Here is a 57671-nt window from a genome sequence, read left to right on the forward strand (position 1 = left end):
TGATGAAAGTATAGACCAACCACTTAGTATCACAACCTATAACCAAGAGCATAAACAAACACAAGCGTATCAAGAGTTAAACCTAGATGGAAAATATCTCCTAGATACACATAACTCAAAAACATACTACTACCACAGAGATCACCAAGGAAGCATCATAGCCCTTACAAACCAAGAGGGGGAAATAGTAGAATCATTTATATATGATGAGAGTTACGGTACAATCTTACTGCACAACAAACTTGAACAAACCTATAACCCATACTGTTATACAGCAAGAGAGTTTGAGAGTGATGATCTTTACTATTACAGAGCGAGATACTACGACCCTACTATACAAAGGTTCCTATCAAAAGACCCTATTGAGTTTCTCTCTGGGGATTACAACTTTTATAGGTATGTTGGGAATGATCCGCTTAATTTTATTGATCCTAGTGGGATGAAGAAAGGATGTCTCCCTAAAGAGCTAAAAGATAAATTAAAAAAACCGATGAAGGCACTTGCCAACAAACTTTCAAAGTCACTCGTAAAACGACTAGGTGTTATGGTAGTTAGTGCAGCTACAGGGGTTGGTATAGTTGTAACTATAGGTGGTGCTATCTGGACTGCATATGATTTATGGTCTTCAAAAGATGATATATTTGAGTTATATGATCTCTTAACAAGTGATGAATTTGATTTAACTACAGATGATATGGTAGAGGCAGTAGGAGCTATAGCCACAGGTCAAGACCCTTTTCCTGACTGTGACGATAATGACAAAAAGCTTGCTACAACTAAAAAAGAGGGTGGTACTAAGATTACAGAGGATGGGAAAAGCACTTTCAAACCTAGAAAACCTCGTCAACCTGATAAAGATAAATGGAAAGAAAATGGTGGTACAGTTAAAGAACATCCTGATGGTTCTGTTACTTATACAAATAAAGATGGTGTTTCAGTTAAATACAATAAAGAAGGATATCCTGATTTTTCACCACATTCTCCCGAAGCTCCTACAAAAATAGAAGGTATGAAAGGAAATACGACAGACTATACTAAAGCAAATCTTGAATCACCTTTATCTAAAAGTCAAGGAGTTACGGGACAAAATGCACCAAAAGGTTATACATGGCATCATATGGAAGATGGAAAGCATATGCAACTTGTACCGAAAGATATTCACAGTGAATTTTCACATACAGGTGGAGCATCAATCGTAAAAAATGGAGTATAATATGAAGATAAAAAATACAAATGATTTGATTAAAGAATCAGATATTCAGGAATTTGAAAAAACTATAAATACAGCACTTCCACAAGAATATAGAAACTTTTTATTAGAATTTAATGGAGGACAACCAGTATTGTACATTTTCCCTGAAAGTGAGGTATTACATTCAATCCCAGTCAATACTTTATATGGGCTTAAAGTAAAAGAGTCATATAATGATTTAGAAAAAAATTATGCAATCTATGATGGAAGAATTATGAATAGTTTTATCGCCATTGGTAGTGACCCTAGTGGCAATCAATTTTGTTTAGGGATTACAGGAATATTTAAAGATAAAGTCTATATTTGGGATCATAATCAAGAAATAGATGAATGGGAGTTTATTGAGAATAAACTACCTGAAAATATGTATCTTTTATCAGATAGCTTTCACAATTTTATAAATCAATTAGAAGAGGACACAGAAGCATGACATATAAAGAATGGTTTGATGAATTGGGAGAGAAAACCGTTTCTATAGAGAAACAATGTTTTACAAATGAAAATTTTTCTTCTAATATTTTAGAGAAAACAATTTTGGTAAATAATAAGGTAATTGATGTTTTTTCCACTACACTTATGTACAATGATTTTACAATGATTTTAGCACTTAATAATGATATAGACTATTCTTTATTGACACGAGAGCGATATACTAAACATGAACTAATTCTTGAAAGATTAGCTTATTTCGAATATTATACAAGTACTTCAGATTGGAAACCAGACTATGGTCTTATGTTTGAAAGAATTTTAGATGGATACATTTTTAGGACAGATATAATCAATATCGCTTATTTACCATTAGAATCTTTTTTTCCAATACAAATTGGCAATAAAGAATTATTTAAAGTATTATTGTGTATTCCACTTTCAGACAATGAATGTGACTATTTAAGAAAATTTGGGCAAGAAAAGTTAATTCAAAAATTAAAAGAATGTAAAGCAGATATTTTTGATTTATTTAGAGATTCATGTATTTAAATTTGTAAACTAACTACTTACTGATCTGTCAACCCCACATCATATTAAGAATAAAAAACTCTAACTCAGCGGTTACGTTGGAGTATGATGCAATAGGACGCATCACAAAAACACAAACTCCTTATATAACAGAGACTTTTAGTTTCGATCCAGCACATAACTTACTCAATGAAGGGTGTGAAGGGGATAAAGTTCGAGGAAATCGTCTAAGCACTTACAAAGATAATAGTTACGAATACGATACTTTTGGAAATATGACACTAAAACAGATCGGCAACCATACTGTTATGAAGTTTGATTATGATGCAGAACATCAAATGCAAACCTCTACCATCTTAAAAAATGGTATAAAACAAACATATCACTATACATATGATCCATTTGGAAGAAGAGTAGGAAAATGGAATGACTTTGGAGTAACTCACTTTGTGTGGGATGGAAATAGACTCCTAAGTGAGATGCGTAATGCAAAATCAACTACATATGTTTATGAACCATACGGATTTATACCATCTGCCCAAATAGATCAAAATGACAATGTACAATACTACCACAGCGATCAACTAGGTACACCAAGAGAGTTAACCAATCAAGAGGGTAACATCACATGGGAAGCACAGTACCAAACATGGGGAAATACACTTAAAGTTGAATATAAACGAAGTGAAGATAAAATACATGACTCTGTACAACAACAACCCTTAAGGTTCCAAGGGCAGTACTACGATCATGAAACAGGTTTACACTACAATAGATTTAGATACTATGACCCAGATATAGGAAGGTTTGTAAGTCAAGACCCTATAGGGTTACTAGGTGGAAATAACCTTTATCAGTATGCTCCTAATCCTATAAGTTGGATTGATCCGTTGGGGTTGGCGAAAGTTCCTACAGTCACACAGGATTCATTGGGAAGAAATGAGAGATGGGATTTTAGAGTAGAACCGTCTGATTTGGGTACAGGAACTGCGACTACTCAAAAAACAAGAGATTATGCAAAAAGTTTTGGATGTGGTGATGATGCAGGACATATTAGAGGTAATAACTTAGGTGGTTCTGGTAGTGATACTAAGAATATAATTGGTCAAAATCCAAGTGTAAATCGTGGAGAATATAATAGATATGAAAAGAAAATTGCAGACAAAGTAGAATCAGATCAGACAGGGGCTGACTGTAGCATAACAGCAACTTATGGAGGAAACTCTGGTCGTCCTTCTTCACTAAAATATGATGTTACATTTGATGATGGGACAAAAATGTCAAAAGTATTCAATAATCCATGTTGAAAAGTATTAAATAGTTACCGACAAAATAGTATTGTTCATTTTGAAAAAGGAAATAAATCATGTATATAACACATTTGAGCACAACACAAAAGCAAGACAGAGGTGTCAATAGCTTCATAGGGGGTATTCCAAAACTGCCTAAAAACTTTGATCTACCGATTACAAAAGACACGGGGACACTCATGACATTCTTTTATCAGTATGAGTTCCCGCAAAATCATCCATATAGTGGATTTACTATATCTATTTTTGCAGCAACGGATTGTATGCATGAAAATTATACTATTCCTGAAATGTTGAAGACATTATACGGAGTAGATATTCCTAAGGGATTTTTAGATGAGTACCAAAAATATTTTAAGGTTTTTATATATAAGAATGGAGATTATCCGTTACGAGAAGAGTACACCCCTATTTTAGTATTTAAAACTCTTTATACTACACAAGAACTTGATAAGAGTAATTCTATTTTATTTGGTCATATAAGCAATATACCTAAATGGTATTTGAATGATGAATCACCTGCAACTTATAACACTTGTACCAGAATGGTCTTTCTTTTTCAAACACAAATAGACTATGTGTATGAGAAGTTACCAATAGCCCCAAGACAAAAAGTTTTATCTTTTTCTGGAGATAGTAAAACAGATGTTGAAGATGCTTATACAGATAAATATGAATTATTTAATGCAAATGAGATTTATTTTTTTGGTACTGATAATACTGAAAAGAAAATTTATATTATTACCCAATGCTAAAAATGACTTTTATAAAGCAATTAAAAGCTATTAACGGAGTAACGGATATTGAAATAGAAAGAGACAGAAGCTATTTTATTGAGTTTTATTTATCTCATCCCTCTTTAAAAGAAGAGATATGTTTTACTTTTGATGATTTTGATGCAAAGGATAAAAAAGATCAGGAAAAAATCTTAAAGTCAGTGCAATATCTTATAAGTAACTTTAGCAATATTATGGCTCAATCCAATGAAAAACTTGCTCTTTATATGACTAAAGAATATGAAGATAAAATAGATACTCCCCCTAATCTAATAATAGATAAATATGATACATACTCTACTGGGATATATTTTTCCCACAAATATGAATTTGGCACATGTTGTATCTCTTTTAACTCAGCTTTAGAAGAGGAACATGGGTTTGGGGTAGGATTAGTTGATTGGAAAGTTCATAAAATAGGTTTTGGAGATATCTGCTTTTCAAACTTTTATAAATGAGTTTTAAGAGAAAAAAATGAAAAAAGAGAATTATTATTTAATGATGGATGCATGGGGAAAGCGCCCTGGGTATCCTATATATTTTGATTATGACATTCCATGTGATAGATCAGGATGGGAAGATAGTTGTTTGGTGCAGTGTCCACAAGAGGAAATCGAGTTAAGAGTAAAAAACCCAAAAATAGAGTTTGACTTTTGTAATTCATCTGATAACTATTTTTTTTCAACACGATTGTGGGAGGTTATTTGTGAGTACAGAAGTTTAACTCCTAAACTAAAACCCATAAAGTTTTTTGGAAAAAACCGTAAAATACTTTCTAGTAAAGAGTATGTTGTTGTATGTTTTACAGATGAGAATGATGAAAAAAACAGATATATCGACAGAATGCAATCAGAATATGTTGTCCCGATACAAACATACTCGGCTCGTGCAGAGCTTGTAAACCCTGCGATTAGATATGAGCTTTTAAATCAGTTTGATATTACAACTTCCGATTTACAAGGTTATCGCAAAATGCTTGTTGTAAGTGAAACCTTTATGAAAGATGAAAGACTTAAAGAGATGAATTTAGAGTTTTTACCATTAGAAGAAGCCGCAAAAATTTTACTCTATAGTGATGAAAGTAGAAAAAAACAGTATGGATTACAAGATGTTTCAGAGTTTCAAAAGATGAAGAGTGTTAAAGGTAAAGAGCTTGATGGAAAAGAGTTAAATGGGATGCGAATACAGTTTGGGTAAATCAGAAAAAAAACTCTAAGCAAATATTTAAACTGATTTGCTTGTAAGTGTGTTATTATCTTTATACGAGTAAAATACGACATTGCTTTTACGAAAAGGGTCTAGCAGATGGAAGAGATATACGGGATAAAATACACAAAACCTGAGGTGGTACTCCTTCAAGATACTGGTATTGGGGTTGCAGAAGCAGCAGCTCGAACATGTTACGATAGCTTTGAAAATAGTGAAAACAATGTTATTAAATCTATCCGTAACACACTACCAGATGAGAGTATGAAAGAGGAGTTAAACTCTATAATGGAGTCTGATCTGCTTGATAACCTTGCGTGGACCTATTTTCACCACTCTATTTTAGAACATGCAAACCTCTCGTACCTGATTCGTGGGACAAGTCGCGGTGTTTTACAAGAACATGCAAGACACCGTATACAAGCGATAAGTGTGCGTAGTACCCGTTATACTATGAGCAGTATTATCAATGCTTTTGTAGCTTCGATCAATGGTGGCGATAAAGAGTTTTTTATACAAAAAGTGCTCTCTTACGATATGTTTGTAACTGCCGATGAAGAGTATAACCGCTTAGAGATAAGTGCGATGTATGATAAGTTAATGTTTCAATCACAAAGAGTGGAAGATTTTCTCTCTATAGCAGTGGCAAAAAGTTCTCTTGGATTTGTAGAAGAGTTTAACGGAGATGCACAAAAGTTATATGAAGCACTTGAAGCTGGAAAGAAAAAGCGTAATGTTGGGGATGCTTTTAAGCACATTATCTCAGATAATGTAAAAGTAGATATGGTAGTGACATTTAATCTTAGAAGTTTAAAAAACTATTTAACACTTCGTGATAGCGGAGCTGCATATTTTCAGATACGATGGCTTGCAGAAGCGATGAAAGCAGCTACTCCTAAAAAGTATCTTGATTTGATTGTAAAAGAGAAATAGGAAAAACTATGTATAAACTATTTATTGTATTGTTACTCGTTTTTAGCGGCTGTTCGCAAGTGCAAGTAACAGGGACTATGTGTGATAAGATCAACCAAGAGGGTGGTGAGCCTCCAGCGGAATGCCAAGCATACAGTGAAGAAAAAGCAGATAAAGCATTTAATAAAGTAAGTGAAGATAAAAAAGTATCAAATAAAGATATAGAATTTGACAAAGAAAAGGAATAAAATAGATGGCAAGAAGTGAAGTTTGTGAGTTATGTGGAAGCGCTGAAGGTGTTGAATTAATAGAGTTACCAGTAAGTGATGGAAGTGAAGAGCAAAGTGTATATGTATGTGCAACATGTAAGGCTCAAATTGAGAGCGGTGAGTTAGACGATAACCACTTTAATTGTTTAAATGACTCAATGTGGAGTGAAGTGAGTGCTGTAAAAGTATTAAGCTACATTTTACTAAACAAACTTGGACGTCAAGATATGGTTGATATGATGTATCTTGAAGAAGATGAACAAAAATTAGCAGATCAAGCGATTAGTGCAGAAGCGAATAAACTTGTTTATAAAGACTGTAACGGTGTTGAGCTTCAAGCAGGTGATAGCATAGTTATTATGAAAGACTTAGAGGTAAAAGGTGCTGGGTTTACTGCAAAACGTGGTACTACTGTGACAAAAATAGCACTTGCTCCAAATGATCCAACACACATCGAAGGGCGTGTAAATGGAACAAAAATCTTCTTAAAAACTGAATTTATCAAAAAAGCATAATGGAACTAACTGATAGATTTTATAAAATTGACAAAGATTTTAGAAATCCCTTTGCTAGAGATCGAGATAGAATCATCCACTCTGGTAGCTTTAGAAAGCTAGAGTACAAAACACAAGTATTTTTAAATCATGAGGGCGATTTTTTTCGCACTCGTTTGACTCACTCGATCGAAGTTTCTCAAATCGCTCGATCAATCACCTCCGAACTTGGACTGAACGAATCACTTGCAGAAGCTATAGCGTTAGCACATGATCTTGGACATACTCCGTTTGGACATGTTGGTGGCGATACTTTGGATGAATGTTTAAAAGCAGATGGGTTTAAAAACGGTTTTGAGCATAACTTTCAAAGTTTTCGTGTAGTTACAAAACTAGAAAAACGTTATAGAGGCTTTGATGGTTTAAATCTGACATTTGCTACTTTAGAGGGGATACTTAAACACTCTTATCCATATAAAAAATCATTTATTCCAGTAGAGGTAGATGAACATTTTGACCTAGAACGCCATCCAACATATGAAGCGATGATCGTAGATCGTGCAGATGAGATAGCGTATATTAGTCACGATATAGATGATGGTGTAAATTCAGGAATTATCTCTTTTGAAGATTTAAAAGAGAGTGAGCTTGTTCAAGAGGTTTTGGCAAAAGTAGAAGCTGAAGGAGTGGGAAGTGAAAATGATGAGATGTTTCGTTATAGATTTAGTTCTCACATGATAAACCATCTTGTGTACTCACTGCTAGAGTATTCAGAACAAAAAGTACAAGAAAAACAAGAGCTTCCAATTGGATATGATAAAGAGTTAGAAACAAAAATAAAAAAGCTTAAAAAACTCCTTGCAAATAAAATGTACCAGCACAAAGATATAGTGAGAAAAATGTATGCAGGTTCACAAGCAATTAAGGGTTTATATAAAGGTTTAATGCAAGAGCCAAAAATGCTTCCAGAGTTTTATTATAAACAACTTGATACGAGAAGAAAACATAGAGTGGTTGCTGATTATATAGCGAGTATGAGTGATCGATATGCACTTAATATGTATAATGAGATATATGGAAGAATGTAATTGAAGCATTTTTATTTTTTATTTTTTTGCATAATTTTTTTATATGCAGATGATACAAATACTACGGTTGATTTTCAAGAAAATAGTGTTAGTGGGCTCATAGAAGTAAAAGACAACTCTGGTGCTACACAAGAACAACTACAAGAAAAAGCGAACCAAATTGACAATAGCATTGAAAATATAAGTAAAGAAAAAACATGGGAAGATTTATCACCTAAAGCACAAAACTATGACTGGGTGCAAACAACGTCTAAAGAGTGGTTTAGGGGAGAAATCATTGCTCTTTATGATGGTGAACTTCAGTTTGATAGTAAAGAGATAGGCGGATATACTTTTGATATAGAAGATGTTGCACAAATTAAAAGCCATAATATTATAAGTGTCAATGTTGAAAACATCGCATCATTTAGTGGATTGTTACGCTATAAAGATAAAAAAGTAAAAGTTATCCAAGGTGAAAATGAGTATGAGTTTAACATAGAAGATGTAGTGTCTTTTGCTCCAGATGGAGAACAAGAGATAGATTATTGGTCTGGGAAAATTACTATATCACTTGATCTAAAATCTGGAAACGTAAATCAACTAGACTATACTGCAAAGGGTGAGGTTTATAGAAGAACATCTAGTTCTATACTCTCGTTTGATTACTTGGCAAGGTTGTCCTCTTTAGAAGGCACTGAAACAACTAACAATCAACGTCTCAATCAAAAATATGATCGCTATATAACAAGATATTTTTTCTGGACGCCATTAGTGAGTGAATATTATACAGATAGATTTAAAAATATCAATAAACAGATTACAGCTGGTATGGGAGCGGGTTATACCTTTTACAAAACACCATCAAGTGATTTGCGATGTACAGTTGCACCATCAGTGATATATACAAAGTATCAAAGTGTTGCGGATAATGAAGATATAGAACATTATTCCCCTGCGTTGGAGTTGAATGTAGATTTTGATTCGCAAATCAATAAGATTTCAGACTTAACATTTAACTATCAACTTACTTTTGGTGATACTGAGATAGGCAAGTTGAAACACCATATGGTAACTACTCTTGAAAATGAGTTATTATCATGGTTGGATTTGGATGTAAGTCTTGTATGGGATTATATTCATAAACCGCAAGAGCGTTCAGATGGAACTTTTCCAAAGAGAAATGATTATCAGTTATTAGTTGGTTTAGGAATTGAGTTTTAGAAGTTTAAAAAGATAAATACAGCCCAAAGGCTGCATCTATTATAGGCGTGATTCGTAACGTCTCATCATATAAAGACGTTTAAGCATTTTCTTACGAGATGCAATTTTGAATTTTTTACGCTTTTCAGTTTCAGTTTCGTGGAAACGACGAGCACGAGCTTCAGTAACGATTAGGTTACGGTCAGTCTGCTTTTTGAAACGTCTATACGCTGCATCAAAATTATCATCAGTACGTAGTACAATACCAGGCATATCACATCACCCACTTTCTTTAAAAATTTTGAACTCGAATTATAGCTAAATAATAAGTTCATTACAAGCTCCCTATTAAATTAAATTTTACTTAAAATATAAAATTAACATAAAATTAACACTTTTTTATTAAGATTGCTCTCTTTGAAATAAATGATAGGAGTTAATTTGGAGGTTATAAGAAAAAAGGGGATAGCTATCTTAGCTATATGTGCATTAGCACTAAATTTAGGGGCAACAGATTTAGGAAGTATCTCTGTTGAGTCTTCAACAATTAATTTCAGTGAGGCAGATCCCACTGAAGTATCAACTGTAAACTATATAGATAGTGAACGAATTGAAGAGGTTGCACCAAAGCAATTAAATGAGTTGTTAAACCAAATACCTGGTGTAACAGCAGATTTTCAAGAACATGAAGAGGTTGAAATCCATATCCGTGGTGTGGGGCAACAGGAGTTTATGTGGGAAGATACAGGTGTAGCACTAATCATTGACGGTGTACCTGTTTACACCAAAAGTGGTTCATACAGATTGAACTTAAGTGATATAAAAAGTATTAAAGTTATCAAGGGATCAGCATCGTATCTTTATGGTAATACGGCAACAGCAGGTGCTGTAGTTATCACAACATCAAGACCAAAAGGGGATAAAAACAAGATCACTGCATCAACAGAGTTTGGGAGTTATAACTATAGAGACTTTACTGGTGAGGCACAATATAGTACAGAAAACTATGCTGTAAATATTAATGCAAACCATAGAACAAATGACGGGTATTGGTTAGACTCTGAAGAGTGGTCAAAGTCCATAGGTGGAAAATTTTCATACTTTGTAACAGATAATATTGATGTTACTTTAGGGATTGATAAAACAAAAAAATATGAACAAGGAGGAGGTGTTAGTGTTAAAGGTGTTGATGAAGCCGAATTAAATCCTAGAGGGACTGCAGCATCTTCTTTTGTTCAAAATGAAGATAAAGATTTAGACAAATATTTTGTAAAATATAATCAGGATTTTGATTTTGGAGCCAACCTTGTTTCAACGGTTTATTACTATCTTGATAATTATGAGTATGATTCATCACCTCAAGATATCGATCTCAATGGGGACCCTATGGATACAGTTGCAACAAAGCATAGTATTACAAAAAAAGACCAAAGGGGTTTAAAGTTAGAGTACAAACAAGAGATCAATAACTTTGCTTATATGGTAGGATATGATTATAGAGATATTCTATATAAAGGTGGATCAGAAACTACAGCATCATATCTTGAAGTTGCTGATGATCCTGCAGATGACAATGTTTCTCATTATGCTGGTGAGACTTCATTTACTAACGATAAACAAAAGCTTCATGCATTTTACGGGGAAGTAAAGTATGCTTTTACTGATAAGTTCAATGCAACTTTCAATATGAGACGTGATATACAAAAAGAAAGTTATGATAGTGTCGAGACAAACTATGATGCTGGAACTGATAGCTGGGCAACTACGGCAAAATTGATTGAAAAAACATATAAGAATAACTCATATAGACTTGGTGGTGTGTACAATGTAAGTAAATCAAATGCCTTCTATGCAAATGTATCTACAGGGTATAGAACACCTCAAATGTACCTACTTTGGAAGTATGATTCAGTGGCAGACTTAAAAACTCAAACAACTCTTAGTTATGAAATAGGGAATAGAGGAAAGATGCTGGATCATGAGTATGAGATAGCCCTCTTTCAAATCGATACAAAAGATACTATAGGATTTGAAAATGGTACATATGCATTTGGTGGCACAATAAAAAATATTGGAGATGCAAGAAATAGAGGATTGGAGCTTAGTGTAAAAAGTGATTCAAAGGAGGTATTCTCTTATACTATAGCATACACTTATTTAGATTCAGAAGTCACAAATCATGATCCTTTAAAATATGGATATGGTTCAAATAAACGTACGTATGATATTGTAGGCAATGATCTGCCAAGGGTTCCTCACCACAAGTTAGACGTATATACAACATACAAACCGCTGCCGCAATGGAAAATTATTTCTGAATTATATACACAGTCAAGTTATTACGCAGATGAAGTAAACCTTATCAAAATGCGTGGGTACACTTATCTGAATTTACAAACAAGATACAACATGAAATTTGGCGAACAAAATTTGGAAGTTTTCGCAAAAATAAATAATTTTTTTGACAATCAGTACTATCGAACTGTTTATATGACACAGGATGGTGATGCTAGTGATGTTACAATCAGAGTTGATCCAGGTCGAATGTACTATGCAGGTTTAAAATACTCTTTTTAATATCTACAATATATCTAAGATTTGGACATAATGTCCAAGTCTAAATAAATTATTAAAATTTTCTTAAAATATGAATTAACACAAAATTAACACTTTTTTATTAAGATTTCTCTCTTTGAAATAAACGATAGGAGTTGATTTGGAAGTTATAGGGAAAAAGGGGATAGTTATTTCGGCTATATGTGCATTTGCATTAAATCTTGGCGCTACAGATTTGGGGACTGTACAGGTTGAATCATCAACAATTGATTTAAATACAGATGTTGCAACAGAAGTATCAAATGTAGATGTGATTGATGAAGAGATGGTGCAAACTGTTGGAGCAAAAAACTTAGTAGAGGTATTAAAAACAGTACCTGGTGTTACAGCAGTCGCTAGAGCTGGTGAGCAGATGCAGATACGCTTTAGGGGTGTAGGGCAACAGCAATTTATGGGGGAACAACCTGGTGTTGCTATCATTGTGGATGGTGTTCCTATCAAGTCAAAAGCTGGTGGTTTTAGAATCAATATGACAGATATTAAAAGCATTAAAGTGATTAAGGGTTCTGCTTCATATCTTTATGGAGATGGCGCATTATCTGGTACGTTAATTATAACTACAAAAAGACCTAAAGGGAAAAATGAAACTGTTGTAACAGCAGAAGTTGGAAGTTATAAATACCAAGAGTATACTATAGGAACTACACAAAGTACAGAAAACTTTGGTATTAACTTAAATGCAACATCACGAAGTACAGATGGGTATTGGACAGATTCAGAGCTTTGGACACGTTCTATCAATGGGAAAGCATCGTATTATATTGATGATACTAGTGATATTACATTCGCAGCTGATTTTTCAAAAAAGTTTGATGAAGCTGGTTCAAGATCAACTGTTGGCGGTGTAACAGCTGCTGAGGAAAACCCAAAAGGGACAGGGGATGATGGGTACACTAAAGATAGTGGTATTGATCTCGATAAGTTTTATTTAACATATACAAAAGATTTTGACAATATTCACTTTACTGTTACGGGGTATAACTATAAAGATTTATATGATGACACATCAAACCCTCAAAATACAGATGGTAATACGTCTACACCTAATGTGTACGTAAAACATTCAAATCAAGACCTTAAACAACAAGGGCTAAAATCAGAACTTTCGATTGACTCTGAAAGTTTTGGTGGGATGATTGGACTTGAGTATGGGAAAAGAGATGATATTACTGAAAGTGAAACATTGGCTGATTATAGTGCTTATAGTTGGACTACAAAAACGACAACGAACTATTATGCAGGGGAGACAAGTCATACCAATAGTAAAGATACTGTAAAAGCACTTTATGGAGAATTGAAATACAATTTTCTTCCAAATTTAACTACTACGGTAAATGCAAGATACAATGTACTTAAAAAAGAGTATGTGACTGAAAAACATGATTATAATGGTACTGTTTGGTCAGATACTGTCAGTACAGATAGCGCAACATTTAAAAATACAGCGTATAGAGTAGGTGCTACATATAATTTAAATAAAGCATTTGATCTTTTTGCAAGTGTTTCAACAGGTTTTCAAAATCCAGATGCAGAGGATCTAGCTGAAAGCCCAGACCTAAAAGAGCAAACAAGTATCAACTATGAGATAGGTTCACGAGGGGTGATTGACACACCAAATACATATTTAAAATACGAACTCTCTATTTACCAATTAGATAATAAAGATATACTAGGACCAGTAGGGGGAACTTATGCTTTTAGTGATCCACAAGACAATATTGGAGATTCAAGAAGTAGAGGTTTAGAACTTAGTTTAAGTAGTGATGAGACAAAACAGCTCTCTTTTATCTTGGCATATACATATCTCAATGCATTCTATACAGCGCATAATCCTCAAGATGTAATTATGTACAATAAATCAACTGTTACAATGGATGTTGTAGGCAATGATCTCCCAAGAACTTCAAAACATACAGTCGATCTCTTTTTAAACTATTATGCTACGGAAAAATTAAAATTCATTTCAGAAGTATATGCAAAAAGCAGTTATTATGCAGATGAAATGAATTTAGTGAAGTTTAAAGGTTATAGTATTTTAAACCTTCAAGCAAGATACTATGCAAAACTTTTCGGAAATAACCTTGAAATGTGGGCGAGAATAGATAACTTCTTTGACAATCAATACTTTAGATCAGCTTTATTACATAAAGATAGTAGAGGTATAGAAAATGAAATTGATCCAGAAGATGCAAGTATTACAGTTGACCCAGGTAGAGTGTTCTATGTTGGTCTAAAATATACATTCTAAGAGTGATATGCAGAGCATCACTCTTTTCTCTGTGTTTCTTTTAGGGCTCTCTTATGGGAGTACGGCATGTATGTTCTCATGCATGCCGTTTTTAACTCCGCTTTTGGTAAACAACTCCAATTCGATGAGACAATCGTTTGGAGTTGTTTTTCCATTTAGTATGGGGAGGGTTTTTACCTATACCCTGATCTCTGTGTTTGCATTTAGCAGTGCTGTTTTTGTAAAGGCATTGCTCAATGATAATGCAGTTTTTCAGATAAGTCTTGGAGTTTTTACTATTTTGATGGGCTCTTATATGCTTTATGGGCTTTTTTATAAAGAGAAAAATAGTTGCGCAAGTAGTGATGTAAAAAAAACACCCACAAGCATGTTAGGATTTTTTGGGATCGGTGCACTTGTATCTATAAGTCCATGTGTCCCACTGCTTACACTTATAACGATCAGTGCAAATGGTACTTCATATTTTGAGGCTGTAGGATTTGGGATCGCTTTTGGGCTTGGGGCTGTGTTGGTTCCTTTTGTTTTTTATGGATTTTTTCTCTCCAATATCTTTAAAGGGTTGCTTGTTGAGTTCAAATCATACGCAAAAAAGATACAAATTGTCGCTTCACTATTTTTGGTAATAGTGGGCATTTTAGTGATTACAAAACAGATCACATTATGAGATAGAGGTAGTAAATGGTAGAGTTTATAAAAAGGGATAAAAACGATATTTTTAACAAACCACTTTTAGGTTTTTTGTTTAAAAATAAAACGTTTCTTTTTGCACTAAGAGTAGTTGTAGCGGCACTCTTTTTTTATGCTGTGTATTATGGATTTGCGCACCCTGGTAAAGAAAATATTTTTACAGGGGGACTTTTTTGGGGAATATTTTGGGCGTTGTTTATGGTTGCAACGCTTCCAACTTTCGGGCGTATTTTTTGTGGTATTTGCCCTCATGGATTTTTAGGAAAGTACATCACAAAGTTTGGGCTTGGAAAAACTATGCCAAAATGGATGCAAAACAGATATATCGGTATAACACTTTTGGTTGTTGGTTGGTGGGGAGTTACATATACATTCCCTGGTTTCTGGAAGTCTCCACTCGCGACTGCTGCAATGTTTGGGGGCATGACTGTTATTGCTTTTATGCTCTATTTTCTTTTTAAAGATATGAGTTATTGTAAATACATTTGTCCGATTGGAACACTTACACGTGCGTACAATAAACTTGGTTTTACTAAGTTAGAGACTTATACACAAAGTTGTCAAGATTGTCGTACATTTGAGTGTGCAAGTGCATGTTCATACAATCTCAAACCATTTAGTTTTGCAAAGAAAAATCAGATGGATGACTGTACTTTGTGTATGGATTGTGCTGGAGCGTGTGAAGCGGTAAAATTTAGCTTCACAAAACCTTCTGAACAACTGTTCATAAAGTTTAAAGCCTTGAATGCTGAGGTTTGGACATATATACTTATACTAGCGAGTATCCCTATAACTATGAGTTTTGCACATGCACTTGGGCGTAGTAAGATAGCAGATCATATGATCTGGAATAAAACAGCAGCCTACTTTGGCATGAGTGAATACGCTGGTGGATTTGCATTTTTATACGCGCTTATTTTTACAATTTTTATCTCTATTTTAGGTCTGTTTTTAGCAGCAAAAGTGCTTAAAAAAGATTATGCAAGTACATTTTCTACACTTGGTTATGGATATGCACCGCTATTTATCCTTGGATCACTTGGACACACTTTGGAGAGTTTTTTCACACGTGGCTACCAAACAATTGTAACGGGATTTGCACAAGCATTTGGAGCGAGTGTTGAGGTGGCACCTTTGGCACAAAGAGGCGATGCATGGCTTGCATACTTTGGTTTGCTAAAATGGATAGGGGTTATTTGGACATTTATCTTAATAGCAAAACGTTTGAAGTTGATCGAAGCTACAAAAATGAGAAAATTTGTTGCGTATATCTTTGCATCGTTTTTAGTATTTTTCTTTATAGGGGTAAATCTTTATGCAGGGTATATCTTAAAAACATATGGTGCAAAACAAGGTCATGGTATGCAAAAAGAAAGAGGCATGGCACAGGGGGGTGGTATGCACTCAAAACATGGTAGTAAAAAAGGAGGTAGACCATCTGGACATATGGGAAGTTTTGGTGCAAAAACACCTCTGTACATCTCACTCACTGATCCAAGCAAAAGAGGCTTCTCGATGGGGATGCACGGTATGAGAGATAAAGATGCGATCCCTACAAAAGAATTCTGGCTAGTGTATGGGCGTAGTTTGGAGCATAAAGTAGCGATTCCAAAAACAGATGTAGAGTTTTTTGCGTATGATACAAATCAAAACCCTATAGAGGTGCAAACTAAAAATGAAAAAGGGAAAACTTCATATAAGTTTGAGATTCCACATAGTGGGTACTACAATGTTTTTGCGGTAAGTAAAACACAAGATATCTATAAAGTAGCAAAACTAGAGTACTTGTATGGGCAACACGGGGGAAGCGATGTTTATACGCCTGATGTGAAAAAAATACTTAAAACAGATAAAGTACCTCTTGATCTTATTCGCATAAAAAATGAAGATGAAGATAGATTTTTCTATCGACACGCTATGGGGGATGAGCTTACTTTCCAAGCACTTTTTGATGGCAAACCTTTAGCAAATGCAACACTAAGTATAGCGATGCAAAGTGGTTGGCAAAAAAGGATGCGAACTGATAAAGATGGAAAAGTGCAGTTTAATATCATTCGTGATTATTTTCCAAAAGACGGTGAGTTTGATAAGCGTTATAAAGCTGAAATGCTTTTAACATTGAACTACGAAGATGTAAATAAACAAAAATATATGCTGACCTATCCAGTATCGGTGTATCCAAATTCAGATGATTATATGTCGCAAAAGTTTGCACTTTTACTTATAACACTAACACTGTTAGTTACTGGAATTATCATCTACAGATTTAGAAAAAATAGAACAAAACCTTTTAGTGAGCTACGCTATGAAGAATAAACTCAAACGTATAGTGAACAATATGAACCTCTCTAAAGTGAGGTTTTGGATACAGCTTATTACTTTTGTGCTGTTTGTATATGGGGGATACTTGGCAGTTGATCTAGGATCGCGTTTGCCAATTTTTGCGTGTCCGTACAATGAAGGTGCACCTGGGGCGTGTTATATGATCCCACTCCAGCATCAACTTGGTATGAATACGCAGATGTTATTTGGTTTTGCAGCGATGAGTTTTCTTATTGGGTTTGCAACGTTTATACTCTGGTTTATATTTTTAAACAAAGCATGGTGTGGATACGCGTGTCCACTTGGAACCCTGCAAGATTGGCTCACAGCACTTAGAAAATCTTTTGGGATTCGCTACTCAACATATAAAAAAGAGCATCATGGAGCACTCTCGAAAATTAAATACATCTTTTTAGCGATCGTTGTTCTCATCCCTTTGTTTATAGGTGTAGGGTTAATTGGGCATGACTGGTCTGCGGCGTATTGCAAGATGTGTCCCGCTCGTGTGATACTCCCTATGTTTAGTGGAGACTTATCGCAGTGGAATATCGACTTTTCATCTCCAACATCTATGGTACTTACATCACTGGGGATGATTTTTGCGGGGCTTTTACTAGCTGGTAGTTTTGTAAAAAAAAGATTTTTTTGTTACTTCTGCCCTATGAGTGCGATGCACTATATCTTCTCACCACTCTCATTTATAAAGCTCAAAAAAGATGGTGCTAAATGTACAAAATGTGGAGATTGTTACAGCGTTTGTGATATGCAAATCAGAGATATTGCAGATGATGTCAAAAGTACAAATATCTTACGCGATGACTGTATATTGTGTTTGAAATGTGTAGCAGCGTGTCCCGAAGAGGATGCACTACACTTTGATATATTTAATATAAAAGCATTTAGCTCAACCAAAGAGGGGTTTGAGAAAAGGATGGGGATGGATGCCCACAAAGGAGAGAGCCATGACTAAGGCACAACATCATCATATAGAATCGCCAAAAGAGAAACAAAACAGACACAAGGCGATGGAAGCTATCAAAGTGCTCAACTCTTTGCGAGAGGATTTCAAATCTCCGCTAGAGTCTATGGAGTATTTTTACAAACTTTTTGAAGATGTGTATTGTGAACACAAATCACTCCATACCGATAAGGTAAAAGTGGGGACGATGTGTATTCAGATCCCATCAGAGATCATCTATGCACTTGATGGTGTGCCTATCCGTCTGTGTAACGGTTTTTATACCGATGATGAGATCGGAAGTGATTTACTACCTCAAAAATCTTGCCCACTTGTAAAGGCAAGTGTTGGACACCTCTCATCGCAAAACCTAACAGATAGACCAGATATGATCTACTCTCCAACTACATGTGATCAAAAAACAAAAGCGGGAAGTGCGATCGAGAGTTTTGGGTATGAGGTGGTTGATGTTGATTTTCCACGAACAAAAGAGAGTGAGATCGCACGGGAGTTTTTTAGAAGAAGCATTCGTGATTTTAGTGCTGATCTCTCTCAAAAAGTCGGCAAAAAACTCACACGTAAAAATCTCAAAGCTTCCATTGGAAAAATAGGTTACGCACAATCACTCTACCATAAACTCTCAGATATGAGAAAAAATAAAAATGTGCCAATCCTTGGGCTTGATATGTTCTTGGTAACAAACGCATTTTTCTTTGACAAGATAGATAACTGGATAGCTGGATGTGAAAAACTAGTAAAAGAGTTAGAACAGCGTGTGCAAGATGAGGTGCATGTAGCAGGAAAAATAAGCCCTCGTATTGTCTATACAGGCTCACCCCCAATCTTTCCAAACTATAAAATCCCGATGATTATCGAAGAATCGGACGCTATTATAGTTGCAGATGAGACTTGTAGCTCAAATAGAATGTTTAACGATAGAGTAGCGGTTGATGAGTGGTTTGTAAACGATATGGTGGACTCCTTGGCAGACAAATACTTAAAAGCGTGTACCTGCCCAGTATTTAGTAAAAATGATGATCGCATCCGCCGTATCATCGAACTTGTAAAATCACATAACGCTGATGGTGTCATCTATCAAGCGTTTGCAGGGTGTACAGTTTATGAGCTTGAACAACGCAGTGTATTAGAGGCGATGGAGAAAGAGGGTATCTCAATTCTTTACCTTGAGAGTGATTACAGCCCTTCGCAACACGGGCAGTTAAGCACACGTGTGGAAGCATTTGTAGAGTCGCTAAAAATCAAAAATAGAAACAAAGGGGTGTAGTGTGAATTATTTTGTTGGAATAGATATCGGCTCAACAGCGATCAAGATCACCATAGTAGATGAAGATAAAAACCTTGTAGGCTCACGCATTAGCGGGAGTGGGAGTATGTTTTACCAATATGCTCATCAAACTTTAGATGAGTTATTGCGTGAATTAAACCTTACTCGTGATGATATTACCTATGTTGTAGCAACTGGGTATGGAAGAAAGATTTTTAAAGAAGCAGATGAAAATATTAGTGAGATTACGGCAAATGCGATCGGTGCAGTTGCAGCTGCAAAAGAGTTTGGAGAGATCAAGACCATCATCAACATAGGCGGACAAGACTCTAAAGCGATCTCATTGGACGATCAAGGTAACGTTGTAAACTTTGCGATGAATGACAGATGTGCAGCAGGGACTGGAAAGTTTTTAGATGCGTGTGCGATGAACTTGGAGATTGGTGTGCATGAGTTAGGGGAGAAACATTTTGACTCCACGGGTGTGCCACTCTCGATCAACAGCACTTGTGCAGTTTTTGCAGAGTCTGAAATTATAGGACTTCTTGGAAACAGCCATAGTGTTGAAGATATAGTATGTGGTGTACACTACTCGATCGCAAAACGTATAGTGAAGTTAGTTAAACGTGTGGGGATCAAAGAGGGGATTTATTTTGATGGTGGACCAGCCCTTAACAGCGGACTTGTAAACGCCATAGAAAATGAGCTTGGAAAAGAGATATTTATCCCAGAGTTCCCACAAATCACAACCTCATTTGGTGCAGCGATTATGGGAGTTGATTCGTACAATTACGAAGCATCTTTGAAAGAGGCGTAAGTCTTTACAAACAAACCCTTACATAATTTATAATTATTTTATATAATATTGGGATATTTGTAAATTTGTGAGGATTTGGTTTGAGTAAGATTGTAAATGAAGGTTCTTTAAAAGATATACAGAACCTTCAAAATATCTATATTGATGCTGGTGTCAATACTGTTAGAGTTTTGGCATGTGATGAGTACAATAACAAACTTTTTTTTAGCACAATCCAAAGCAATGAAAACCTACAAAAGCAACTTGATACATTAGAGCTAAAAACACTTGGTGATAGTGCAGATATTTTTATCACGGGTAAACTCCAAAATACGCTTCATAAACAAATCCCCCGAGCAAAAACTATTTTACCATCAGCAGCTCTTTGGGCTATGGCTAACACTTTAGTCAAAGATAAAAGTGTAGCTATACTTGAGATATCAGCCTCAGGATATTTCGCAATTGGGGTGGACCCTCAAAAAGAGCTTCATAACGATATGTTGGTGATAAATCCTCGTTGTGGAGCTGGATCAGGGGTGAATCTTGACCGTGTACTGCAAAAGCTCAATATCAAACCTGATAAAGTTGATGATATACTTCACTCTTATATAGGCGAGAAAAATTTTCATAATCGCTCAGAGATCAATATACGAGCAGATAGATGTGGTGTATTTGCTTCTTCTGCGACTATATCAGATAAAAACCAAGGGATTCCTATAGATTATGCTTTAGCGACTACATTAAAGTCAGAAGTGCAAAAAGCGTGTCAAAAAATCCAAGAGCCGTTTGAGAGTGTATGGCTTTGTGGAGGTATATTTCGTTGGGAGTTTGCAAGAGATTGTGCAAAAGATTATCTTTTATCGATTGGTTGTAGCGAAGTTTTATATGATGAAGAGGAGATGTTTTCTTTAAAAGGTTTGTGTTATCTTCAAGAGCATATAGGGACACAAAACTTTTCACAACCAGATAAAAGAGTTGTACAAAGCTCAAAACTTAGCAAATACTCATCAATGCAAAGTCTAAAAAATTCAATGAGTGATGATTTTTTATATCGTCGTTTGCCAAATAACATTGCAACCTCTTTAGAGCCTTTGGATGAAACAAGTGTAAATATTGCTATGGATGTAGGCTCGACAATGGCAAAAGTAGTTATAGCTGATACCAAAACTTCCCAACTGCTTTATAAAGGGACATATTCAAATGCAGGGGATACCATTGAAACCCTCAAACAGGTGTTTTTAGATTTAAAATCACAAGGTGCTCAGTGTTTAAACATCTCTCAAATAGGCATCACTGGAAGTGCTAGATTTCAAGTAAAAAAAGCACTGGAGAACACCTATGTAGAACTCGCAGATCATATCACTTTACTTGTTGAAAATTATGCCCATGCAAGAGGTTCAATAGAGTATGCAAAAGAGCATATAGCATACTTAAAACAAAACGGTATAGAAGATGTGAATGAGGAGTTTTGTGTCTTGATAGATATTGGGGGTGAAGATACAAAAATCTCCTCTATCTCTCTTGAAAAAACAGAACTTTATGATAACGCGATGAATGTCAAATGTTCTGCTGGAACAGGAAGTTTGATGGATACTTTGACCTCTATGTTTCATCTGCAAGATATAGCGTATGGATGTGACTTGGCCTTCAATGCACAACAAGGGTATGCTATCAATGCGACATGTGCAGTATTTTTGATGGAAAATGCAAGAAAACTTCAAGCTGAGGGGTATAGCAATGCGGAGATTTTAGCATCTGCCAACTGGGCTATCGTTGAAAATATGGCACGTACTCTTTGGAATCAGATAGAGATTCCTGCAAATTGTGTCGCTTTATTACATGGGCAAACGATGTTGAGTGAGCCTCTGCCTGTTGCAGTTGCCCATAGACTCCAGACATTTACAAACAATAATATCTATGCGATAGTGCCACCAGACCCAGGGCATAGAGCGTGTGTAGGATTGATAAACTCTTTAGAAGAGCTACAAACATCAAGAAGTGTTGTTGTAGAACTCGATCAATTTATAGAAAAAGAGTATGTGAAAAAGATAGTGCAGTGTAAAGGTGCTGCATGTGGAGATGCACTCGCTAGATGTAACCGCTCCCATCTTACAAGTACAAATGCAGATAGCGATAAAAAGTATAGCTTCTCTTTGGGGGGATGTAGTGCTATCAATGAGTTACAAGCAAAAGGTTCACAGCGTACAAAAGGTGTGAAAGACACTTACAAACTTATTTGGGAGTTTATAGATAACCAACTGCCATCTTCACAAGATGCAAAACGCTTAGTAATCCCCCGAAGCTTTGCACTTTCAGAGTGGGCAATGTTTTTTAGCTCACTCTTTACACCACTTGGCATACCTGTAGATGTTGATAATATTCAAGATACAGACATTTTAAAAGCACAACCTCATTTTCACATAGATACTTGTGCACCACATATGGGTGTTGTGGGGCAGTTTTTGCGTATAGCTTCACAAGAGTATGGGATGATACTCGCTCCACAAATAGAGTTCTTACCAGTAAAAGGAGATAGTTCTTTAGGGCGAACATGTACCATAAATCAAGGTGGATTTGCAGTTGCAAAAAAAATAGTTGAAGATAAGTTTGATGATGCAAATATACATCTCTTTTTTGTTAATTTAAAAATGCAAGACCCACAACGATTAGCGTTAAAACTATATCCGCAAGTGAAAAAAGTTTTTGAGTTTTATGAAGTTGAAGTGAGTTATTCACAGTTTGTTACACTGGTGGCAAATGCAATCAAAGAGCAAAATCGTCTTAAAAAAGATGCAGGGGATTATGCTGCAACTTTAGCAGAGGAAGCGATGCAAGAGGGGCATGAAGTTGCAGTAGTTTTAGGGCGTGAATATATCTTAACCCCTGGGATTTACGATAGCCATGTAGGTAGATTGCTACGTGATAAAAATATGGTTGGGATTCCAAGTTATCTGCTTGATTCTGATTATAATCCAGAGTTTAAGCATCTATATTGGCGAAATCCTCATATGATAGCTACACTCGCAGCAGCTTCAGCAAAAAAGATGCTTTATAAATCTGTAGGACACTCACAACTTCGATCGGTTTTTCAAAAGGTAGAACAAGAACAAAACAAATTTTTGCCTATTATTCAAGTCTCAACTTTTTTATGTGGACCAGATAGTGTTTTAAAACCTTTAGTAGAGGAAGTAACAAAGCAACGACCCTACTTATTGATACAATCAGATGCTATCATAAAAGAGTTGGCACACTTAGAAAATAGGATGAACACCTATGTCAAACAACTCGATTCTGGACTATTTGAAGCATTAAATAGTGCAAAAGAGGAAGGTTTTGATGTAAAAGTGCTTAGTAGTTTGACAAGTAGCACACCTATAGATGCAAAACATGATGTGATCTATTTTCCAACTCTCTCAGATACGCGTCCACTTACAGCACTCATTAGAGGTGCTGGATTTAGTTGTGTTGACTTGTACCATGATGATTTTGATCTGCAAAACTCTATCAAAAGTGGAAGAGAATCTTCGGGTGATTTGGTATGTGCCCCACTTGCTGCTGTGTATGGAGATTTGCTTAGTGCTATGGAGGATTTTAAAAACAAAAAAGAGAATGACCCTGCTTTTAAAGATAAAAAACGTCTTCTCTTTTTCAATAACAAAGGTCTTGGACCGTGTCGCCAAGGGCAATATGTTGAGATGCATAAAATTTTACTCAATCAACATAAAGAACAAACATCAAGTAATGATGATGAGCTTTTTATGCAGTTTTTAGTTGGGCTTGAAAATGAAGGTTTTGGTGTTGGCTTACCAGATTGGGTCACTATTCGTGCTATCCAAGTTGCCATCTTGCAAGGGGTATTGCATCAGATTTTAGCTGAGGGTGCATCACAGTGTCAAGACTTTGAAGAGTATCAAAAGTTTATGGAGGCGTTTAAAAAGTTAAGAGAGCAAATGAATGATATACTGGAGTATAAAATAGCTCCAGGTAAATTTGCAGTTACACTAAGTCAAAAACTTAAAAAGTTAAAAGGGTTACATCTTCTAGCAAACTATTTTCTTTTTGGATTGCATTCAAATACACTCACAAAACCACTTAAAATGTTTACAAAACAATGGTTATCAAATCCATTGCCTCAAAATCGCATCCGTATCCACATAGACGGGGAAGCATATATGCGTGTAGCGCAATATGAGGATGTGCATAAGACACTTTTAGCAACGCTTGGATTTAGGGAGTTTGAACTAACGCATACACCTGTTTGGAGCTTTTTTGACTACAAACTTGCAGGGATGTTGATGCGTGCACAAGAGGCAGTCGATGAGAGTGCACAAGAGTTAAAAAATGATCTTAGTGTATCTGAGAGAAAGAGGATAAAAACGTATAAACGTAAAAAACAGTTGCGTCTTAAGGGTTTAAAGTTGATTCATTTTATTTTAAGAGAGATTCTTGCTAAACCACTTTATAGAGCGACAGGATTAGCTATACCAGAATCGGTACCAAAAATCCTCGATATTGCACAAGATGTTATAAGCACAAAACGACCTGGAGGGGAGTTAGTTCCATATGTAGGTGAAGCAGTGTTAAAACTTCGTAAAGGGTATGATCTTGTGCTCAATGTTGCCCCTGAGGGATGTATGGTTTCAAGTATGGGTGAGGCGATCACACCAGGGATAAATAATGCTGCAAAAAATGCAAGAGGAAAGGTGCAACATCTCTTTAGTCAGCAAGGTGATGTTGATGAGGAACTGATGCAATCAGCACTACTTAAAACTATAGGTCCTATACGTTTTTATACTGCAGCCAAATAGTTTAACACTCTAAAGTATAAAGTGAAAATACATAGGCTTGGTACACATCACTTAGTTTCATTAAGTCGTTGAGTGAGTACATATCTATGATGTAGCCTTTGATAGGCGTGTTTGTTACAGCAGTTGCAAGGGCTGGGGTTTGTGAGAGTGTTGAAGCGAGGTTGATGATGCACTGCTGTCCAGCTTCAAGTTTATAAATACTTTTAATCTCATCTTCATTGATCTGCTTTACTAGTTCAATCTCTCCCGAGGTTAAAAATAAAACACTATCGCAAATATCTTCTTGAAAAAAAAGTGTCGTGTCCTCGGGCACTTCTATGGGGTGTAGCCGCATTTTTAGGTAGTCTTTTGCTTTTGGTTCAAGATTGTTAAAAAACGAAAATTGTGATAAATCCATTAAGATAGCCTTTGTTAATTATAGTAAAAATGAAAATTAATATCATTTAAGGTAGTACAACCTAAAATTCAATTTTAACATAAACTTTTTAAGGGCTACACAATGGAGCTACTTTTACAATTTTTTAACACTTTATTTGAGCTAAGTAATGAGATGGCTCCCTACATCCTTTTTGGGCTTATATTTGCAGGGCTTTTACATGAACTCGTACCCGATACCATAGTAAAAAACCATTTGGGGCAAAACTCTCTGCTTTCAACTATAAAAGCTGCTGTTTTTGGCATCCCATTACCTGTGTGTTCTTGTGGTGTTATCCCACTTGCGGCAGGACTTAAAAAAAGCGGAGCAAGTAACGGCTCTGTGCTCTCGTTTTTGATCTCTACTCCTATAACTGGAGTTGATTCGATCTTGGCAACGTATGGGATGTTTGGCTGGGCTTTTACGATCTACAGAGTAGTTACCTCTCTCATCATCTCGATCATCGCTGGGATAATTGCAAACTTCTACACAAAAAAAGAGATCGCACAGAGTGTTGAAGAAGAACATACAAGTTGTTGTAGTGGTAGTAGCTGTTGTTCTAGCTCTTCGCATGAGAAAAAGTTTTCGATCAAGGGAGTGTTTAAGTATGCATTTGTCACGCTACTTGGTGATATAGCGTCTCCTTTATTTGTTGGGCTTTTACTCGGTGCTTTGATCACAGTAGCAATTCCGCAAAATTTGAGTGAAATACTCCTTGAATACTCTTGGCTCTCGTACATTATAGTTATTCTCATTGCAGTACCAATGTATGTGTGTGCAACTGCCTCACTCCCGATCGCGGCAGGGCTGATGTTAGCTGGAGTTTCTCCTGGAGCTGCGTTTGTATTTTTAAGTGCGGGACCTGCGACAAATACGGTAACGATCGGGGTTGTAAAAGAGATGCTTGGTAAAACGACTCTTTATATCTACCTTGGAACTATAGTAGTCGGTTCTGTACTTTTTGGATTTGTTTTGGACTATGTCATGAGCGGTGTAGATATAAAAGAGATGATCCATCTGCATGAAGAAGCAGGGATTGTAGCAATAGCTTCTAGTATTGTTTTGTGGGGGTTTGTTTTGTATTTTGTTTTTGGGAATATTAATAAGAAGTTTAAAGTGTTTTCTTGATATGTTTTTTGAAGTATATAAACCTAATTTATTTACAAGTAGATTGCAACTCTTTAGCTGTTTTTTCTCTTATAACTTGATGTGATTCCAAATTTTTGTCTTCATAATTAATGACTATGGATTCCTCCATTATATTGACATGAAAATATACTGATTGTTCAGTATTCTTATAAACGTTGTAAGGTACATATGATACAAGAGTATTTTGCCAACCAGTCTGATTTAATTTTAACCAACTTGTTAATTCTGAATAATCTTTATCTTTGGAATTGACAAGCTTATTGCAACGATACAACTCTGTAGGTAAAATATCTGAAAAGTTAATTGTTTGAGACCTATTCCAATATAAATATAAGAAGACTAGTAAAGAAATTACCAAAAAAAGAATTTTGATAAAATTTTTTAACATGCTAATACCTTGAAGTTATACAATTTATTTAACATACATTCTATCAAAATAAGTTTTTAAACCACATTTGACTATAATCATTGCATGATTTCCCAAGACTCTATAGAAGCCCTCAAGGCACGACTTGATGTTGTTGATGTTGTCGGTAGCTATGTAGAGCTGAAAAAAGCAGGGGCTAATTTTAAGGCACCTTGCCCGTTTCACGATGAAAAAACTGCCTCGTTTGTAGTAAGTCCATCGAAGCAGATCTACCACTGTTTTGGATGTGGAGCTGGTGGGGATAGCATCCGTTTTGTGATGGAGTATGAAAAACTCAATTATCCAGAAGCTATAGAAAAACTCGCATCGCAGTATAACTTTACCCTTACATACACAGACGCTAAAGATAACAAACCTCGTTCACAGTTGATGGATAAACTTAATGAGTGGTATCAAAATCTTCTTTCACACAATCAAACTGCCATGAGTTACATCCATGAACGTGGGATCTACGAGAGTAGCATAGAGAAGTTTGGAATCGGTTACGCTCCAAAATCACACGAGACGATCAACTATTTACAAGCGCAACAGTTTAATATTGCAGAAGCTATTGAGTTTGGAGTGGTTGGGCATGATCCAGAACGTGGTCAAACATTTGCACGTTTTATAGAGCGTATCACTTTTCCGATCCACTCGGCAAATGGAAGCATAGTTGGTTTTGGAGGTCGAACGATTACAGGACACAGTGCGAAATATGTGAACTCTCCAGAGACAAAATACTTTAACAAATCGCGCTTACTTTATGCGTACAACATTGCAAAACAGGCAATATTTAAAAAAGCGGAGATCATCATAACAGAGGGTTACTTAGATGTAATAATGCTACATCAAGCAGGGTTTGACAATGCCGTAGCGACTTTAGGAACAGCACTAACAAACGAACATTTACCCCTTTTACGTAAAGGAACACCACGTGTTATTATGGCGTATGACGGCGACAAAGCGGGACGTGCGGCGGCTTTAAAAGCGAGTAAACTTTTAAGTGCATCGGGATTTAACGGTGGGGTGGTTGTTTTTGAAGGTGGTTTAGATCCAGCAGATATGGTAAAAGATGGCAGGATAAATGAACTCTCAGATATTTTTCATAAACCAAAGCCATTTATTGAGTTTGTATTAGATGAGTTACTTTCACTCTATGATCTCAAAGATCCAAAAGCAAAAGAGAGTTGTATGGCTGAGGGTGTATCGTACTTAAAAACTCTAAGCCCTATTTTACAAGAGGAGTACAAAACGTACCTAGCTTCCCGTTTAGGTGGGCTTGGAGTTTCCCCATCGCTTGTAAAAATAACACCACAAACAAACAATATCCCTCGTGAGTTAGTGCAAAAAAATACCCATAAAGATATGTGGGAACTCTCTTTAATCAAAACCATTTTAGAAAAACCAGAGTTTTTAGATACTGTCCTTGATGTAATCGAACCAGCAATGTTGCAGTTTCATTCTCATGAATTTTCTCTTGCTTTAAGTGGAAAAACAGATGTTCAAGAGCTAATGGCAATACTGGTAGATGAGACGATTAAGGTACTAAAAAATAGTACCGAGCTTAACGCTGAACTTATCACGTTTCTTACAAGATACTATGAACGTGAACTCAAAAAGATCAATACCAATGCAAATATTTCGTTTGAACAAAAAGCTTTTTACATAAGAAAGTTTCGTGGAAAGATAGCTCAGCTTAAACAAGGTAACCTAGTTGGTTTTGAAGTATAATTAGTTTTACTTTATCTTAATATCTGTTGTTTCAGGAGTTTTGCCCAACTCAAAACTCATTGTATCTTTTCCCATTACATCTAAAAACTGTATATAAAATGCAAAACTAAATGTGCCTCGTTTTATTTTTCCTCTTAAGCTATCAATTGTGCTTTCATATCCTTTTGCCAAAAAGAGTTCATTGAGTTTATTTGCAGTTAATCCTTTTTTTGCCATTTCAGATTTAATATGTAAACTGATTGCTTTTTCTAAGTCTAAATCATCCATTGTAAAGCCTTTTTTCTTTTTTAAAAGATATTTTGTATTTTAACATAAAAAATGTAAATACAAGACAAATATGTTCTAAATTAGTCATATATGATAATAATTTATTAAATATGACTTGACATTGATATTTTTTTTATGCTAAGATGGTTCTGTTATATTAGATTTAAGGAGATATTATGAATGAGAGTATTACAAGAAGAGTTGCAAGACTCATATCTGGAAATATAAATGCACTTATTGAAGCTGCTGAAAATAGTTCACCTGAAATTGTGATGAAAGAGAGCATTAGAGAGATTCAAGATGCTATCTCTGAGATCAAAGATTCTTTGGGTAAAAGCATAGTTGAATCTAAAATGATTAGCGATAAAATCAAGCAATTGAAAGAGACACACTCTCAACTTCTAGAGCAATCAAAAATTGCATTAAAAGAAGATAGAGAAGATTTAGCAAAAGCAGCTATTGCAAAACAGATGGATATTGAAGCACAAAAACCTATCTTAGAAGAGAATTTAAAAGAGGTAAATGCTTCTATTAAAAAAGATGAAGAGTATATTGTTGCCTTACAGGGGAAAATTCGTGAGATGGAAGATGCCATAAAAGCGAAACAAGCTTACGAAAAAGAACAATCAAACAATACAACTGCTTCACAAAAAGCAGATAAGGCTGAACAAGCTTTTAATAGAGTTGCGGGACTTGGGAGTAATTTGGACCAAGTAGCTGTCGAAGAAGCATCTAAACTAGCTGAACTTGCAGATTTGCAAAGAAATACAAATATTGAAGATAGATTAGCTGCACTAAAAACTACACTCAATGACTGATCTGTTTGTAAGTGGCTTATTACCTTTTAGTGTCGCAATACTTTTGATGTTTAGTATTGCACTTTTAGAAGGTGTTGGGTTGTTGCTTGGTGCATCTATATCTTCCATGATCGATGCGATTATGCCAGATTTTGATGTAGATGTTGACGTTGAAGTTTCACAAAATGGACTCACAAAACTTCTTGGTTGGATGAATGTTGGGCGTGCGCCATTACTGGTTATTATTGTTGCATTTTTAACTGTATTTGGACTAGTGGGGTTTGTTTTACAAGTTTTTGTATATGGACTTATTGGTATGTATCTGAATGTTTTTATTGCAGTTGCAATTGCATTAGTTGTTTCGTTACCTTTTACAAAGTCTTTTACCAATGTTTTACAAAAAATTTTACCGCAAGATGAAACAAGTGCGATAAGTTCAAGTGATTTTATTGGTAAGGTTGTGACTATAACATTGGGAGAAGCTACATTGGGCAGCCCAGCAGAAGCAAAGTTTACAGATATACATGGTCAAACGCATTATTTGATGGTTGAACCAGAAGAAGATGGACTTGTATTTGAACAGGGGGAATCCATTATTCTTTCAAAAGAGAATAATTCTGGATTTTATGCAATAAAAAATGAAAATAAAATTTTAAATTAATTAGGAAAAAATATCTGGCTCGAATGAGCCAAGCTTTAGTGTCTTAGCGACTAGCGTAGCAAAATGGACTTGTTCATTTTGCGTTATAAAAATAATAAGAGGGAAAAAATATGTCAGAATTAGTATGGATTGTTCCAGGAGTTGCTGTTGTTGCTTTACTTACAATAGGTTTTATAGTAGCAAAACTATATAAGCGTTCAACAAAAGAGATGGCGTTTGTACGAACTGGATTTGGTGGAGAGAAAGTTATTTTAAATGGGGGAGCGATAGTTTTACCCGTATTTCATGAAGTTACAATTGTAAATATGCAAACATTGAGATTAAATGTTACTAGAAATAATTCTCAAGCACTTATCACTAAAGATAGAATGAGAATTGATGTACAGGCTGAGTTTTATGTGCGTGTAAAACCATTAAATGAGTCAGTTGCCCAAGCTGCCCAAGCTTTAGGTGATCGAACAATGAGACCTGATGTATTAAAAGATTTGGTTGAGGGTAAGTTTGTTGATGCACTTAGAGCAGTTGCTGCCGAGATGACAATGACGGAATTGCACGAACAAAGAGCACAATTTGTACAAAAAGTACAAACTTCAGTTTCGGAAGATTTACTCAAAAATGGACTTGAACTTGAAACTGTATCATTAACAGGACTAGATCAAACAAGTAAAGAGCATTTTAATCCTGATAATGCATTTGATGCAGAGGGGCTTTTAAAATTAACACAAGAGATTGAAGATAAAAGAAAAAAACGTAACGATATCGAGCAAGATACGAAAGTTGAGATAGAGAAGAAAAACCTTGATACAAAAAGACAGTCGTTAACAATAGAAAAAGATGAAGAGTATGCTGAGCTTGAACAAAAAAGGGAGATAGCGATAAGAAAAGCGGAACTTGATGCAGAAACGGCAGAAAAAGAAGCAGAACAGCTTAAAAATTCTGAAAATGCTAAGATTAAAGCTCGTGAAGAGACAAATAGAGAGCGTATTACAAATGAGCGCGAAACAGAAGAGACAAGAATCCAAAAAGAGCAAAAACTTGAAGAGGCACGTATTGCCAAAGATATTGCTATCTCAAATAAATCTGAAGAGGAATCAAAAGCAAAAGCAAAAGCAGATCAAGCAAGAGCGTTAGCAGTTAAAGAGGAAGAAGCAGTTGTAACGGCGAGAGAGGTAGCAGTCGCAGAAAGAGATAAACAAATCGAGATAGTAGAAGCCGAGAAAGAAGCACAAAGAGAAGCGGTAGCTATCACAGTTGGAGCTGAAGCAGAGAAAAAAGCGGCGCAAGATATTGCTGATTCTAAAAAGATTAAAGCACAAGGTGAGGCTGATGCGATTAAAATTGTAGCGGAAGCAGATGAAAAGCGATACGAAGTTGAGGCAAAAGGTAAAGAATCTATCAATGAAGCAGAAAATAGACTCTCAGCAGAACAAATAGCGTACCAAATCAAACTTAGACTTATCGCAGAATTGCCAAAAATTATTGAGCAAAGTGTTAAACCAATGGAGAAAATTGACAGTATTAAAATTTTACAAGCTGATGGACTCTTTGGTGGAACAGGAGGAGTTTCAAATGGCACATCGACTAGTTCTGAAGTAGGGAGTCTTCCAGATCAAATTTTAAACAATACACTCAAGTATAAAATGCAATCCCCATTAGTTGATAATCTTTTGGCTGAGTTAGGTATCACAGGTATAGGGGGAGATTCTATTCAAGATATGTTAGGTTTTGAAAAAGAGAAAAAAGAGGGAAAATCAAACACAAATTCTCCAAAACAAAAAGCTGTGAAAGAAAATAAACCAAAAAGAGTTCCTGTAGTGAACAAAGATATAGCCAAAGAGGATAATATATCAGAAGAAAGTTAGGGAGAAAATAATCTCCCTTAAATTTATAATAAAATTAATTTGGGCGTGGATTATTCAAGTGCTTGATAACATCAAACCAATAAGCCTTGTCCTGACTAAAATAGGTAAAATCAGTTTGAAGATCTTGGAGTATTTTAGGATTGATATGCCCTGTATCAAGATAGACAATAAGAGCTTTAGCACTTAACATTGTCCAGTTATTAGAATTTGGGTACTCAAGATAAGAAGAATAAATGAGTAATTCATTCTTTTTGATAGTTCTCCCATGAAGAAAGACATTGAGAATATCGTATTGAACTTTGTTTGTATATGTAGAATCTATTAAAGAGTCTTTTTCTAGTTGATCAAACGCTTCTTGATAATGCCTAGATTTAACTAAATCTTCAAAATCAACTTGTGAACAATGATAGTCTCCACTAGGAAAAACACTATAAAGACAACATCCTGAAAGTAAAAAAGTAGAAAGAAATATAAAAAGGAATGGAACATTATAGTATCGAGAGAAAAAATATTGATTACTGTTGTTCAAAACTTTTTCCTCTTGCGTCAGGCAGGTATAATTTTGAATTTTCAAACTGTTTGAGGTACGCTTTATAGCTTGTTCTCTCTTCTAAAATTAATGGCTCACTTGGACCAACCCATCCTGTTGGATGTTTTAAAACACGACTGTATTTTATACGAATAGTGTCTCCTTTTTGAAGATTGCTTTGTGAATGTTGTACTTTGAGTACAGTTGCATTAACATCCAAAACAATATTATTGGACAAAATAGATATTGATTGGTGAACATGATTGACCTCAATAATGAGATTTTCTTGTGAAGCATTTTGAAGATTTTTATAATAATATGGCGGAAGTTCTGCAAAAAGTAAAGTGCTTAAAAACGTTAGTACAAGAAGTATACGATTTTGCATAAAAACCCTTTTATGTGAGTATACGAGTATTGTAGCATTTCTTGCAATAAAATTTGTATTTAACTATAATCGTAAAAAGTTTTTAATAGGAAAGATGAATAAATTATATGAATGGAAGAGAAAAATTTCATGATAAAAATACAGCAAAAAGCTGATATCTATATTGATCTTGGAAAGTAGATGATTCTCAAAGCCATTTTTTCTATTTTAGATGTTTGGAAGAAAAAATACTCTGAAGTTGAAATAGATATGCAAGAAAAAGTACTGCAAGATTCCTTGCCAGTACGTGATGATATTTGTATAGATACGGTAGTCCCTTTTTATTTTAAAGGAAGCGAAAAAAATATAATCGTGAAACTCAATCAAGGGGAATACGATATTTTAAAAGAGGTTGTTTTCCCAGTCAATGAAACAAAAAAATCACATCAAGATGGACTTACATTTTTACAAAAACTTGATTTGGAGATTTTCAAAAAGCCAGAGTTTCTTTATGTTTTACGAGAAGTGATTTCTACAGGGTATGACACAATGCTATGTCCCCTTTACAGACGTTGTATAGAAACAGAAAAACGACAGTTTGATCACGATAGTTACGATTTTGTGTATAGATATGAGTATGTGATATTGTTAGTAGATAATACTTTGGCAATTGTACATCAAAAAGAGTATTCTCCTACTTATGAAAAAGGGGACAAACTTTGAGTGCTTTTGAGGGATTTGAAAAAGGGATTTCTACAGCTTTTACAATATTTTTAGACCCAGTTAATATTTCATTATTTATTGCAAATATCTTAATCTATGTATTTGCTTCTAGCATCATAAAAAAGTTATTTAATTCAGATACAGACAATAGTGTTACTAACTCAAAAGTAAGGGTATTTAAATTTTTTGCGATTGTGCTGTTTTTACTCCATTTTGCTGAGATACTGTTTGTTGCTTTTGGAGATAACTCTCATAATGGAGTATTTTTAAAAAGTGCATTTTCTATTGTTATAGCATATGTTTCTATCTTCGCATATCATATAGGTTCACATATCATTATCAAAGAGTTTGGAGACGATGAGGGTAAAGATGAGGATGGCAATGTTATCAAAACGACCTCATATAAATCAAGAATCTTCAATCTCATTTTAGGTATATCTATAGGCTTTTTTATCTTAGTCTCTATCGTGAATCTATGGCATGTAGAATCAGTTTTAGGCACAACAGGTGTTATAGGAATTTTTATAGGTTTTATGGCACTAACATCTGGAATATGGGGACAAGACTTATATAACGGTTTGATACTGTTACATAGTAAGTTAATTTCAGAAGGTTATATTATTCGGTTTGATAATGTTTTTTATCTCGTATATAAAACCACCCCTGTAGAGACAATTTTATTTGATATTTATAACAATACAAGAACGGTTATAAGAAACAAGGAACTAGGTAACAAAATCATAGAAAACATCACGCGTGTTTCTCATTTACAAGGATATAGAATAGCTATAGAGTATAAAGTTGGATATAACATAGATTATACTTTGGAGAGTGAAGCTAGATTAGAGCAGATGAAAGAAAACCATGCCAAAATACAATCAGCACTGGAAGATACTTATGAAGAGGCACTTGAATCAAAAGAGATAGCTATAAATGAAAAATACCCACCTGAGCTCTTTTTACATGAGACAGGCGATCATGCATTACATTATACAGTATCGTTTTATCTAGAGATGATCGATAAAACAAACTCCACTTTAGTTGCTAGAAGATACTTAAAATCAAAAGATCTTTTTAATGAACTATTCTTTAAAAATTCTATAAAATATGGTTTTGATTTATCAACGCCGATAACATATTTGAAAGTATAATTAGATTTTTTTATAAATATATAACTATTTTGTGATAAAATTTCAATCTAAAAAAATTCGAGGTAAACAGTATTTTAAAAAGTACCCAAGTGCCCGAGCAAGGAAATAAAATGAAAGCAATAGCCCTTTTTAGCGGTGGACTAGACTCTACGTTAGCTATGAAGTTGATTATCGATCAAGGGATCGATGTACTCGCAATAAATATATCAACAGGTTTTGGAAGTACAAAAGATAGACGTGCTCATATGGAAAATATGTGTGCGCAAGTTGGTGCGGAGTTTAAGATCGTAGATATCCAAGATGAGTACTTGCAAGATGTACTCTTCAGTCCAAAACACGGCTATGGGAAACATTTTAATCCTTGTATAGATTGTCATGCAAAGATGTTTGAAGTGGCAAAGAGAATTATGAAAGATGAGGGTGCATCTTTTTTAATTAGCGGTGAAGTTTTAGGGCAACGCCCAATGTCTCAAAATAAAGATGCTCTTCAAACTGTTTTAAATGAGTCAAATTGTGAAGGACTGCTTCTTCGTCCAATGTCTGCAAAACGTTTAGCTCCTACAACACCTGAGATCGAAGGCTGGGTTGATCGTGAAAAACTAGAAGATATCATGGGTAGAAGTCGTGATCGTCAGATGGAATTAGCTAAAGAGATAGGTTTAAGTGATTATGAATCGCCAGGTGGTGGATGCCTTTTAACAGATGAAAACTTTGGGAAAAAGATGTGGGATTTTATCAAGTTTGATACATTTGAAAAGCAAGATATCCCTGTTATGAAGCATGGTCGCCACTTTAGACTTGAGGGTGGTGCAAAACTTGTAATCGGGCGTGATAAAGATGAAAATGAGTATTTGCAAAATATTGAAAATGACAAGTTTTATCATATAAGAACTGTTGGACTCCCAGGACCACATGCCCTACTTAGTAAAAATGCAAGTAATGAAGATAAAGAGTTTGCAACTCGTGGAATTTTAACTTACTGTAAAACAAAACCTGAACAAATTTATACACTCTCATTCGATGGAGAAGAGGTAACTGCTTTACCTTTTGAATCTCGTGAAACGATGAAACCTTTTTCTATCATGTAGATTGTGATATACTAACTCTCAAAAAAGAGGAGTTGGTATATGGCAGGGATACATTTTTCATTTGATAATTTTGAGCAATTACTCAAACTAAACATCGGTATATCTGATAGGCTTGATGAAAATCGTGCTGAGAGTTTTACTATTTTGTATTGTGATTTTTCAGACATTGATGATGAGATTATTCGTACTTCTTTAGAAAATACCTTAAGAACTTCTGACTCAATTGTAAATGATGGTGATGACTACTTTTTTGTGTTGCCATATACAGATAAATATGGTGCTGAGATAGTCAAAAAAATGTTTGATGATTTTTTTGACAAGTTTTTACCAGCATTTCTTACAAGTTATCCAGCAGATGGTGAAACTCCTAAACTTTTACTAGAAAACATTCAGGATAGTGTGAGTGTATTGTTGAAAAAAGATATTCACTCTTTAGACAGATTTACGCGAGACTATTAAACTTCCAGTACCAAGAGATGTAGTCTTGGAACGTTAAATGCTAGATTTATCAAAATTCCAAAAAAATGGAGGGGAAGATGATAAGTTTAGATTTAAAGCTCGATACTAAAACTACATCAAAACTTGTACTGCCAAAAGACACACCAAAGTCTACCCTCTCTTTTGCTTCATTATTACACGGTGTACAAAATCAAAAAGGGGATTCAAAACTGATCCAAAATGGTGCACAGGTTCTTTCTTTAAAAGAGACTAGTGTAAATGATTTAAAAACTAAAGATACAAAAAGTACAACTCCAATTGCGTCTCTTTTACAATCAGATGAATTAAAAACTCTCAAAGAAGAGCTAAGTTCATTAGAGTTAAATCCTGAGGTAACAAAAGATAAAACTGTTGCTGAGTTAAAAGTAATTATCAAAGAAGCAAAACAGTATCTAAAAAACAAAATAACCTCTTTAGAAAGTTTTAAAAAGAGTGATGTTGTTGCTTTACCAAAAACGCTCAAAGGCTTAACACAAGTAGCAAAAAAACTTGGTATAGATGTTTCAAAAATTACTTTAGAAGAGGTAAAACAAAATGTCAATGTTACCAAAGAGTTACCTACTCAAAGAAGTGTTGTTAAAACTGATGCTAAACAAGTAGAATCAAATACAAAACTTGACAAAAATCCCGAGACTACGAAAGTTATAAAAGAGGCAAATACACAAGAGATTCAAAAGCCAGTACAAACGTCAAAACAAGTGAAAACACAACAAAGTGTGGCCGTAAAAACTGAAAAATCTGAAAAACAAACACAAATAAGTGAGCAGATTAAAACTGTGCAAACTGAACAAAAAGAGCAAGTACAACAAACAACTACTGTTAAACAAACTCCACTTTTCAAAGCACAATCAAAATCAACTGAGATAACGACACAAGAACTTGTTACAGCTAAGATGGAAACAAATGAAGTAAAAAAACCTCAAAAGCAAAAAGAGCAAAACACTTTAGAGTTGTTGTTACGTGGAAATAAAGCTCTAAAAGAAGACGTTGGTATGACACCTGATTTTTCTGTTGCTAGTGCAAAAGTGATTGCACCAAGTGTGACTAAAGAGCAAGAGCAGAGCTTAGAAAGTTTGCTTAATGGAGAAAATTTGGGTGAGACCTCACATGCTAAACCAGATGCAGTATCTGTAAATAAAGCAGATAGTTTTGAAGTGAAAATCAATGAAGCAAAACAGATGGTGAAATACCTCTCAAACGATATAAAACAAGCAATAGAGGATTATAAGGCACCGTTTACAAGAGTAAAAGTACAACTTAACCCACAAAAACTTGGAGAGATTGATCTAACAGTTGTTCAACGTGGAAAAAATCTTCACATTAATCTTAGTTCAAATAATGCTGCGATCAATACATTGGCTATGAATGCAAATGATCTTAAAGTGCAACTAACAAATAATGGAATACAAAATGCTTCCTTGAACTTTAGCAATATGTCGCAAGGTGACCAAAGCGGTACAAACTCACAAGCTCACCAGCAACAACAAAACCGTCAAAATGCTCAAGAAGAGTATGGTTATTTTCAAAATGAGGAAGCAACAGAAGAGGCAGTAAACTCTTTAGAGATAGTTGTTCCTCATTATGCGTAAAGGATAAATTATGGCTATCAATGCATATGGACAAAATGTCGCAACTTATGGAACAGTTTCAGAAACTACAACTACAACAGAAGATAAAACAGCACTTGGAAAAGATGATTTTATGACTCTTCTTTTGGTGCAATTGCAGTATCAAGACCCAACCGAACCTATGGATACAGAAAAAATTCTAACGCAAACCTCTCAACTTGCAGCTCTTGAAGCATCTGATAATACAAAAACAGCTTTAGAAGAACTAACGGCTTCACTTGGAAATACACAACAATTTTCTACTATTGCTGCTATTGGTAAAACAGCTGATCTTGGCAGTAATGCTATCAGTTTTGAAGAGGGGTCAACTTCAACATTTGAAATCTATTTTCCAAATGATATTCAACAAGGTACAGTTGAGATTACAGATGTTGAGGGAAATGTTATAGGTACCTTAGATGTAGGCACAAATGATGCGGGTGTATACTCTTTTGATTGGGATGGTACAACGACAGCTGGAGCTACCGCTTCTGATGGTATATACTATGCAAGTGCTAGTTATACAGATACAGATGGAACTAGTAGAACAACACGTGTTGGTGCATATCCTATAGAGTCTGTTAGATTTGATAGTGGAAGTACATACTTGAAACTTGGTTCTAGCTATGTTGCACTTGAAAATGTTGTGGAAGTATATTAGGGGGCGCAAATCCTATGATGACACAAGCTTTTTATACAGGGATTTCGGGGCTAAGAAATTATTCTTCTGGGATCGATGTAGTATCAAACAATATTGCCAATATCTCTACAGTTGGATATCGTGCATATAATGCAGAATATACATCTTTGTTTGAAGATACTCTTGCAGCAACTACAGCGACAATATCACTACAGAGTGTGGGTAGTGGTGTACGTATGCAAACAACTTCAATGTCAACAGAACAAGGCTCTTTAGCACTTTCAGACCGTAGTACTGATATCGCTATCTTAGGTGAGGGGTGGTTTGGTGTTCAAGGTGAAGATAATGTGATTTATACGAGAGATGGTGGTTTTAATATTGATGAAAATGCTGATCTTGTAACTACTGATGGTCTATATGTACTTGGGACTATGGGTGGTAATATTAGCAGTGATAATGTTTTAACACAGTCTTTAGCAGATGTACCACTTGGAGATATTGGCTCTGTAGAAACACTTCGTTTTCCAAAAACACTTACATATCCACCAGAGCCAACAACACAAGCATCGTTCATAGCAAATATTGGAACAGGATATGATCCTATAACTGTAGGAGCAAGTGTTATTGATCCAGAAAATAATCGTAACCATCTTCGTTTAGAGTTTACAAAAAAAGCGACCCAAACAACTCCTGGAAGTCAGTATGATGTTGTAGCAACAGTTGAAAGTTTAGATGGAGAAACTATCTATTCTACAGAGAGTGGAGAGGTGTTTTTTGATGATACAGGTGCATTAATATCTTCTACTTTATCAAGTATAGATAACAACGGGGCATCTGTAACAATCAATCTTGGAAGTGAATATAGCGGGGTTGTTTCTATAGATACAACAGTATCGGGATCAAGCACATCTGATGGAACTATAGGTGGAGACTTGCAAGGGTATTCTATTTCACAAGATGGAGAAGTGATAGCAACTTTTACAAATGGAAAACAAAGTAGTGTTGCACAAATTGCAGTTTTCCATTTTTCAAATGACCAAGGCTTAAATAGAATTAGTGGCACACGTTTTGAGGAGAGTGCAAATAGTGGAAGTGCTTTCTTTTTTCAAGATGCGGATGGAAATAATATCATCGGTACTGAGATACAAAACTATAGATTAGAGAGTTCTAACTATGAGATTGCAGGTGGTCTTACTGAACTTATTATTTTACAACGTGCATATGATGCAAATTCAAAATCAATCACAACAGCAGATCAAATGATGCAAAAAGCTCTTCAAATGGATGCATAAAAAACTGGAACACTTTGTGCTTTAAATCCTTTACTAAAAATCTATCTCTTTAAGATAGTTATAAAGGATTTGATATGTTAAAATCACTTTTCTCTGGCGTATCTGGACTTCAATCGCACCAAGTTGCGATGGATGTTGAGTCTAATAATATTGCCAATGTAAATACTGTAGGATTTAAATATTCTCGTGCAAACTTTTCTGACCTTTTAGCACAAACAAAAGCTATTGCAACAGCTCCCCAAGGTCAACTTGGTGGTAAAAACCCCGTGCAAGTAGGTCTTGGTTCAAGTGCAAGTTCACTAACACGTATTTTTGCCCAAGGTTCTGTACAAAACTCTGATAAAAATACAGACGTTGCTATCCAAGGGGATGGATTTTTTATCATCTCTCCAGATGGTGGTAATACTTATAAATATACTCGTTCAGGTGACTTTAAATTTGATGCAAACGGTAACTTTGTTGATAACAATGGTTTTATTGCTCAAGGTTGGTTACGTGATTCTGTAACGGGTGAGGTTGATTCAACTGCACCGATTGAAGATATCAATATCCCACCAGGTTTAACTACCCCTGCAAATCCAACACAAGAAGTTGTAATTAAAGCGAATCTTAACTCAGGTACATTAGTAGAGAGTTTTTCACCTGCATACTCTGTTGATAGTGGTTCAACAGGCTCAACACCAGCAGTTGATGATAATGGCTATGCAATTGCATCGGGCGATGTAGGTGTAATGTTTAATGAATCTGGTGAAGCATTCTCTTTACAAGACGGGCAAGGAGTATGGGCATCATTTTTAGCATCTACAATAACTGGAACAGCTGTAACTGGTGGTTTAGCGGCAGATAGCACTGAAAGTATTACATTTGATCTTGATGATGGAAGTACGCAAACTGTTAGCTTTACATTTTTAGCTGGAAATACAGCTGCGCAAAATGCTGCTATTGAAGCAAATGCTATTAATAGTTATGCATCAACATTAGGCATTACTGCAACTGTAAATGCATCGAATCAAGTTGTTTTAACAAATGATAATAGTGATGCATCTGCGGCACATAATATTAGTATTAATGCAGTAAGTAGTGCAGATACAGGTTTTGCAGCAGGTGATGCTGATCAAACTGCATATAGATATACTTATAATTCTGCAGGTGCTACAACAACAGCAGGTGCTGATAAAGAGTTTACATCAATTGCAACATTACGTGAAGCTTTAGAAAATCAAGCATTAGCAGAAACAGGTGCATCAGGTATCGAAATAAGTGTAAATGAACAAGGTAAATTAGAAGTAACAAATGCAGATTCTACGAGTTATGATATTAATCTTAAAATTACAGGTTTATCTGAAACAGGTGTTACAGAAAATGAGCGCTTTACAACAAATATGAAAGCTATGAATACAGTCCTAATTGCTGGAAGTACAGGAAAATCTTACTCTCAAGCATTTAATGTAGCTACACACTCAAGTTCAATTGATGTTTTTGACTCTCTTGGTTCTAAACATACCCTTAGAGTAGAGTTTAGAAAAGTGAGTGTAGATGCTGCAACAGGAAGTTCATGGGATATGACTATTACTGTTCCTCAACCAGCAACGATTGATACTGTAGCACCAACCTATGAGAAAAAAGGTTCTATCCGTTTTAACAGTGATGGATCACTTGCAACATATACACCACCAAATATCTCTTTTACAGGGAATAATGGTTCATCACCAGACCAGCAAATCAACCTATCACTTGGTACTGCAAATAAATTTGATGGGATGACATCTTTTGACAGTGTTTCTGCTACATCAGGAATTAGTCAAGATGGTTATACAGGTGGGGATTTAGTTGGTATTAGAATTGACCAATCTGGGACATTAATTGGGTCATTTTCAAATGGACGTTCTTTTGGTTTAGCACAAATTGCTATGGCAAAATTTACAAATAACGAAGGTCTTTCAGCTGAGGGTGGAAATGTATTTATCCAAACTGCCAACTCAGGAGATCCAATCATTGGTACTGCTGCAACTGCTGGACGTGGATATATTCAATCAGCTGCACTTGAAGCATCAAATGTTGACCTTTCACGTTCACTCACACAGCTCATCATTATCCAAAGAGGTTTCCAAGCAAATGGAAAAACGATCACAACATCAGATCAACTTCTTCAGACTCTTATAGGATTAAAACAATAGTTTAATCCTATTTTGATATAATCTCTTCAACAAAAAATGAAGAGGTTATGACAATGCAATTCTGCGCTCCACTTAAATCAAACTCAAAAAAAATCATGTTACTTGGTTCTGGTGAACTTGGTAAAGAAGTAGTTATTGAAGCTCAAAGATTAGGGCTTGAAACAATTGCTGTAGATAAGTACGCAAATGCTCCAGCACATCAAGTTGCTCACAGAAGTTATGTTGTAGATATGCAAAACAAAGATGCTCTTTTAGAGATCATCTACCGTGAAAAACCACACTATATTTTACCTGAGATCGAAGCTATCAGCATAGATGCACTTTTTGAAGCAGAAGACAAAGGGTATAACGTTATCCCAAATGCAAATGCTGTTTCAAAAACGATGAATAGAAAAAACATTAGAACATTTGCTGCTGAGGTACTAGGTATTAAAACTGGTCCTTATCAGTTTGTAACTACAGAAGAGGGCTTAATGGGTGCAGCAATGGAACTAGGTTTTCCATGTGTTATTAAACCTGTTATGAGTTCAAGCGGCCACGGTCAGTCTGTTGCACGTTCAGTTGAAGATATTCCAAAATCTTGGGAGATGGCAAAAGAAGCACGTGGAGATGCAAGTGAGCTTATTGTTGAAGCATTTATTGACTTTGATTATGAGATCACTATGTTAACAGCGCGTAATGGAAAAGAGACAGTATTCTGTGAGCCAATCGGACACGAACAACGTGATGGGGACTATGTGTTCTCTTGGCAACCGATGCACATGAGTGAAGTTGCAAAAGCAAGTGCGCAAAAAATTGCAAAAGAGATCACAGATGGTCTTGGTGGTCAAGGACTTTTTGGAGTTGAACTATTTGTTAAAGGGGATGAGGTATATTTCTCAGAAGTAAGTCCACGTCCACACGATACTGGTATGGTAACATTAATTACTCAAAGCCAGAGTGAGTTTGCTCTTCATTTACGTGCAGTTCTTGGTTTACCTCTTGGTTTTACTTTCTATGGTGATGGTGCAAGTGCTGCGTACAAAACAAATCTACACAACTATGCACCTGTAATCAATGTAGATGAATCGCTTTTTTCTGAAAACTCGTATGTGAGAGTATTTGGTAAACCTGAAGCGCATAAAGGACGTCGTTTGGCAGTGGCGTTAGTGTATGATGAGGTCGATGCTGCATTAGAAAAAGCAAGAGAACTTATAGAAAAAGTTAAAGACAATTAATGAAAATTGTTCTACTAGATGCGATCACATTTGGCGATACAAATTTAAGTGGATTGGATCGCTTCGGAGAAGTAAAAGTTTACGATAAAACTACAACTGATCAGACATTAGCAAGAATTCAAGATACAGATGTAGTTGTCACAAACAAAGTTGTGATCACAAAAGAGATGATGCAGAAGTGTAAAAATTTAAAACTTATCTGCATCGCCGCAACTGGGATGAACAATGTTGATCTTGAGAGTGCAAAAGAGCTTGGAATTGCCGTTAAGAACGTTTCAGGGTACTCAACTGATTCTGTAATTCAACACACTTTTTCTATGTTGTTTTACCTAATGGGTTCTTCACGTTACTATGACGAGTCTGTAAGAGATGGCACTTATTCACATAGTGGTGTTTTTACAGATGTAAGCCGTCCATTTTTTGAACTCAAAGGAAAAAAGTGGGGTATCATCGGGCTTGGAGAGATAGGTCGTGGTGTTGCCAAAGTAGCGAGTTGTTTTGGAAGTAATGTTTGCTACTATTCAACAAGTGGGAAAAATAATAACGCAGAGTATGAGAGTGTTACTTTAGAGTTACTTTTAAGTTCGTGTGACATCATCACTATCCATGCACCTTTAAATAATCAAACGAACAATCTTTTAGATTATAAACAACTCTCCCTATGCAAAGAGGGAGCGATCGTTTTAAATCTTGGGCGTGGCGGAATAATAAATGAAAATGCAGTTACAAAGTTAGTGGATGAAAAAAACATCTATTTTGGGTTAGATGTTTTTGCTAAAGAACCGCTACCTAGTGAGTCACCGCTTTTAGGTGTGAAAAATAAAGAACGCCTTTACATGACACCACACATCGCTTGGACATCCGTTGAAGCACGTGATGAGTTGATAGCGGGTGTTATAAAAAATATAGCAGAGAGTTTTTAGGTTTTTGTACTTCGCGTAGGTAGTTGGATATATTTATTTTAGAATACGAATCCTCCCTTCGGTCTGGCTTCTAAAATAAATATATCCAACTACTAGTATAGTAAAAACTTTATGTGTAGAAGTGAAAGAGAAAGCAGAATGTCTCGAGAGTTATGAAAAGAGAAAATTTTCAAAACCAGACCAACGGGAGGATTCGCGCTTGAAAACCTTCTCTTTTCATAACGTAATCAGATAGTATGGAGAGCATATGAAAACAGATGTTTTGATTATTGGTGCTGGTGGGGCTGGACTTATGGCTGCGATCGCTGCAAAAGAAGAGGGTGTGGATGTTTTGGTACTTACCAAGGAGTACCCAACCAGAAGCCAGACTTGTATGGCGCAAGGTGGGATGAATGCAGCACTTGGTAATGCTGGACAAGACAGTATAGAAGATCACATCCAAAACACTCTGAAATCAGCACACGGCGAAGCAGATGAAGAGGCTGTTCGTTTTATGTGCTGCGAAGCACCAAATGCGATCGAGTATCTTAATAACATTGGTGTGTGTTTTTCCCGTACGAAAGATGGAAAAATAGCACAACGCCGCTTAGGAGGGGCAAGTGCTCCTCGTGCTTGCTATGCGCAAGATTATACAGGTTTAAAAATTTTACATACACTTTATGATCGTTGTAATGAATTAGGTATAAAATTTGTGAACGATACTTTTTTACTAGAGCTTTTAAAAGATGAAAATGATAACGCTTGTGGTACTAAAGTTTTAGATATTCGCACAGGTGAAATTAAAACTTACATCGCAAAATCTGTAGTATTAGCAACGGGTGGTTATTCACGTATTTATGACAAATTCTCAACAAACTCAAAAGCTTCAAGTGGTGATGGAATAGCAGCAGCCCTTAGAATTGGTGCAGAGTTAAAACATATGGAGTTTGTGCAGTTTCACCCAACTGGACTTAAAAATTCTTCGATCTTAATAAGTGAATCGGCTCGTGGTGAGGGTGGTTATCTGCTTAACTCACAAGGGGAGCGTTTTACCAACGAGTTAGCACCTCGTGATGAAGTGAGTCGTGCTATTGATGCCGAGATAAAAAAAGGGGAAGATATCTTTTTAGATATTCGTCATTTAGGTGAGCAGTTTATTGATGAGGGGCTTCCACAAGAGCGTAAGCTTGCAAAACTTTATGAGAATGTCGATCCTGTATATGATCTTATTCCGATCAAACCAGTTGCACATTATACAATGGGCGGTGTGGCAGTTGATCATAACTCGCAAACAACTGTTAGCGGCTTGTTTGCATGTGGTGAGTGTGCAAATCATAATGTTCATGGAGGCAATCGTTTAGGAGGGAACTCCCTTTTAGAGATTGTAGTATTTGGCCGTGAAGCTGGTCGAAATGCTGCGAAACATTCTCAACAGATCGAGCATCTATCTGTTCCAGCGCATAGTGAATGTTTTTTAGATCAAGAGTTTAAAAATACGGTTAATTTTTATAAGTATAAAGAGAAGCTTGGCAATTTGCTTTACAATAAAGTGGGAATTGTACGAAAAACTTCCGAACTAAAAAGTGCTTTAGAGGAGATTGAGATGATCAAGTCGCTTTTACCAGATATGGGCTGGAGCGATACTTTAGAGATCTACAATACAAACAAACAAGAATTTTTAGAGTTTAGAAACATTTTACAAATAAGTGAAATTGTTGTAAAAAGTGCACTTGAACGAGCTGAGAGTTGTGGTGCACACTATATGGAGGCAGAATAATGAAAATAACTATAAAAAGAGATGATGCCTTTGAAATTTATGAACTCGAAGATGGAGCATATACACTTTTAGAAGCCTTAGAGAAGATCAAACACGAGATCGATAACACGCTCAGTTTTTCAAGTGGTTGTAGAAGTAGTGTATGTGGAAGTTGTGCAATGCGTGTGAATGAAAAAGAGGTGCTGGCATGTTCTTATAAAGTAGAAGATGGCGATACAGTTGAGCCACTTAACAATATGCCTATAATTCGCGATCTTGTTGTTGATATGGACAAATCTTATGAGATGAACGTTAAGGCAAAAGCGTGGTTAAACAAGTTAAATCATGAAGCAACCTTAGATCATGAGGCTGAAAAAATCAACGAAGTACAAAGTGATTGCATACTATGTGGATCGTGTTACTCATCTTGCCCTGTTTACGCAGTAAATGGAGAGTTTTTAGGGCCATTCTCATTTACCCGTGTTTGGAAATATGTAGGCGATAAACGTGAAGCCGATGCAAAAGAGAAGATAGATATTATTCAAACAAACGGTGTATGGGATTGTACTCTTTGTAATAACTGTACGGTTGTGTGTCCACAAAATATCTCTAGCAAAGCCGACATAGAAAAACTGAGAATTCGATCAAGTATGTTTGGTTATAGCGATCCGAACTTTGGAAACTTTGGTGGGGGATTTGACTCTGGATTTGGATTTGATGGAAGCCCCACTTTTTAGGGGCTAGTTATTCCTCATCATCAGGAGGGACTATAGTGTTAGTTGTTGGAGTATCAATAAGTGGATCGTCTCCAAAACGGTTTGAACCTTGATTACCAGGAAGAAGCATAAATATAAACACTATCAAACCACCTAAATAAGGGATGAGATAAAGAAGTTGCCACCAACCACTCATATTTATGTCGTGAAGTCTTCTTGCTGTTATAGCCCAAAAAGGGATCATAGAACCAAGTATAAATAAAACTATAACTCCTGCAAAAATATTTGATATGAGTTGATTTATTTCAGAAAAAAATCCTGCCATAAATGCCAATGCAAAAATAACAAGGGCATAATATAGATAAAACATCCAATACTCTTTTCTTCTTGCTCTACCAGTGAAGTCTGCATATTTATTTTGATATACGTTAGTAAAATACTCCATCTTTTTTCCTTGAGTGAAAATGTACTATATTATGATGAAAAATAACTTTGAGGAAACTTTTAAGGATGTTTTTTGAACAGTTTTAGTTCCCAAAAAGAGATTTGGGAACTAGGAGAAAATGAAATTAAGCTACTTTTTTAATAGCTTTCTTTGCAACTTTTTTTGCTTTTTTAGCAGTAGTTGGTTTCTTTTTAAGAACTCTTTTTGTAGCTTTTTTAGTTACTTCTTTTAGCTCTTTCTTTTTAACAGCTTTCTTTGCTGCAGATCTAACAAGCTTTTTTACTGCTTTTTTCTTAAGTGCTTTTGCCATCACTTATCCTTTAAATTGGATTACTTATTACTGGTATTTAGTAATAAATTATAGAGATTGTATAGTATTTAAGAAACAATGTCAAGAAAATATAGAGAAAGTTATGATATATTACCAATATTATTATTTTGAAGTAGAGCAACAAGATGACATTTATAGATTTTAAAAAACTGCTTTTAGATGCTGAAATAACTTTGCCAAAGTTTAGTAAGCTTATCAAAGTAAGTGAAAAAAACATTCAAGCATATAAGCAAAAGGGTGAAGTTCCAAATGCAATAGCAGCTGTTGCAAAATGTATAGCTGTTATGCATACTGCGGGGATAGACTATAAAACAGAGATAGAGTCTTTGGCTTTAGAGCCTAAAAGAAAAAAAGGGGTGGGTTTTGCTAAAAAAGAGAAACCCAATAAGAGCGAATAACAAACAAAACACTTATGTTATAATTAAACCAAAAAAAGGTTAGTGATGGCAAAAGAGCATTCATTTGATATAACTGCAAAAATAGATGTACAACTTTTTAAAAATGCAGTCAATTTAGTAGATCGAGAAGTTGCAAATAGATACGACTTCAAAGGCACACCTTATGAAGTAAACTACAAAGAGAAAGAAAAAGTATTAGTGTTAGTAGCATCCTCTGACAATAAACTAGATGCTCTTAAAGATATAGTGATCGACAAACTTTTAAAACAAGGTCTTAGTTCAAAAGTTTTAGAGGAGTTACGCGTAGAAGATGCAAGTGGTGGAACTCGTAAAGCTACATATAAAGTAGTGGATTATATAGAGTCAAAAGAGGCAAAAAAGATCACAGCTGATATCAAAAACATGAAGTTAAAAGTAAATGCTCAGATCGAGGGTGATAGTATCCGTGTAAAAGCAAAAAACATAGATGATTTGCAAAAAGTGATGAAGATGATCCGTGAGGGTGAATGGGAAGCTCCATTAAAATTTGAAAACATGAGATAAAGGGGAAGTGTTATGAAAAAGATGAGTGTAGAGGAAGCGGCAAGTTTTTTTGGGGTTTCAAAAGAGGCTATTCACAATCGTGTGAGACGCGGATCGATTAAAAGCGTTGTAGAAAAAGGGGTGAAACTGGTTGTGGTTGATGACGAAGTAAAGACACCAGCAAAACGTCCTGCTACTACAAAAACTGCACCAAACAGCAGACACTACAAGTATCTTGAAGAGCAAAATGCAAAACTGCAACAACGTGTTGAGACTTTAGAGAATGAAACAAGAACCCTGCGCGATCAAAAAGAGCAGATGCTTATAGATGAGCGAGAAAAACTAGAGAGAATCTATAAAGAAAAAGATGAGCAACTCAAAAACATCCTTCAAACACTTTCATCAAAATTGATGTTAAATGCTCCAGTAAATGAAACTTTTGAAGCGGAGATCGAAGAGGAAAATACTAGTGAGCTTATCTCACTTAAAAAGTATTTGAAAACGCTTGAATTATCTGAAAAGAAAACAGAAAAAATTTTGAAAAAATTTAGTAAAATTGATGATGAAAGAGTTGTGAGATTTGGGAAAAAAATCTACATCGACCCTACAAAATACGACTATAACGATCTCATAAAGAAGTAAATTTTACTTCTTAGAGATCATCTATCTTAAGCGTGATCCCTTTCATGTGAGAGATAGGGTAAGAAAACGCAAGACCCGCTCCGCTTCCTGTTATATCTAGCTCATCCATTATAGACTTGATGATTTTGTCCACTTTTTTTGTTGGTGTTAAAAACATAAGATTTGCGTCAGTATCATCACGTTGCAGTCTTGCATAAAAGTTATCCATTTTTTCTAGTCCTAGACCATGTGCACTCATAATAGTTACACCTCTAGCTCCGGCAGCTCTTGCAGCCTCAAGAGCTTGTTGTGTTTTATCTGTTGGCACTATAACATGTACAGCCGAGAAAGAAATTTTATCGGAGTGGCGTTTGTCTGTCCCTTGTACGTGGATAGTTGAAAGTCCCATATTGTTAGCATCTTCAAGAGCATTGCGCAACTCTTTGAGATGGAGTTGTTCCATTTCACGATCGCCTCGTATACCCATCTGTTGTGCTACAAATCCATAGAGCATTACTGTGATCATAGGAAAAAGTGAAGCAAATGCGATCAGACCAAAACCATCTATAAGCGGATCACGCCCTTGTATGTTTGTAGCAAGTCCGAGTCCAAGAGCCGCAACTAAAGGAACAGTTACAGTTGAAGTTGTAACCCCTCCACTATCGTATGCTACTGGAATGATGTATTTTGGTGCTAAAAATGTCAGGGCTATCACAAACATATACCCCACTATAATATAGTAGACAATTTCCCCTCCAACGACAATTCTATACGATCCAAGTGCTATACCGATAGCTACTCCAATGGCTACAAAAACACGTAAAGCATAGTCGTTGATCCTTCCATCACTGATCTCTTTTGCTTTTTTTGCAATGGCAGTGAGCGCTGGTTCAGCCATAGTTGTAGAAAAGCCAATGAGTGCTCCAAAGGTGTAGATGATGAAGTTATTATCATAACGTGTTAGCTCTAATGCCATGGTCTCACCAACAGAAAAAAGCCCCATCTCCAAACCAACTATAAAAGCATCAAGCCCTATGATTACAAGACCAAAACCGATAAGCACTTCTTTAAGGTTTTCAATAGGTTTTTTTAAGATCAGATACTGAAAAAAGAATATAACTGCTAAAATCGGAAACACATCAAGAACTACACCAAGTAAACCTTTTAAAATTTCCACAACACTAAAATCATAACCAGTTGCAACTGTAGTGGTAGCTTCAGTTAATGGTTCAATGATCGGGATAATAGCTGGAGTGTCGAACATCTGATATACAACAATTCCATAAAACTGCACAAAGATCATAGGTGTAAGTGATGCAAAAGCGATCAGTCCAAACCCATCAAGAACAGGGTTTCTCCCTTTGATACTAGATGCTAAACCGATCCCAAGTGCAGCAACCAGAGGAACTGTAACTGTTGAAGTAGTAACTCCTCCTAAATCGTAAGCAAGTCCTACGATCTCTGGCGGTGCAAATGCAGTAGCAGCGACTACTAAAATATACCCACTTATGATGTAATAGTGGATCGGATGCCCTTTTAAGATCCTCCAGACACCTAAAACTATAGCAAAGCCTACAGAAAATGCAACAACAGTTCTAAGTGTCGCTGCTTCAATACGACCATCACTAATAGAAGCTGCTTTTTGGGCAATAACGATGAGCGCTGGTTCTGCTATGGTAGTACCAAAACCGATCATAAATGCAAATAACACGATCCAAAACGTTGAGCGTTTGTTAGCAAATTCACTTGCTAACCCTTCACCAACAGGAAATATACCAACCTCAAGCCCTAGTAAAAAAACAGCAAGTCCAACACCAACGACAGCTAAACCAATGGTAGTGCTTAACCAGTTATGCAGAACACTTTGAATGATGGCAAGTTGAAAAAAGAGAATAACTAATATGATTGGAAGCAAATCACGAAAAGATTCTTTTAACAACTGAAAAAAGGTTGAAAAACTCAGCAAACACAAATCCTATATAACTTTTTATAATGATAGCCAAAATAGGTTTGAGAATAGTTAAATAAATCTAGTAACAAATTTAAAAAAAAGTAATATAATAAGTAAATTAAATGAATTTTATAAGGATATATGATGAGAAGTTTTAAAATGATTGTTGTTTTAATAGCATTTAGTTCAGTAAGTCTGTTTGCACAGAGTGCAGAGGAGTTATTTAATGAAAAGTGTGTTATTTGTCATACTGCAGTGAAACCAACAGCAGAGGCAAGAAGCAGTTTTATCGCACCACCAGTTATGGGTGTTATGTTTCATGTGAAAGAGGCTTTTGGAGGGGATAAACAAAAAGTGATAGCTTTTATAAAAGATTATGTCTTAGAACCTTCAGAAAAAAAAGCAAAATGTTTACCTAAATCAATAAAAAGATTTGGTTTAATGCCTTCACAAAAAGGAAATGTTACTGAAGAAGAGTTAGAGAAAATTGCTGAATATATGTATGAAAATTTTCCACAACGAGGATTTGAGCCAAAACAACAACGTTATTAAGATACTTTAAGAGGCTCTTTGGGAATTAGTTTGTATAATTCTCATCTTCTTATGATGGACAGTTGGCCGAGTGGTCGAAGGCGCTCGCCTGGAACGCGAGTATAGGGCAACCTATCGAGGGTTCGAATCCCTCATTGTCCACCAGTGTATAAATTTTGCTGTATTTCCACATAAAAAAACTACTATCTCTGCATAATCTTCCAAATATTTAAAAAATTTTTAACATTTTAAAGCTATAATTAGGACAAACTGAAAAAAAGGTTATAGAATGACAAAGTTAAGAATATTTTTAATTTCTTTGTTTATTGTCTTATTCTCCGCTTGTGGTGGAGATAACAGCTTGGGTGGATCTACTACAAGCAGTGAGACAAATAACACTGTTGTGATAGATGGAGAGTATACGTTAAACTTTTTGAATGGTGTCTCTACTCAAGAGTTAACGACAAATAGTGAAACAACTAATATTACTGTTCTTGCATTTGATTCTGACAATACACCGTTGCAAAGTGGAACTGTTAAAGTTGCATATCCTGCAAAGGCAACTTTAGGAGTTGATGTTGGAACTTTTGCTGCACTAAGTGTAGCAATAGCAGATGGAAAAGCAGTTTTTCAATACACTGCACCAGAAGATTTGCAAGCAAGAGTAGATGCTGGAGATACTAGCACTACATTTGGTTTTTATCTTTCAGATGATTCTAGTGTAAGTAATAGTTTTACAGTAACGTATTCACCTGAGACAAATCAAACAGTAATCAAAAGTTATGAACTTACACAAAGTTTATCAGTAAGTGAATATTCAATGCCATTAGAGAGTACAATTCAAACAGCATTTACTGTAAGAGATGATAATGGAGATGCAGTTGCTGATGCTGATGTAACAACAATGACTATTACTTTAAAGAATGCACTCTTAGCAGACTTAATAAGTAAAAGTAATGTAACAGGTGACACTTTAACTTTTAGTGGTAAAAATGGAGAAACTGTAAATTTAAAATCAAATACAAGATCAGGAATTGTTCCAATACAAGTAGATACAACTTTTATAGATTCAAATGGTGATGAGCAAAATTTATCAGAAATCTTTAACATGACTATTCTTTCAGGTCCACCGACAGCTATGAGTGTGTCCTATGTTGGTACAACACATGATTCAACTAACTCTAAATTTATTGATACAATGGTTATAAGCATCACAGATAAATATTTTAATCCAGTAAATACGCAACCAGCTGCAGCTGGATACTTAATTGCTGGATATACAAGGGAAACAGCAAGTGATATCACTACACGAATTCAATTTACTCCAAGTGATTCAGAAGCTGGGACACTTGATCCTGTGGCAAAAACATTTACACCTAATGGAGTTGATCTTTCAAATGTAAGTCCTGCAAATGATATACTTTTTACTTATGGAAATGGTTATGTCTATAATGTATCAGGTAAATGGGGAATTGACTCTGTTAATGTGGATGTATTAAACTTGGATGATGAAACAAATGCAAGTTCAAGTGTATCGGGTCTTGGATTTGCAATTGGACATAACTATCGAAATGATACCTGTCGAGACTATACTGGAGAGAGTGTAGGAAATATCGTTATGCTTAGCGATAAGTTTGATACAAGTGGAAATGTAAAAGCTGAAATATATTTTGATTATTATTTAGTTGGTAAGAGTGTGATGGTCGGAATTGATACGCTTGGATATACAGCTGAAAATAATTCAACTACAAAATTTGGTGAAGCAGTAAGACATACACTAAGATCAACAGGGTTAACTTCAAGTGTATGTACTGTTCCACCAAATACAACAACCCCAAAAACATGCACTGTTTTGGTACATATAGATGATACAGATCAGTATCTGCGTAATGCTTATTTTGGATATGATATTGTAACAACAGGAGAAGTCGCTGTTGGTAGTTATATAGCTAGCACAAATGATAATATACACGATTGTAGTGCACATAATGGTGTAGCATATGTTACATATTATGTTACGAATCCTGATCCAGATGCAGCAGGAACATTTTATATAGAGGATTTCTCTTATGGCGGCGAATTTTAATAAAAAAGGAAAAAAATGAAAAATAAATTATATACACTTTTACTTGTAGCATCATTAGGTGCTACAGCTAGTTTAGCAGATGAATCTTTAATAGGTATAGAAGGGGGAGGAAGTACTTTTAATGTTGATAAAAATACAGGTGCTTCAAAAGATTATACTTTAGCGAATGTTGGTTTAAAAATAGGGGCACAGTCTGATGATTATAGAGCATTTTTAAGTGTTCGTTACTATGACAACTCAACTTTTACAAGTATGGTGACATATGGTGGAGAGTTACAGTATCTTTTAAATGTAAGCTCAATGGCAAATTTCTTTTTAGGTGTGAATGCAGGTGTGGTAGACTTAAAAATGAAAGATGCTGATAGTATTGAGAGAAAAGTGTCACACGGTTATATAGGTGGAGATGCAGGTTTCAATGTACATGTAGGAGACAATTTAGATGTTGAGATTGGTGCAAGAATTATCAATGTAGATGCACAAAATGTTCAAACAAATGGAACATACCAGTACAATAACCTTATCACGGGATATGGAAGTTTAATTTATAAATTTCATATGAACTAAAACAAAATATGAGGCTACTCCTTTGGGAGTACTCTTAGTATCCTTCAAAACAAATGAATCAACTTTTTTTAATTTTATTTATAACACTTTTTTTTGATGCATGTTCCCTTCCTCCAGTTGAGCCTGTACAGGTTAATAAAGAGCAAAAAAATATTTCATTTTCCCAAAACGTAAAGCCTCTACTAGATAAACGTTGTGTGGTATGTCACTCTTGTTATAACTCCCCGTGTCAAGCAAAGTTAAGCTCTTATGAGGGGATTGATCGAGGTGCTTCTAAGATCGAGGTTTATAATGCAACAAGACTCTCAGCGCAAGAGCCTACAAGACTTTTTATAGATGCAAAAACAACACAAGAGTGGAGAGAAAAAGAGTTTTTTTCTTTAACGCAAAATCTAGAAGATGTAAATGGAACTTTTAATGACGCGATAATGTTACATCTTTTATATAATAAGCAAGTTCATCCTGACATTATAGGTGATTACGATCCAGAGCATGATAAACTAATTTGTCCACGTGACAAAGAGGAACTGAGTGAATATTTTGACAAAAAAACAAATCATGGGATGCCTTATGGTTTTCCAGCCTTAAAAGAAAAGGAGTATACGACACTTGCTTCATGGATATTTCAAGGTGCTAAAAATGACAAAACAACAACAGCATCAATCTCTTCAAAAGCACAAGCGCAGATAAATCAATGGGAAAACTTTCTTAATCGTGATGATGCAAAACATCAAGTAACTGCACGCTATTTGTATGAGCATCTTTATTTGGCACATATCTATTTTCCATCAGCTAAAGGTGAGTTTTTTGAGTTAGTTCGATCATATACTCCTTCTTTGCAACCTATAGATGTAATTCCAACACTTCGCCCATTTGATGATCCAAAAACAGATAAGTTTTACTATAGATTTCGTAAAATCACTTCAACGATTGTGCATAAAACACATATGGTCGTAAAATTTGATGAGAGTGTTCTTGCTAGATATAATGAACTTTTTATACAATCAAAATGGAGAGAAACACCACATGAGGTCTCTTACAATCCAAAAATAGCTACCAATCCATTTGTGGCATTTAAGCAGATTCCGACACGTTCAAGATACCAGTTTTTACTTGATAATTCACGATATATAGTGATGACTTTTATTCGTGGTCCTGTATGTCGTGGGCAGATGGCACTTAATGTTATACATGACCATTTTTGGGTGATGTTTCGTGATCCAGAGTATGATATAGCAGTGGTTGATCCTGCATTTATTGATACTCAAGTGGACAATCTCTCGTTGCCAATAGAAAAAGTTGATAATGATTTGCTAAAAACTTTTAGTGATGATTATAGACAGAAGTATGAAGCCTATTATAAAGCAAAAAAACAAAGAGGTGTAGAGCTTTTTAAAAATGGTTATCCGATTGAATCGATCTACAAAGGTATGAAAAGTTCAGATTCGCCAGTTTTAACTATCTACAGACATTTTGATTCTGCTTCTGTGAGTCGTGGAGTGTTAGGGGAAGAGCCTCGTACTATGTGGGTGATTGATTATGCACAGTTTGAGAGAATATACTACACCTTGGTTGCTGGGTATGACGTTTTTGGAAATGTATCGCACCAGACAAATATACGTCGTTATATGGACTTTTTACGCTTAGAAGGGGAGATCAACTTTTTAGAGTATATGCCAAAGGATGCTCGGTTAGATATGTTGAAATCATGGTATATAAACGACAATATAGTTGACGATGCAAAATATGAAGCGGTTGATAAAATAGCAACAAACATCTCTTACAAAACGGCTAATTATAAAGATGAATTTATACGAAAAATTATAAACGAGTATTTGCCAAAAGATTTAGGTTATTCGTTTGATCGAATGAATTATAAAACAAAACAAGACTTAGCAAATATAAAAATGAAAACAAAGTTGAAAACTGCTGAAGATTACATTCAAGCAGCAAGGTCAATCACTTTACCAGGAAGTGGATTTGTACGCTATATGACTGATCGTGGTGCAAATAATATGTTACTGCGTGTAGAGTTAGAAGATGGCAGATACATAACTAAAAATCTTGTCATAAACCGTTGGCATGACAATGTAAATTCTTTGTTTTTAGAAGAGATGACCTTAGATGCTACAAAAGATACGATGGATATTTTAGATAAGTTTGTAGGTTCATATCCAAATGTATTTATAGTTTTAAAATTTTCAGAATTGGAAAATTTCTTAAAATTGATGAAAAATACCACAGGAAGCGAAGCTGATAAGGAACAACTCAAACACTACTTTATCAGTAGATCAAATCCAAAATTTTGGGAATATTATGATTGGTTTCAAAAAGAGTTCGATCGACAACAAGGCGTTGAGGCTGGTTTATACGATCTAAATAGATACGCAAGAACCCCTTGGTAACTATTCTTGTGTTAAAAACTCCTCTATCTCATATGCAATTTCATCGATTGCAATAGTTGCTTTCTCATAAATCACTTTATCAAAAAAAGCATCGTTGATCGCATCACTTGGCTCTAAATTGTTTAAGATAGAACGATCCACAAAATGAGCTAAGGTATTTACACCCACTACCATTCCACTAGTTCCGATAACAATGAGTAAAGAGCAATCTTGAATCTCATGATCTAGCACACTGTATTTTGGTGCCATCTCTCCAAACATAACAATATAAGGACGAACAAGCTCATGTCCGCAAGATATACATTTTCCGCCGTTTACATCTTGAAGTTTGTTGTATCCAATCTCATATACTTCATGACATTTTTCACATTGAACTTTTAAAAGATAACCATGTAAGTGGACTACATCTTTATGCTCTAGTCCAGCTTTTTCAAAAAGATTATCCACATTTTGTGTAATGATAGCAATATCATCCTTGTATCTGTTTTTAAGTTCTGCTAAAATTTTATGTGCGTGATTAGGCTCTTTATCTTCTAATTCCGTGCGCCTCATATCGTAAAAATCAATAGTCTCATCACGGTTTGTTATAAGACAACCAGCACTACAAACATCATCGACTGAATAATTTGCCCAAAGTCCATCGCTTTCTCTAAAAGTAGATAATCCACTCTCAGCACTTATACCCGCTCCACTTAAGATC

The 57671-nt window shown here is 35.3% G+C and carries 54 protein-coding genes and 1 tRNA gene (1 of these 55 running past the window's edge); 45 read left to right on the forward strand and 10 right to left on the reverse strand.

Annotation, left to right across the window (positions count from 1 at the left end; genetic code table 11):
* From ACQY56_RS11915 to ACQY56_RS11970, 12 genes are all read left to right on the forward strand, one after another.
* On the forward strand, positions 1-1213 hold a 1213-nt coding region (locus ACQY56_RS11915; RefSeq protein ID WP_428743770.1), incomplete at its 5' end, for an RHS repeat-associated core domain-containing protein.
* 1 nt (position 1214) lies between these two features.
* Complete coding sequence (locus ACQY56_RS11920; RefSeq protein WP_428738567.1) at positions 1215-1682, forward strand: SMI1/KNR4 family protein; 468 nt, start codon at positions 1215-1217, stop codon at positions 1680-1682.
* On the forward strand, positions 1679-2233 hold the full coding sequence (locus ACQY56_RS11925; protein ID WP_428738568.1) for a hypothetical protein: 555 nt from the start codon (positions 1679-1681) through the stop codon (positions 2231-2233). Before ACQY56_RS11920 ends, ACQY56_RS11925 begins: the two co-directional genes overlap by 4 nt.
* Before the next feature lie 77 nt (positions 2234-2310).
* Positions 2311-3519 (forward strand): RHS repeat-associated core domain-containing protein, encoded by a 1209-nt coding sequence (locus ACQY56_RS11930; RefSeq protein ID WP_428738569.1) that lies wholly within the window; start codon positions 2311-2313, stop codon positions 3517-3519.
* Between the two features lie 59 nt (positions 3520-3578).
* Positions 3579-4277, forward strand: a complete 699-nt coding sequence (locus tag ACQY56_RS11935) for a hypothetical protein (RefSeq protein WP_428738570.1) — start codon at positions 3579-3581, stop codon at positions 4275-4277.
* Entirely contained in the window at positions 4271-4756 is a 486-nt protein-coding gene (locus tag ACQY56_RS11940; RefSeq protein WP_428738571.1) for a hypothetical protein, read from the forward strand. The genes ACQY56_RS11935 and ACQY56_RS11940 overlap by 7 nt, the downstream gene beginning before the upstream one ends.
* 16 nt (positions 4757-4772) lie before the next feature.
* Positions 4773-5495, forward strand: coding sequence for a hypothetical protein (locus ACQY56_RS11945; protein WP_428738572.1), 723 nt, complete (start codon positions 4773-4775; stop codon positions 5493-5495).
* 108 nt (positions 5496-5603) lie between these two features.
* Positions 5604-6437, forward strand: coding sequence for an FAD-dependent thymidylate synthase (locus ACQY56_RS11950; protein WP_428738573.1), 834 nt, complete (start codon positions 5604-5606; stop codon positions 6435-6437).
* A gap of 8 nt (positions 6438-6445) precedes the next feature.
* On the forward strand, positions 6446-6664 hold the full coding sequence (locus ACQY56_RS11955) for a hypothetical protein (RefSeq protein WP_428738574.1): 219 nt from the start codon (positions 6446-6448) through the stop codon (positions 6662-6664).
* 5 nt (positions 6665-6669) lie between these two features.
* The gene (locus ACQY56_RS11960) at positions 6670-7200 is read left to right on the forward strand and encodes a PhnA domain-containing protein (RefSeq protein WP_428738575.1); all 531 of its coding nucleotides are present in this window, start codon (positions 6670-6672) and stop codon (positions 7198-7200) included.
* Positions 7200-8267: a deoxyguanosinetriphosphate triphosphohydrolase family protein gene (locus tag ACQY56_RS11965; RefSeq protein ID WP_428738576.1), complete on the forward strand. Its 1068-nt coding sequence runs from the start codon at positions 7200-7202 to the stop codon at positions 8265-8267. The genes ACQY56_RS11960 and ACQY56_RS11965 overlap by 1 nt, the downstream gene beginning before the upstream one ends.
* Positions 8268-9470 carry a DUF481 domain-containing protein gene (locus ACQY56_RS11970; RefSeq protein ID WP_428738577.1) on the forward strand — a complete coding sequence of 401 codons (1203 nt, stop codon included), beginning with the start codon at positions 8268-8270 and terminating at the stop codon, positions 9468-9470. It abuts the gene before it with no gap.
* A 39-nt stretch (positions 9471-9509) separates the two neighbouring features.
* Here ACQY56_RS11970 and rpsU read toward each other — a convergent pair whose 3' ends face one another.
* On the reverse strand, positions 9510-9722 hold the full coding sequence (rpsU, locus tag ACQY56_RS11975) for a 30S ribosomal protein S21 (RefSeq protein ID WP_428738578.1): 213 nt from the start codon (positions 9720-9722) through the stop codon (positions 9510-9512).
* Positions 9723-9890: 168 nt separating this feature from the next.
* Here rpsU and ACQY56_RS11980 point away from each other — a divergent pair, with 168 nt between their 5' ends.
* From ACQY56_RS11980 to ACQY56_RS12015, 8 genes are all read left to right on the forward strand, one after another.
* Positions 9891-12026, forward strand: coding sequence for a TonB-dependent receptor (locus ACQY56_RS11980; RefSeq protein WP_428738579.1), 2136 nt, complete (start codon positions 9891-9893; stop codon positions 12024-12026).
* 139 nt (positions 12027-12165) lie between these two features.
* Positions 12166-14313, forward strand: coding sequence for a TonB-dependent receptor (locus ACQY56_RS11985; RefSeq protein ID WP_428738580.1), 2148 nt, complete (start codon positions 12166-12168; stop codon positions 14311-14313).
* Positions 14314-14320: 7 nt separating this feature from the next.
* The gene (locus ACQY56_RS11990) at positions 14321-14977 is read left to right on the forward strand and encodes a sulfite exporter TauE/SafE family protein (protein ID WP_428738581.1); all 657 of its coding nucleotides are present in this window, start codon (positions 14321-14323) and stop codon (positions 14975-14977) included.
* Positions 14978-14991: 14 nt separating this feature from the next.
* Entirely contained in the window at positions 14992-17316 is a 2325-nt protein-coding gene (locus ACQY56_RS11995; protein WP_428738582.1) for a 4Fe-4S binding protein, read from the forward strand.
* The gene (locus ACQY56_RS12000; protein WP_428738583.1) at positions 17306-18292 is read left to right on the forward strand and encodes a 4Fe-4S binding protein; all 987 of its coding nucleotides are present in this window, start codon (positions 17306-17308) and stop codon (positions 18290-18292) included. Before ACQY56_RS11995 ends, ACQY56_RS12000 begins: the two co-directional genes overlap by 11 nt.
* On the forward strand, positions 18285-19565 hold the full coding sequence (locus ACQY56_RS12005; RefSeq protein WP_428738584.1) for a 2-hydroxyacyl-CoA dehydratase: 1281 nt from the start codon (positions 18285-18287) through the stop codon (positions 19563-19565). The genes ACQY56_RS12000 and ACQY56_RS12005 overlap by 8 nt, the downstream gene beginning before the upstream one ends.
* A 1-nt stretch (position 19566) precedes the next feature.
* Positions 19567-20382, forward strand: coding sequence for an acyl-CoA dehydratase activase (locus tag ACQY56_RS12010; protein ID WP_428738585.1), 816 nt, complete (start codon positions 19567-19569; stop codon positions 20380-20382).
* Positions 20383-20462: 80 nt separating this feature from the next.
* Positions 20463-25169, forward strand: a complete 4707-nt coding sequence (locus ACQY56_RS12015; RefSeq protein WP_428738586.1) for a BadF/BadG/BcrA/BcrD ATPase family protein — start codon at positions 20463-20465, stop codon at positions 25167-25169.
* Position 25170: 1 nt separating this feature from the next.
* On the opposite strand, the gene ACQY56_RS12020 is transcribed toward ACQY56_RS12015, so the two are convergent.
* Complete coding sequence (locus tag ACQY56_RS12020; RefSeq protein WP_428738587.1) at positions 25171-25566, reverse strand: cyclic nucleotide-binding domain-containing protein; 396 nt, start codon at positions 25564-25566, stop codon at positions 25171-25173.
* Between the two features lie 102 nt (positions 25567-25668).
* Here ACQY56_RS12020 and ACQY56_RS12025 point away from each other — a divergent pair, with 102 nt between their 5' ends.
* Positions 25669-26712 carry an SO_0444 family Cu/Zn efflux transporter gene (locus tag ACQY56_RS12025; protein WP_428738588.1) on the forward strand — a complete coding sequence of 348 codons (1044 nt, stop codon included), beginning with the start codon at positions 25669-25671 and terminating at the stop codon, positions 26710-26712.
* Positions 26713-26740: 28 nt separating this feature from the next.
* On the opposite strand, the gene ACQY56_RS12030 is transcribed toward ACQY56_RS12025, so the two are convergent.
* On the reverse strand, positions 26741-27121 hold the full coding sequence (locus ACQY56_RS12030) for a hypothetical protein (RefSeq protein ID WP_428738589.1): 381 nt from the start codon (positions 27119-27121) through the stop codon (positions 26741-26743).
* Between the two features lie 84 nt (positions 27122-27205).
* On the opposite strand from ACQY56_RS12030, the gene dnaG reads away from it, so the two are divergent.
* A complete protein-coding gene (gene dnaG / locus ACQY56_RS12035) occupies positions 27206-28870 on the forward strand; it encodes a DNA primase (protein ID WP_428738590.1) in 1665 nt (554 codons plus the stop codon).
* A 6-nt stretch (positions 28871-28876) separates the two neighbouring features.
* Here dnaG and ACQY56_RS12040 read toward each other — a convergent pair whose 3' ends face one another.
* Positions 28877-29137, reverse strand: coding sequence for a DUF6471 domain-containing protein (locus ACQY56_RS12040; protein ID WP_428738591.1), 261 nt, complete (start codon positions 29135-29137; stop codon positions 28877-28879).
* Positions 29138-29313: 176 nt separating this feature from the next.
* Here ACQY56_RS12040 and ACQY56_RS12045 point away from each other — a divergent pair, with 176 nt between their 5' ends.
* From ACQY56_RS12045 to ACQY56_RS12055, 3 genes are all read left to right on the forward strand, one after another.
* The gene (locus tag ACQY56_RS12045) at positions 29314-29955 is read left to right on the forward strand and encodes a PspA/IM30 family protein (RefSeq protein WP_428738592.1); all 642 of its coding nucleotides are present in this window, start codon (positions 29314-29316) and stop codon (positions 29953-29955) included.
* On the forward strand, positions 29948-30595 hold the full coding sequence (locus ACQY56_RS12050) for a YqiJ family protein (RefSeq protein ID WP_428738593.1): 648 nt from the start codon (positions 29948-29950) through the stop codon (positions 30593-30595). The genes ACQY56_RS12045 and ACQY56_RS12050 overlap by 8 nt, the downstream gene beginning before the upstream one ends.
* A gap of 110 nt (positions 30596-30705) precedes the next feature.
* Complete coding sequence (locus tag ACQY56_RS12055; protein WP_428738594.1) at positions 30706-32457, forward strand: flotillin family protein; 1752 nt, start codon at positions 30706-30708, stop codon at positions 32455-32457.
* A gap of 34 nt (positions 32458-32491) precedes the next feature.
* Here the strand turns inward: ACQY56_RS12055 and ACQY56_RS12060 are convergent, their stop codons facing one another.
* Together ACQY56_RS12060 and ACQY56_RS12065 are read right to left on the reverse strand one after the other, a co-directional pair.
* Positions 32492-32986, reverse strand: a complete 495-nt coding sequence (locus ACQY56_RS12060; RefSeq protein WP_428738595.1) for a hypothetical protein — start codon at positions 32984-32986, stop codon at positions 32492-32494.
* The gene (locus ACQY56_RS12065) at positions 32973-33371 is read right to left on the reverse strand and encodes a hypothetical protein (protein ID WP_428738596.1); all 399 of its coding nucleotides are present in this window, start codon (positions 33369-33371) and stop codon (positions 32973-32975) included. The genes ACQY56_RS12060 and ACQY56_RS12065 overlap by 14 nt, the downstream gene beginning before the upstream one ends.
* A gap of 180 nt (positions 33372-33551) precedes the next feature.
* Between ACQY56_RS12065 and ACQY56_RS12070 the strand changes: the two genes are divergently transcribed.
* The 12 genes from ACQY56_RS12070 (at position 33552) to ACQY56_RS12125 (ending at position 47138) form a co-directional block, all read left to right on the forward strand.
* On the forward strand, positions 33552-34073 hold the full coding sequence (locus ACQY56_RS12070) for a hypothetical protein (RefSeq protein ID WP_428738597.1): 522 nt from the start codon (positions 33552-33554) through the stop codon (positions 34071-34073).
* Positions 34070-35224, forward strand: a complete 1155-nt coding sequence (locus ACQY56_RS12075) for a hypothetical protein (protein ID WP_428738598.1) — start codon at positions 34070-34072, stop codon at positions 35222-35224. Before ACQY56_RS12070 ends, ACQY56_RS12075 begins: the two co-directional genes overlap by 4 nt.
* Before the next feature lie 110 nt (positions 35225-35334).
* Positions 35335-36312 (forward strand): argininosuccinate synthase domain-containing protein, encoded by a 978-nt coding sequence (locus ACQY56_RS12080; protein WP_428738599.1) that lies wholly within the window; start codon positions 35335-35337, stop codon positions 36310-36312.
* A 39-nt stretch (positions 36313-36351) separates the two neighbouring features.
* Entirely contained in the window at positions 36352-36771 is a 420-nt protein-coding gene (locus tag ACQY56_RS12085) for a hypothetical protein (protein ID WP_428738600.1), read from the forward strand.
* Positions 36772-36848: 77 nt separating this feature from the next.
* Positions 36849-38399 (forward strand): flagellar hook-length control protein FliK, encoded by a 1551-nt coding sequence (locus tag ACQY56_RS12090; RefSeq protein ID WP_428738601.1) that lies wholly within the window; start codon positions 36849-36851, stop codon positions 38397-38399.
* A 10-nt stretch (positions 38400-38409) separates the two neighbouring features.
* Entirely contained in the window at positions 38410-39078 is a 669-nt protein-coding gene (locus tag ACQY56_RS12095) for a FlgD immunoglobulin-like domain containing protein (protein ID WP_428738602.1), read from the forward strand.
* Between the two features lie 14 nt (positions 39079-39092).
* Positions 39093-40349, forward strand: coding sequence for a flagellar hook protein FlgE (locus ACQY56_RS12100; protein WP_428738603.1), 1257 nt, complete (start codon positions 39093-39095; stop codon positions 40347-40349).
* A gap of 74 nt (positions 40350-40423) precedes the next feature.
* The gene (gene flgE / locus ACQY56_RS12105) at positions 40424-42526 is read left to right on the forward strand and encodes a flagellar hook protein FlgE (protein ID WP_428738604.1); all 2103 of its coding nucleotides are present in this window, start codon (positions 40424-40426) and stop codon (positions 42524-42526) included.
* 53 nt (positions 42527-42579) lie between these two features.
* Positions 42580-43743 (forward strand): formate-dependent phosphoribosylglycinamide formyltransferase, encoded by a 1164-nt coding sequence (purT, locus tag ACQY56_RS12110; RefSeq protein ID WP_428738605.1) that lies wholly within the window; start codon positions 42580-42582, stop codon positions 43741-43743.
* The gene (locus ACQY56_RS12115) at positions 43743-44666 is read left to right on the forward strand and encodes a D-2-hydroxyacid dehydrogenase (RefSeq protein WP_428738606.1); all 924 of its coding nucleotides are present in this window, start codon (positions 43743-43745) and stop codon (positions 44664-44666) included. The genes purT and ACQY56_RS12115 overlap by 1 nt, the downstream gene beginning before the upstream one ends.
* Before the next feature lie 247 nt (positions 44667-44913).
* Complete coding sequence (locus ACQY56_RS12120; RefSeq protein ID WP_428738607.1) at positions 44914-46422, forward strand: FAD-dependent oxidoreductase; 1509 nt, start codon at positions 44914-44916, stop codon at positions 46420-46422.
* Positions 46422-47138: a succinate dehydrogenase/fumarate reductase iron-sulfur subunit gene (locus tag ACQY56_RS12125; RefSeq protein ID WP_428738608.1), complete on the forward strand. Its 717-nt coding sequence runs from the start codon at positions 46422-46424 to the stop codon at positions 47136-47138. Before ACQY56_RS12120 ends, ACQY56_RS12125 begins: the two co-directional genes overlap by 1 nt.
* Positions 47139-47145: 7 nt before the next feature.
* Here the strand turns inward: ACQY56_RS12125 and ACQY56_RS12130 are convergent, their stop codons facing one another.
* Entirely contained in the window at positions 47146-47562 is a 417-nt protein-coding gene (locus ACQY56_RS12130) for a DUF805 domain-containing protein (RefSeq protein WP_428738609.1), read from the reverse strand.
* 124 nt (positions 47563-47686) lie between these two features.
* Positions 47687-47872, reverse strand: a complete 186-nt coding sequence (locus ACQY56_RS12135; RefSeq protein WP_428738610.1) for a hypothetical protein — start codon at positions 47870-47872, stop codon at positions 47687-47689.
* A gap of 146 nt (positions 47873-48018) precedes the next feature.
* Between ACQY56_RS12135 and ACQY56_RS12140 the strand changes: the two genes are divergently transcribed.
* The 3 genes from ACQY56_RS12140 to ACQY56_RS12150 are packed head-to-tail and all read left to right on the forward strand — an operon-like array spanning position 48019 to position 49455.
* Positions 48019-48291, forward strand: a complete 273-nt coding sequence (locus ACQY56_RS12140; RefSeq protein WP_428738611.1) for a hypothetical protein — start codon at positions 48019-48021, stop codon at positions 48289-48291.
* A 45-nt stretch (positions 48292-48336) separates the two neighbouring features.
* Entirely contained in the window at positions 48337-48834 is a 498-nt protein-coding gene (locus ACQY56_RS12145; protein ID WP_428738612.1) for a YajQ family cyclic di-GMP-binding protein, read from the forward strand.
* A gap of 12 nt (positions 48835-48846) precedes the next feature.
* Positions 48847-49455 carry a DNA-binding protein gene (locus ACQY56_RS12150; protein ID WP_428738613.1) on the forward strand — a complete coding sequence of 203 codons (609 nt, stop codon included), beginning with the start codon at positions 48847-48849 and terminating at the stop codon, positions 49453-49455.
* A 10-nt stretch (positions 49456-49465) separates the two neighbouring features.
* On the opposite strand, the gene ACQY56_RS12155 is transcribed toward ACQY56_RS12150, so the two are convergent.
* The gene (locus tag ACQY56_RS12155) at positions 49466-51400 is read right to left on the reverse strand and encodes a DUF1538 domain-containing protein (RefSeq protein ID WP_428738614.1); all 1935 of its coding nucleotides are present in this window, start codon (positions 51398-51400) and stop codon (positions 49466-49468) included.
* Between the two features lie 129 nt (positions 51401-51529).
* On the opposite strand from ACQY56_RS12155, the gene ACQY56_RS12160 reads away from it, so the two are divergent.
* The 5 genes from ACQY56_RS12160 to ACQY56_RS12180 all read left to right on the forward strand — a co-directional run bounded on the left by ACQY56_RS12160 (position 51530) and on the right by ACQY56_RS12180 (position 56971).
* Positions 51530-51937, forward strand: a complete 408-nt coding sequence (locus ACQY56_RS12160; protein WP_428738615.1) for a c-type cytochrome — start codon at positions 51530-51532, stop codon at positions 51935-51937.
* Positions 51938-51993: 56 nt separating this feature from the next.
* Positions 51994-52081, forward strand: a tRNA-Ser gene (locus ACQY56_RS12165).
* Positions 52082-52205: 124 nt separating this feature from the next.
* A complete protein-coding gene (locus ACQY56_RS12170) occupies positions 52206-54002 on the forward strand; it encodes a hypothetical protein (protein ID WP_428738616.1) in 1797 nt (598 codons plus the stop codon).
* A 15-nt stretch (positions 54003-54017) separates the two neighbouring features.
* On the forward strand, positions 54018-54566 hold the full coding sequence (locus tag ACQY56_RS12175; RefSeq protein WP_428738617.1) for a hypothetical protein: 549 nt from the start codon (positions 54018-54020) through the stop codon (positions 54564-54566).
* 53 nt (positions 54567-54619) lie between these two features.
* Positions 54620-56971 (forward strand): fatty acid cis/trans isomerase, encoded by a 2352-nt coding sequence (locus ACQY56_RS12180; protein ID WP_428738618.1) that lies wholly within the window; start codon positions 54620-54622, stop codon positions 56969-56971.
* Here ACQY56_RS12180 and ACQY56_RS12185 read toward each other — a convergent pair whose 3' ends face one another.
* Positions 56972-57671, reverse strand: the 3' portion of a protein-coding gene (locus ACQY56_RS12185) for an SIR2 family NAD-dependent protein deacylase (RefSeq protein ID WP_428738619.1). The gene runs 14 nt beyond the window's last position; only the last 700 of its 714 coding nucleotides appear in the window; its start codon lies off the right edge, out of view; its stop codon occupies positions 56972-56974.

The sequence above is a fragment of the Sulfurimonas sp. genome (genome assembly GCF_050296975.1).
Lineage (GTDB): Bacteria > Campylobacterota > Campylobacteria > Campylobacterales > Sulfurimonadaceae > Sulfurimonas.

Coding starts and splice junctions, on each gene's coding strand:
- ACQY56_RS11920 (WP_428738567.1), top strand. CDS start 1,215: ATGAAGATAAAAAATACAAATGATTTGATTAAAGAATCAGATATTCAG.
- ACQY56_RS11925 (WP_428738568.1), top strand. CDS start 1,679: ATGACATATAAAGAATGGTTTGATGAATTGGGAGAGAAAACCGTTTCT.
- ACQY56_RS11935 (WP_428738570.1), top strand. CDS start 3,579: ATGTATATAACACATTTGAGCACAACACAAAAGCAAGACAGAGGTGTC.
- ACQY56_RS11940 (WP_428738571.1), top strand. CDS start 4,271: ATGCTAAAAATGACTTTTATAAAGCAATTAAAAGCTATTAACGGAGTA.
- ACQY56_RS11945 (WP_428738572.1), top strand. CDS start 4,773: ATGAAAAAAGAGAATTATTATTTAATGATGGATGCATGGGGAAAGCGC.
- ACQY56_RS11950 (WP_428738573.1), top strand. CDS start 5,604: ATGGAAGAGATATACGGGATAAAATACACAAAACCTGAGGTGGTACTC.
- ACQY56_RS11955 (WP_428738574.1), top strand. CDS start 6,446: ATGTATAAACTATTTATTGTATTGTTACTCGTTTTTAGCGGCTGTTCG.
- ACQY56_RS11960 (WP_428738575.1), top strand. CDS start 6,670: ATGGCAAGAAGTGAAGTTTGTGAGTTATGTGGAAGCGCTGAAGGTGTT.
- ACQY56_RS11965 (WP_428738576.1), top strand. CDS start 7,200: ATGGAACTAACTGATAGATTTTATAAAATTGACAAAGATTTTAGAAAT.
- rpsU (WP_428738578.1), bottom strand. CDS start 9,722: ATGCCTGGTATTGTACTACGTACTGATGATAATTTTGATGCAGCGTAT.
- ACQY56_RS11990 (WP_428738581.1), top strand. CDS start 14,321: ATGCAGAGCATCACTCTTTTCTCTGTGTTTCTTTTAGGGCTCTCTTAT.
- ACQY56_RS11995 (WP_428738582.1), top strand. CDS start 14,992: ATGGTAGAGTTTATAAAAAGGGATAAAAACGATATTTTTAACAAACCA.
- ACQY56_RS12000 (WP_428738583.1), top strand. CDS start 17,306: ATGAAGAATAAACTCAAACGTATAGTGAACAATATGAACCTCTCTAAA.
- ACQY56_RS12005 (WP_428738584.1), top strand. CDS start 18,285: ATGACTAAGGCACAACATCATCATATAGAATCGCCAAAAGAGAAACAA.
- ACQY56_RS12020 (WP_428738587.1), bottom strand. CDS start 25,566: ATGGATTTATCACAATTTTCGTTTTTTAACAATCTTGAACCAAAAGCA.
- ACQY56_RS12025 (WP_428738588.1), top strand. CDS start 25,669: ATGGAGCTACTTTTACAATTTTTTAACACTTTATTTGAGCTAAGTAAT.
- ACQY56_RS12030 (WP_428738589.1), bottom strand. CDS start 27,121: ATGTTAAAAAATTTTATCAAAATTCTTTTTTTGGTAATTTCTTTACTA.
- dnaG (WP_428738590.1), top strand. CDS start 27,206: ATGATTTCCCAAGACTCTATAGAAGCCCTCAAGGCACGACTTGATGTT.
- ACQY56_RS12040 (WP_428738591.1), bottom strand. CDS start 29,137: ATGGATGATTTAGACTTAGAAAAAGCAATCAGTTTACATATTAAATCT.
- ACQY56_RS12045 (WP_428738592.1), top strand. CDS start 29,314: ATGAATGAGAGTATTACAAGAAGAGTTGCAAGACTCATATCTGGAAAT.
- ACQY56_RS12050 (WP_428738593.1), top strand. CDS start 29,948: ATGACTGATCTGTTTGTAAGTGGCTTATTACCTTTTAGTGTCGCAATA.
- ACQY56_RS12055 (WP_428738594.1), top strand. CDS start 30,706: ATGTCAGAATTAGTATGGATTGTTCCAGGAGTTGCTGTTGTTGCTTTA.
- ACQY56_RS12065 (WP_428738596.1), bottom strand. CDS start 33,371: ATGCAAAATCGTATACTTCTTGTACTAACGTTTTTAAGCACTTTACTT.
- ACQY56_RS12070 (WP_428738597.1), top strand. CDS start 33,552: ATGATTCTCAAAGCCATTTTTTCTATTTTAGATGTTTGGAAGAAAAAA.
- ACQY56_RS12080 (WP_428738599.1), top strand. CDS start 35,335: ATGAAAGCAATAGCCCTTTTTAGCGGTGGACTAGACTCTACGTTAGCT.
- ACQY56_RS12085 (WP_428738600.1), top strand. CDS start 36,352: ATGGCAGGGATACATTTTTCATTTGATAATTTTGAGCAATTACTCAAA.
- ACQY56_RS12090 (WP_428738601.1), top strand. CDS start 36,849: ATGATAAGTTTAGATTTAAAGCTCGATACTAAAACTACATCAAAACTT.
- ACQY56_RS12095 (WP_428738602.1), top strand. CDS start 38,410: ATGGCTATCAATGCATATGGACAAAATGTCGCAACTTATGGAACAGTT.
- ACQY56_RS12100 (WP_428738603.1), top strand. CDS start 39,093: ATGATGACACAAGCTTTTTATACAGGGATTTCGGGGCTAAGAAATTAT.
- flgE (WP_428738604.1), top strand. CDS start 40,424: ATGTTAAAATCACTTTTCTCTGGCGTATCTGGACTTCAATCGCACCAA.
- purT (WP_428738605.1), top strand. CDS start 42,580: ATGCAATTCTGCGCTCCACTTAAATCAAACTCAAAAAAAATCATGTTA.
- ACQY56_RS12115 (WP_428738606.1), top strand. CDS start 43,743: ATGAAAATTGTTCTACTAGATGCGATCACATTTGGCGATACAAATTTA.
- ACQY56_RS12120 (WP_428738607.1), top strand. CDS start 44,914: ATGAAAACAGATGTTTTGATTATTGGTGCTGGTGGGGCTGGACTTATG.
- ACQY56_RS12125 (WP_428738608.1), top strand. CDS start 46,422: ATGAAAATAACTATAAAAAGAGATGATGCCTTTGAAATTTATGAACTC.
- ACQY56_RS12130 (WP_428738609.1), bottom strand. CDS start 47,562: ATGGAGTATTTTACTAACGTATATCAAAATAAATATGCAGACTTCACT.
- ACQY56_RS12135 (WP_428738610.1), bottom strand. CDS start 47,872: ATGGCAAAAGCACTTAAGAAAAAAGCAGTAAAAAAGCTTGTTAGATCT.
- ACQY56_RS12140 (WP_428738611.1), top strand. CDS start 48,019: ATGACATTTATAGATTTTAAAAAACTGCTTTTAGATGCTGAAATAACT.
- ACQY56_RS12145 (WP_428738612.1), top strand. CDS start 48,337: ATGGCAAAAGAGCATTCATTTGATATAACTGCAAAAATAGATGTACAA.
- ACQY56_RS12150 (WP_428738613.1), top strand. CDS start 48,847: ATGAAAAAGATGAGTGTAGAGGAAGCGGCAAGTTTTTTTGGGGTTTCA.
- ACQY56_RS12160 (WP_428738615.1), top strand. CDS start 51,530: ATGAGAAGTTTTAAAATGATTGTTGTTTTAATAGCATTTAGTTCAGTA.
- ACQY56_RS12170 (WP_428738616.1), top strand. CDS start 52,206: ATGACAAAGTTAAGAATATTTTTAATTTCTTTGTTTATTGTCTTATTC.
- ACQY56_RS12175 (WP_428738617.1), top strand. CDS start 54,018: ATGAAAAATAAATTATATACACTTTTACTTGTAGCATCATTAGGTGCT.
- ACQY56_RS12180 (WP_428738618.1), top strand. CDS start 54,620: ATGAATCAACTTTTTTTAATTTTATTTATAACACTTTTTTTTGATGCA.